The following is a 57,671-nucleotide window of genomic DNA, read 5'->3' as shown; positions in this document are numbered from 1 at the left end:
CCGAGAAACGCAGCCCCTGCTCGTCGGCCAGAGCCTTGTCCAGCTTGACCGTCTTCGGCATCCCGTCGATCTTCAGGTCGTAGTCGACGGCTTCCCGCAGCATGCCGTCGAGGCCGGGCACCGGCAGCCCGGGGAGGTCGGCGGCGCGCAGTCTGACCGTGTCGCCACCGGCGATCGAGACAGTGCTGTACGCCGTGATGGTGCGGCCCTTCAGCAGGCCATCGGCGAAGCCCGGGACATCGACTCCGGTGCTTTCCAGCAGGTCCAAGGCCGGTCCCGAGATTTTGACCTGCCCCTTGGCGGCACGCTCGGCACCGGCGTAGGAGACCGTCGCGCCCTCGGGCGCCGACTTGGCGAGGTCGGCGTATGAGATACGGGCCGAGCCGGTGGCGCGGTCCGCGACGGCCGAGCTCAGACCATTGAGGCGGACACCGCTCAGCTCGGCGGCGACCTCGGTCACCTGGACGTCATGGCCGCCGGCCCTGGCCGTCACGCCGCCAACGCTGACAGAGACGTCATCGAGTTCGGAGCTCACGACCTGGGTCAGGAAAGGGAAGCCGTTGATGGACACATCGGGGTCCGCGCTCAGCCCCTGGCTGTTTCTGATCTTGGCCGCGACCTCGCTCTCCGCGTAGCCGACCGCGAGCCGGTCGGCCAGGGTGAAGAGCCCACCAAGGACCAGAGCCGTGATCAGAAGTGTTCGCAGCGCGCGCATGTCGTGTCGTTCCCCCACCCGTGTCTGGCCGGACCGGGACCGGACCGGCCCTAGGGCGTGTTGCGAAAGTCCCTCCTGACCCGCGACGCCTGGCACGCACGCTCGCTGCGTTGCCGGAGTCATCCAAGTACGTCCAGTACGAGGATGATCCTCCGCCTTGCGATCGCACGCACCAGACGCCGCAGGCCCCGCCCTGCGGGCGGACGGAGCTACTTTCGCAACACGCCCTCATGCCCGACGTGCGGGCGCGGCGGAATAGTTCCCTCTGCGGCCCCGGCGACCGCCGCGGCCTTCTGCGGTCCCGGCGGCCTCTGGGACCCCTGAGGTCCCAGAGATCTCTGAGGTCCGAGAGATCTCTGGGTCTCCATGAGAGCTCGGGCTACCGGGCTGTGGCGTCCCGGGCTGCCGGACAGCCCTCAGGGCACCAGCACCCGGCCGAGCAGATACACGATCGGCGCCGCGGCGGTGAGCGGCAGCGCGACCCCCGCAGTCATGTGCACGAAGCGGGACGGGTAGTCGTAACTCGCCACCCGCAGGCCCACAAGGGAACAGAGACCGGCCCCGGCACCCAGCAGCGTCGCGGGCAGCACGTCGAGCCCGGCGACCGCGCCACCGAGCGCGCCGGCCCCGGCGGCGGCGAGCGACGCCACGGCGAGCGAGACGACACCGGTGCCGGGGCCACCGGGCAGCGGCAGTGCGCGGCAGACGGTCGCGGCGGCGACCGCGAGACCGCCGACGAGCACGGCATCGGTGCCGGCGGCGAGAAATCCGGCCGCCAGGATCGTCAAAGCGGACGAGGCGACGGTGGCCATCAACCCGTACATCCGCTCGTCGGGGGCGGCGTGGCTGCGCAGCTGGAGTATCAGCGTGAGCAGCACCCAGACGCCGAGAGTGCCGAGGATCGCGGCGGGAGCACTGCCACGGCCCGCAGCGAGCATCGCCACGTCAGCGACCAGACCGCCCGCGAAGGCCAGCGCGATGCCCTGGCGTGCAGGCCACATGCCGTTCAGCCGGAACCAGCCGGCCGCTGTGACGGCCTGCAGCAGGACGAGCGGTACGAGGACCGTGTACGAGGACCCGGTGGCAGCGGCGGCGGCCAGCAGCAGACCGGCGACGGCGGTCAGGCCCGCGGGCTGGATGCCCGGCGGGATGATCGGTGAACGCCCCTCGGCGCGGGCACGCTGGGCGTCGGTGATCCTGGCGGTGCCGAGGGGGGAGGACGCGCCGTACCCGGTGCCGTCGCCCGTACCGGGAAGCGGTGCCTCGGGCGGCAGCGGATGCGCGGCCTGGGCGGCCGGCATCGCCGCGTGCTCGTGCTGCGACTGCTGCGGGAGCGGGGCGGATGCCGCGGGCGTGCCGAGCGGCTGCTGCGGCTGGTACTGGGTGTCCCGGGTCCGGCCCTCCCAGGTCTGGGTGCCCTGGGGGTCGTACGGCTCGTTCGCCCCGTACGAGTCGTAAGGCTGCTGGTGATCGCTGCTCATGCTGTGCGGTTCATCCTCCTGCGAACGGCGGGAGCACCTCGACCGTGCCGCCCTCGGCAAGCCGTACCGTCTCATGTCCACGCGTCCCGACGGGATCGCCGTCCACGAGGAACGAGCAGCGCAGCAGTACCCGGACGAGCTCGCCCGGGTGCCTCTCGCGCGCGGCTTCCAGCGCCTCGGCGAGGGTCTCCGCGGCGTAGGGCTCCTCGGCCACACCTGCGGCCGCCTTGGCCGCGGCCCAGTAGCGGATGGTCCCCGCTGCCATCAGACGCTCCTCACTCCTGTCACTCCCGATGCTCCCGGCTCACACCGGTCACTCTCGTCATCGGGTATCCATCATGGTCCATGCGCGGACGAGCCAGTCCCCGATACGCCCCAGCAGCTCGTCGTCCGCCGCGTTCTCGGCATGTCCCATGCCGGGCTCAAGCCACAGCACGCACGGACCCGCCGCGGCGAGCATGCGCGGATGGTCCAGCGGGAAGTACGGGTCCCGGTCGCCGTGCACCACCAGGAGCGGGGTCGGCGCGATCAGCGGGACGGCTTCGACCGGGGAGAGCGGCACGGGGTCCCATTCCGCGTGGTGGATACGGGTCCCGAAGCCGTAGCGGCCCACGAGTCGGCCGACGGGCCGGCTGACCAGCCAGTGGAGTCTGCGCATCGGGGCAGTACCCCGGTAGTACCAGCGGGCCGGGGCGCTGACGGCGACGACCGCGTCCGTGTGCGCGCCGCGGGTCTGCTCGTCTGCGCGGAAGAGCGCCGCGTGCCGCAGCACCACGGAACCACCCATCGAGAACCCCACCGTCACCACCCTGCTGTGCCCCAGCGACCGCGCCCAGGCCACCGCCGCCGCGAGGTCGAGCACCTCGCGGTCGCCGACCGTGGAACGCCCACCCGAGCGTCCATGGCCACGGAAGGAGAAGGTGACCACCGCCGCGTAACGGGCGAAGACGGCGGCGGCCCGGCGCACCGCGGGCCGGTCCGCCGAGCCGGTGAAGCCGTGGGCGAGCACAATCGCGGTATCGGTCGCATCACCCGGTGACGTGGCCGTGCGCGGTTCGTAACGGGCCTCGACGCCCACACCGTCGGCGGTACGCAAAATCGTGGTCAAGGTTGTCCCCGAAGTGGCGTGCCGGAGGCCATCAGTGACCGAAGGAACATCCACATAGTGAAATCGAGCCTCTGACGCGGAACCCATGTGGTCTATTCTGCTGGGCAGAGGATCCGGGCAATGCAGCCCCCGGGTCCTTTTGTGTTTCCAGTCCGTTGTTACAGACAGGTGAACGAGGAAATCGCAGACCCCTAGGACGCGGGGACGAGGAGAAACCGACGTGATGGGCGAGCCAACCGCGCACGACGGCGACAGTCGCAGCACGCGCGAATGTCGCACGACGCACCGCAGCCGCAGGACGAACCACCATCCGAGCCTGGCAGGTGGGGCCCGATGAGCTCTCTCCTGCTCCTCACCAACGCACTCCAGCCGTCGACCGAGGTGCTCCCGGCACTCGGCCTGCTGCTCCACAATGTGCGGGTCGCCCCGGCCGAGGGCCCGGCCCTGGTCGACACGCCCGGCGCCGACGTGATCCTGGTCGACGGCCGCCGCGACCTCCCGCAGGTCCGCAGCCTCTGCCAGCTGCTGCGCTCCACCGGGCCCGGCTGCCCGCTGCTCCTGGTCGTCACCGAGGGCGGTCTCGCAGCCGTCACCGCCGACTGGGGCATCGACGACGTACTGCTCGACACCGCCGGCCCGGCGGAAGTGGAGGCCAGGCTCCGGCTGGCGATGGGCCGCCAGCAGATCACCGCGGACGACTCCCCGATGGAGATCCGCAACGGCGACCTGTCCGTGGACGAGGCCACGTACAGCGCCAAGCTGAAGGGCAGGGTGCTGGACCTGACCTTCAAGGAGTTCGAGCTGCTGAAGTACCTGGCGCAGCACCCCGGCCGGGTCTTCACCCGGGCCCAGCTCCTTCAGGAGGTGTGGGGCTACGACTACTTCGGCGGTACGCGCACGGTCGACGTGCATGTGCGGCGGCTGCGCGCCAAGCTCGGTCCCGAGCACGAGTCGCTGATCGGCACCGTCCGGAACGTGGGCTACCGCTTCGTCGCCCCCGAGAAGGTCGAACGTGCGGCCGAAGAAGCCAAGGCGAAGACGCCTGCTTCGACCACGCGTGCGGAGGGCCGAACCGAAGAACAGGAAGCAGCCGTAAGCCCTGCCCAGAGGTGAGTCACCACGCGTAGACTTCGCGCGTGGCCAAGGTGACGAGGGATGACGTCGCACGACTGGCGGGTACGTCCACCGCTGTCGTCAGTTATGTCATCAACAACGGACCCAGGCCGGTCGCCCCGGCCACGCGCGAGCGGGTACTCGCCGCGATCAAGGAGCTGGGCTACCGGCCCGACCGGGTTGCCCAGGCGATGGCTTCACGGCGCACCGACCTCATAGGCATGATCGTCCCCGACGCCCGCCAGCCTTTCTTCGCGGAGATGGCGCACGCGGTGGAGAGGGCGGCGGCGGACCGCGGAAAGATGGTCCTCGTCGGCAACTCCGACTACCGGGACGAGCGCGAGGTCCACTATCTGCGGGCCTTCCTCGGTATGCGGGTGGCCGGGCTGATCCTGGTCAGCCAGGGCATGAGCGAGCGCGCCGCGGCGGAGATCGAGGCGTGGGACGCCCGCGTCGTGCTGCTGCACGAGCGCCCCGAGGCGATCGACGACGTCGCCGTCGTGACGGACGACATCGGCGGCGCCCAGCTCGCGACCCGGCATCTGCTGGAACACGGCCACGAATACGTCGCCTGTCTCGGCGGTATCGACAACACCCCGGCGGTGGGCGACCCGGTCGCCGACCACGTCGAAGGCTGGCGCCGCGCCATGCTGGAGTCCGGGCGGCCCACGGACGGCCGGCTGTTCCAGGCCCCCTACAACCGCTACGACGCCTACTTGGTGGCCCTCAAGCTGTTGTCCGGGCCGGAAAGGCCCCCCGCGATCTTCTGTGCCACCGACGACCAGGCGATCGGCGTGCTGCGCGCGGCGCGCGAGCTGCGGATCGACGTACCGGGTGAGCTGGCGGTGGCGGGCTTCGACGACGTGAAGGAAGCGGCGCTGACGGACCCGCCGCTGACCACGATCGCATCGGACCGACCGGCGATGGCGCGCGCGGCGGTGGACCTGGTGCTGGATGACGGGTTGCGGGTCATGGGTTCGAGGCGGGAGCGGGTGAAGCAGTTCCCGTCCGCGCTGATCGTCCGCCACTCCTGCGGTTGCTCCTGAGGGTCCACCGCTCCTGCGGCTACTCCTGATCGTCCGCCGCTCCTGCCGTTGCTGCGGGCTGTCCCGTCCGTACCGGTTCCTCGAAGGCCCCGCCGGGCACTCCGGAGAGCTTTATGCCGGGCTGACACGGTTCTGGTCCGGTTCTCAGGGAGGTCTCAGGGACCTCTCATCTCGTGATCCGAGACTCACACCATGACCGACTACCACCGCAGCAGCGACAGCAGCACGGACCAGTACCCGTACGCGGGCTTCGGGGAAGCGGGCCACCCCGCGCCGCCCCCGTACGCGCCCGAGGTCACACCCGGGCAGCCGGAGCCGCGGCACCGCGCGCGGGCCAAGCGGCCCGTCGCGCTGATCGCCACTGTCGCGATCGTGGCGGCGGCGGTCGGCGGCGGGGCCGCGACGCTCGTGGACCGGTACACCGGACACGGCACCGCGACGGCCGCGCAGAGTTCGGTGAACGGGACGACGGTCGCCCAGAGCAGCAAGGGCACCGTCGCCGGGGTCGCCGCCGCCGTGTCGCCGAGCATCGTGGAGATCGGCGCGGCCACCTCCGCTGGCCAGTCCACCGGGTCCGGCGTGATCATCACCAAGGACGGGGAGATCATCACCAACAACCACGTCGTCTCCGGAGCCGAGACCGTCAAGGTGACCCTCAGCGACGGCAGCACCGGTACCGCCGATGTCGTCGGCACCGACCCGGACAAGGACCTGGCCCTGATCAAACTGCGGGACGCCGAAGGCCTCACGCCGGCCGCACTCGGTGAATCCGACAGCGTCAAGGTGGGCGACGAGGTCGTGGCGATCGGTTCCCCCGAGGGCCTCACCGGCACCGTGACGAGCGGCATCGTCTCGGCTCTCAACCGCGATGTCACCGTGGCCAAGGACGACGGCAACGAGAACCGCGGGCGGCAGCAGGACCCCCGCCAGGGCTGGCCCTTCGAGTTCGGTGGGCGGCAGTTCAACGGGGACACCGGTGACTCCAAGACCACCTACAAGGCGATCCAGACCGACGCCTCCCTCAACCCCGGCAACTCCGGCGGCGCCCTGATCGACATGAACGGCGAGATCATCGGGATCAACTCGGCCATGTACTCGCCCACCGCCGCGGACAGTTCAAGCGCGGGCAGCGTCGGCCTCGGCTTCGCCATCCCGGTCGACACCGTCAAGGCCGACCTGGGCAGCCTCCGGGACGGGTCGTCCGGGTCCTCCTTCTGAGGTCGTGCGACGCTGACTGCATGACGACAGCACCGGGCACAGACGAACACGGCGACCGCATCCTCATCGTCGACGACGAGCCCGCCGTACGCGAGGCGCTCCAGCGCAGCCTGGCGTTCGAGGGTTACACCACCGAGGTCGCCGTCGACGGTACTGACGCCCTCGCCAAGGTGTTGTCGTACGCGCCCGACCTGGTCGTGCTCGATGTGCAGATGCCGCGCATGGACGGCCTCACGGCCGCCCGCCGTATCCGCGCCTCGGGGTCGACGCTGCCGATCCTGATGCTCACGGCCCGGGACACCGTCGGCGACCGGGTCACCGGACTCGACGCCGGGGCCGACGACTACCTGGTGAAACCCTTCGAGCTGGACGAACTGCTCGCCCGGATCAGGGCGCTGCTACGGCGCAGCGCGTACTCCGCGGTGGCCGGCAGCGCACCCGACAAGGACGGCGGCACGCTGACCTTCGCCGACCTGCGGATGGACCCGACGACCCGCGAGGTCACCCGGGGCGAGCGCCGGGTCGAGCTCACCCGCACCGAGTTCTCGCTGCTGGAGCTGTTCCTCACGCATCCCCGCCAGGTGCTCACCCGGGAGCAGATCCTCAAGTCCGTCTGGGGCTTCGACTTCGAGCCGAGCTCCAACTCACTGGATGTGTACGTGATGTACCTGCGCCGCAAGACCGAGGCCGGCGGCGAGCCGCGGCTGGTCCAGACGGTGCGCGGGGTCGGCTACACGCTACGGGAAGGATCTCCGGAGTGATCCGCCGGTTCCAGGCGCTGCCACTGCGGTCACGGCTGGCCCTCCTGACGGCGACCGCGGTCGCCATGGCAGTCGCCGCGGTGGCCGTGACCAGCTGGTTGCTCACCCGAGCGCAGCTGCGTCAGGAACTGGACACCTCGCTGCGCAACACCAGCGCTCCGATCAGAACGGTCGACCAGGCCCTCGCCGCATGCCGGGCCGGGCAGGACTCGACCGGGGGCACAGGCAGGGCCTTCGCGTATGTGCAGGTCATCGGTGCCGACGGCTCCCGCTGTGTCGCCCAGGACTCCCAGCCGGTGAAGGTGAGGCCCGAGGACCTCGATGTGGCCCGGGGCACCGCGTTGGACGCCCTGCACGGCAGCACCACCGACAGCGGGGCCGAGGTACGGGTGCACACCACGCAGATAAAGCTGCCGGGCTTCGGCAAGCAGACGGTCACCGTGTCCGTCGCACGCCCCCTCGATGAGATCGACGGGTCGCTCGACCGCCTGGCCCTGGTGCTGGCCGTGCTCGCGGGAGTCGGTGTGCTCGCCGCAGGTGCCGCCGGACTCTGGGTCGCCAGGACCGGGCTCAAGCCGGTGGACCGGCTGACCGAGGCGGTGGAGCATGTAGCCCGCACCGAGGACCTGACCGTGCGCATCCCCGTCGAGGGCGAGGACGAGATCGCCCGCCTGTCCCGCTCCTTCAACCAGATGACCTCCGCGCTGGCCACGTCCCGCGACCGCCAGCAGCAGCTGATCGCCGACGCGGGGCATGAACTGCGCACGCCGCTGACCTCGCTGCGGACCAACATCGATCTGCTGGCCCGTAGTGAGCAGACCGGCCGCGCGCTGCCGCCCGACGACCGGGCGGCCCTGCTGGCATCTGTGAAGGCGCAGATGAGCGAGCTCGCGGTACTGATCGGTGATCTCCAGGAGCTGTCCAGGCCGGACAGCGCGGCACCGGGCGCGATCCAGGTGGTCGGGCTGCACGAGATCGCGCGCACGGCCCTGGAGCGGGCCCGGTTGCGCGGCCCCGAGCTGACGATCGAGGCCGAGCTGCGCCCCTGGTACGTGCGAGCCGACCCGGCCACGTTGGAACGCGCACTGGTCAATGTGCTGGACAACGCGGTGAAGTTCTCCCCGCCTCGCGGGCGGATCGAAGTGCTGCTCGACCGGGGTGCGCTGACCGTGCGCGACCACGGTCCGGGAGTGCCTCCCGATGAACTGCCGCACGTCTTCGAACGGTTCTGGCGCTCCCCGTCCGCACGTGCGCTGCCTGGCTCCGGCCTCGGTCTGTCGATCGTGGCCCGCACGGTGCGGCAGGCGGGCGGCGAGGTGGCGCTGCGCCCGGCGGAGGGCGGCGGGACGGTCGCCGAGATCCGGCTGCCCGGTGCCCCGACTCCGCCGCCCGCCTCGGTGCCGTCCTGACCCTGTGCAGCTGACTGGGCTTTGGTCTGCGTTCCTCGGCCCGGGCCATGGGCGAACTCCTGGACGAGGTGCCGCTGGGGCTCCTCGTCCAGGACCGGAAGCAGCACTCGGCGGTCTCAGCGGTCTGACTCGGGTCGCCGTCCGGCCGTCAGTTGTGCCGGATGAGCGATTCGACCAGCCCGGCGCGGGTGTTCGGGTAGTCCATCGGCACGATCCCGAGGCCTTTCCAGCTACCGGCCGTGCCGTCCAGGAAGCGGTGCACCCGGGGGTTGAGGTCGTCGGAGTTCCAGCGGGGCGGCAGATAGGCCGACGTGCTCACGAAGTCGATGTACAGCTTGCCCGGCTGCGCGACGGCCTTGCGCAGATGCGCCTCGACCTTGGGGTACTTGTCCCATGGCAGGTCGTTGTAAGCGTCCTGGATGTCGAAGGCGTTTCCGTCCCACCACTTCAGTCCGGGCAGCCCGCCCTGGTCGGCGATGAGGACCACCTTGCCGCGCGCCTCGCCGAGTGCGGGCAGGCTGTCGCCGATCCTGAAGAGCGAGCGCCAGCCCCGCACGTCCAGGTAGTTGTCGAAGATGGCGCGGAAGACGGCGTCGCTCTCCCCCGAGTACTCCTGCTTCACCCGCATGAGCACGGTCTCGCCGGGGTGCGCGGCCAGGAAGGCGCGGCAGGCGACGAGGACGTCGCCGAACATCATGTTCTGGAAGAACGAGCCGTGGTGGATGGCGAAGGAGCCGTCGATGGCCCGGCAGCGTATGTCGAGGAAGCGGATACCGGCTTCGAGTTGCCGGGCGATGGTGGTGTTCTGGCATTCCGGCCACGGCCCCCCGAAACGGGCGCCGGAGTCATGCGTACCCGGGATGGTGAGGGTCGCCAGCGCCCGGCTGCCGTCGAGGCCGCTCATCCAGTCCCGGGTGCCGAGCACCCGCGGCCCGGAACGCCCGGCGGCGGCTGCCGGTGACGCCCCTACCAGGGCGGTGGCGGACGCGACGCCCGCGCCCGCGAGGAAACCACGTCTGGTCAGTGACATGTGCCGCCTCCTCATCACAGGTGAGCCGCCGCGATGTGGGGGCGCGGTCGGCCCACGGGATGATTCCAGACATGTGCATGTCATGAAAGGGGCTGGGTGCGAGGAAACCAGGTACGTGAACGAGACAGCCACCTGAGCGATCCGGCAGCGGACCATCCGGCGTGAACGGTCCGGGTACGAGGCAGGGACGGGACCGGACCGGAACGGCCGCGGGGACGACCCGTGCGTACGCCGAAGGGCGGCAGACCAGCGGTCTGCCGCCCCTCACGCCACGCGGGTGTTACTTGATGACGGTGATCCGGCCGGTGGCCGGGGCCGCGATCGGGGCGCTCGCGCTGGAGTGCGCGGCGAAGTAGGCGATGAGGGCGTCCAGGTCGGACCCACCCACCAGCTTGTTCTTGTGCTCCTTCAGGACGGCGAAGCCGTCGCCGCCGCCGGAGAGGAACTCGTTCATCGCGACCCGGTAGGTCTTCGCGGGGTCGATCGCCTCGCCGTTCAGCTTCACCGAGTCCACCACGATCCGGTCGGCGCCGGTCTTGGTCATGTCCAGGGTGTAGGTGAAGCCCCTGGAGACCTGGAGGATCTTCGGAGCGGCCTGGTTGGAGCCGCTGACCTGCTGCTGGAGCGCGGTGATCAGCTGGGCACCGGTCAGGTCGACCGCGGTCATCATGTTGGTGAACGGCTGGACGGTGAAGGCCTCGCCGTACGTCACGACTCCGTCGCCCTCGCTGCCGCTCGCCTTGAAGACGAAGGGCGCGCGGATACCGCCCGGGTTCATCAGCGCAATCTGGGCGCCGCCCTTGTCGGCCGGGGCCATGTTCTCCAGCTGGGCGTCCGTGATCAGGTTGCCGAGCGGCTTCTCGACGCTGTCGGCGGGGTTGTCGATGTCACCGGAGATGTAGCCGACGGAACGGTTCGCGATCGGCGCGGCCAGCGCGTTCCAGCGGTCGATCAGCTGCGTCATGTCCTCGGCCTTGGCGACGTCACGGGTGACGACGTGGTTGGCGGAGGCGACCGTGGTACGCACGATGTCGCGGGTGCGGCGGTCGTACGTCAGCGTGGTGTCCGTGTACAGCCGACCGAAGGAGGCGGCCGATGTGACCATGCGCGGGTTGCCGGACGGGTCCGGGATGGTGCACGCGTACGCCTGGTGGGTGTGACCCGTGATCATGGCGTCGACCTGCGGGCTGACGTTCTTGGCGATGTCCACGATCGGACCGGAGATGCCGTTGCCGGGGCCCGGGCTGTCGCAGTTGTAGTTGTACGAGGAGGAGGCCGGCGCCCCGCCCTCGTGCAGCAGCGCGACGATGGACTTGACGCCCTGGCGCTCCAGGATCCTGGTGTACTTGTTGATCGTCTCGACCTCGTCGGAGAACTTCAGGCCCTTGATGCCCTCAGCGGAGACGATGCCGGGAGTGCCTTCCAGGGTGACGCCGATGAAACCGATCTTCACCCCGTTCTTCTCCCAGACGAAGTACGGGTCCAGGATCGGACGGCCCGACTTCTCCTTGGTCACGTTGGCGGCCAGGTACGGGAAGTCGGCACCCCAGAAGTACTTCGGCTTGCCCTTGGCGTTCTTCTCGTAGCAGCCTTCGGTGGCGTGGCAGCCGCCGTACTGGAGCCGCTTCAGCTCCTTGTAGCCCTCGTCGAACTCGTGGTTGCCCACCGAGGTGACGTCGAGGTCCAGCTTGTTGAGCGCCTCGATGGTGGGCTCGTCGTGGAACAGGCCGGACATCAGCGGCGAAGCACCGACCATGTCGCCCGCGGCGGCCGTGATCGAGTACTTGTTGCCCTTGCGGGCCTCGCGCAGGTGCGTGGCGAGGTACTCGACGCCACCCGCGTCGATGGTCTTGGTGGTGCCGTCCTCGTTGGTGTGCGTGACACGACCGGATGAGCCGGACGGCGGCTGGAGGTTGCCGTGCAGGTCGTTGAAGGACAGCAGCTGCACGTCCACGGTGCGGCCCTTGCCGTACCCGTGTCCGTGTCCGTGGCCGCGGTCCTCGGCGGCGCCCGCGGGCATGGCGGCGGCCAGAGCGCCGATGGTGGTCAGTCCGGCGACGACGGCGAGTATGCGTCCGCGCTTCCGGTTAGGTGTCGCTGACATCTGTCCCCTTGTCAGTTCAGCGTGGTTCAACGGGACGACAGCCGCCCTCAGCCGGGCAGCCTATTGTCAACGCGCGTAGCGCAACAGGGGTAAAGGGTTACGACCTGGTTTCCGATCGGCTGCGGCCCGGCGCCGTACCCTCGATGTATGACAGATGCAGCCCCCGCTCTAGAGCCCGGCAGGCAGATCCAGTCACTGGACGAACTCACCCCGGAGCAGGCCGACGACGTGCTCACCCTGCTCTCCGTGGCCGCTTACGCCGACGGTATGCAGGCCGTCTCCGAGCAGGGACGGCTCCAGCTGCGCCACGGACGCCGAGACGGTGTGCGGCACTTCCTGCTGACCGTCGCCGGCGATCTGCGCGGTTATGCCCAGCTTGAGGACACCGATCCGGTGGAGGCGCCGGCGGCCGAGATGGTCGTCCACCCCAACCATCGGGGCAGAGGGCACGGGCGGGCCCTGGGCAACACCCTGCTCGCGGCGTCGGGCAAGCGGCTGCGGGTCTGGGCGCACGGCGGCAAGTCCGCCGCCCGGCACCTGGCCCAGGTGCTCGGCCTCACGCTGTTCCGCGAACTGCGTCAGCTGCGTCGGCCGTTGGGCCCCCTGGACATCCCCGAGCCCGATCTGCCCGATGGTGTAACGATTCGCACGTTCATCCCCGGACAGGACGACGCGGCTTGGCTCGCGGTCAACGCGGCGGCCTTCGCCCACCACCCCGAGCAGGGCTCGCTGACCCAGCGTGATCTGGACGACCGCAAGGAAGAGCCCTGGTTCGACCCCAAGGGCTTCTTCCTCGCCGAACGCGACGGCGAGATCGTCGGCTTCCACTGGACGAAGGTGCACGCCGAGGAGCAGCTCGGCGAGGTGTACGTGGTCGGACTGCGCCCCGACGCGCAGGGCTCCGGGCTCGGCAAGGCACTCACCGCGATCGGGCTGCGCCATCTCGCAGCCGAGGGGCTGCCCGCAGCGATGCTGTACGTCGACGCGGACAACACGGCCGCACTGCGGGTGTACGAACGGCTCGGGTTCGCCACCCACGAGGTGGATCTGATGTACCGGTCGGAGACCTGAACCGGTCACAATCCGCATATAGCGCACGGAGCGAAGGGGGCGGTTGACATCGCCCCTTTCTTTGCAACACCCTTTCACTACTTAATTAGTGAAAGGGTTTTGCCATGATCGAGTACCGGCTCGACCGGCGCAGTGGCATCGCCACCTATGTGCAGATCGTCCAGCAGACCAAGCAGGCTCTGCGCCTCGGTCTGCTGGAGACCGGCGACCGGCTGCCGACCGCCCGCGAAGTGGTGGAAGCCACGGCGATCAACCCGAACACCGTGCTCAAGGCGTACCGCGAGCTGGAGCGCGAGGGCCTGGTCGAGGCCAGGCGCGGCCTCGGCACCTTCGTACGCAAGAGCCTCGGCACCGCCGGTGCCGACTCCCCGCTCCGCGGCGAACTCGCCGACTGGGCGGTGCGCGCCCGTGCCGAGGGCCTCGGCCGGGACGACGTGGCCGCGCTCTTCGGCGCCGTACTCGACGAGCACTTCACCGCACAGGACCAGGGCGACGAAGGGATATGACCGACCACTCGGCCATCACGGCGACCGGACTCGGCAGACAAGCCGCTGTTCCCCCAGCTCACCGTGGACGAGACGCTACGCATGGGCCGCGAGCTCAACCCCGGCCGCTGGGACGACCAGGCGGCCCGGCGGATCGTGGACGGTGGCGAACTCGCCCCTGATACCCGGATACGCAGCCTCTCGGGTGGTCAGCGCACCCGCGTCGCACCCGCGTCGCACTCGCCCTCGCACTCGGCAAACGGGAGGAACTGCTACTCCTCGACGAGCGGGTGCCCCGGGAGGACTGCGCCGGTCATGGCGGGTCCGACGAGCAGATGTCGCAGTGCGTGGCGGACCGTGGCGGGGTCACGGACCACATGCTCCACCACCCGCCGTCCCACTTCTGGCCGATCCAGCTCGTCGAGACGGGGCTGGCGCCGGCACTCGCCGCCGCGGTGGCCTTCGCGGCGTTCCGGGTGCTGCGGCGCCGCCACTCGCCGCCGCGGTGGCCTTCGCGGCGTTCCGGGTGCTGCGGCGCCGCCACGCCTGAGGCCTCTCGCGACACCCCGGCCCACGCGGCGGTGGGCCGTGGGCCCGGGAGCCGACCCGAACGGGGCACCATGGAGTACCCAGCCGTCATGTTCTCGTTACCGGGCATTCAGGCACCCTTGCGACGCTCGGTGAATGCAGCCTCCACCGCTCGTTCCAACGCGCTTGGTAGCCCTCCCGCGCGGAAGAATGGGTTCATGAGCAAGCAGCCCGCCGAGGTGCCGGTCCAGCACATACAACCGTCCGTCGGTTCCATCGCCGCACACCGCCCGCACACCGTCGCCGCCGTGGTCTCCGACCTGGAGCCCGATATCGACGCCGACGCCGACGCCTACGAAGCGGACATCGGCGAGGAGGGCGACGAGCTGCCCCAGGGCCGGTTCCTGGACCGGGAGCGCAGTTGGCTCGCGTTCAACGAACGGGTGCTGGAGCTCGCCGAGGACCCGTCGACCCCGCTGCTGGAGCGGGTCAACTTCCTCGCGATCTTCGCCTCGAACCTGGACGAGTTCTTCATGGTCCGGGTCGCAGGGCTGAAGCGGCGTATCGCGACCGGTGTCGCGACCCGCTCCGCCTCCGGTCTCCAGCCCCGCGAGGTGCTGGAGCTGATCTGGAACCGCTCCCGTGAGCTCATGGCCCGGCACGCCGCCTGCTACCAGCAGGACATCGCCCCGGCCCTGGCCGACGAGGGCATCCATCTGATCCGCTGGCCCGAACTCACCGACAAGGAGCAGGCCCGGCTGTTCACCCTGTTCCGCCAGCAGATCTTCCCGGTGCTCACCCCACTGGCGGTCGACCCGGCCCACCCCTTCCCCTACATCTCGGGGCTCTCGCTCAACCTGGCCGTCGTCGTACGCAACCCGGTCAGCGGCCACCGCCACTTCGCCCGGGTCAAGGTACCGCCGCTGCTGTCGCGCTTCCTGGAAGCGTCCCCGCAGCGCTACGTCCCGCTGGAGGACGTGATCGCGGCGCACCTGGAGGAGCTGTTCCCCGGTATGGAGGTGCTGGCGCACCACATGTTCCGGGTGACCAGGAACGAGGACCTGGAGGTGGAGGAGGACGACGCCGAGAACCTGCTCCAGGCCCTGGAGAAGGAGCTCATGCGGCGTCGCTTCGGCCCGCCGGTGCGCCTCGAGGTCGAGGAATCGATCGACCCGTACGTGCTCGACCTGCTGGTGCGCGAGCTGAAGATCTCCGAGTCGGAGGTCTATCCGCTGCCGGGGCCGCTCGATCTCACCGGCCTGTTCGGCATCGCATCGCAGGACCGGCCCGAGCTGAAGTACCCGAAGTTCGTCGCGGGCACCCACCGCGACCTCGCCGAGGTCGAGTCGGCATCGGCGCCCGACATCTTCGCGGCGCTGCGCGAGCGCGACGTGCTGCTGCACCACCCGTACGACTCGTTCTCGACCTCCGTGCAGGCCTTCCTGGAGCAGGCCGCGGCCGACCCTGACGTCCTCGCGATCAAGCAGACGCTTTACCGGACCTCGGGTGACTCACCCATAGTCGACGCCCTGATCGACGCCGCCGAGTCGGGCAAGCAGGTGCTGGTCCTGGTCGAGATCAAGGCCCGCTTCGACGAGCAGGCCAACATCAAGTGGGCGCGCAAGCTGGAGGAGTCCGGCTGCCATGTCGTGTACGGCCTGGTCGGCCTGAAGACCCACTGCAAGCTGTCGCTGGTGGTCCGCCAGGAAGGCGAGATCCTGCGCCGCTACTCGCACGTCGGCACCGGCAACTACCACCCGAAGACCGCCCGCCTCTACGAGGACCTCGGGCTGCTCACGGCCGACCCGCAGGTCGGCGCGGATCTGTCGGACCTCTTCAACCGGCTGTCCGGCTACTCGCGCCGGGAGACCTATCGCAGGCTGCTGGTCGCGCCGAGGTCATTGCGCGACGGACTGGTCTCGCGGATCAACAAGGAGACCGCCCACCACAAGGCCGGCCGTCCCGCGTACGTGCGGATCAAGGTCAACTCCATGGTGGACGAGGCGATCATCGACGCCCTCTACCGCGCCTCGCAGGCCGGAGTCCCGGTGGACATCTGGGTGCGCGGCATCTGCGCGGTACGCCCCGGTGTCCCGGGCATGTCGGACAACATCCGGGTCCGCTCGATCCTCGGACGGTTCCTCGAACACTCCAGGGTCTTCGCCTTCGGCAACGGCGGCGAACCCGAGGTGTGGATAGGCAGCGCCGACATGATGCACCGCAACCTCGACCGCCGTATCGAGGCACTCGTCCGGGTCACCGACCCGGCTCACCGCGCGGCGCTGAACCGGCTGCTGGAGACCGGCATGTCCGAGACCACCTCGTCCTGGCACCTCGGCCCGGACGGAGACTGGACCCGGCACTCCACGGACGCGGACGGCCATCCGCTGCGGAACGTACAGGAATCGCTCATCGACGCGCGGAGGCGCCGGCGTGCACAGCCCTGACCTTCCCCTGGTGCCGCGGGGGACCGGCGCCGACCAGGTCCTGGCGGGATATCTGCACGCGCAGGCCGGGGGTTTCCTGCGCAGTCTGCGGTCCCATCGCGAGAGCGGTGCCGACGCGGAGGGCGCGGAGCAGGCCGCCCGGGCGCTGCGCCGCACCTCCCGCCGCATCTGCGGGGCGCTGCACACCTACCGGGCGCTGGTCGAGCCCGCCTGGGCCGACCAGTTGCGGACGGAGCTGGCCTGGCTGTCCGGGATGCTCGCCCAGGAGCACGCCTGCACGTCCAGGCTCGCCCGGCTGCTCGACGCCCTGTCGCGCCTGTCCGGCGCGACGGGGCCCGGTGCGGGCGGGGTACCGCACCCCACCCGTGCGGAGCAGGACCCCAGCGGCGCGGGGGCCGCTGGGACCGGAGCCCAGGGGGCGGAAGCCCGGGCTGCGGAGGCTCAGGGAGTGGCAGGTCACGGAGTGGGGGCGCACAGGGGAGGCACCGGAGCGCGCGGAGCGCTCACCGTCGGTGCCGCACGAGCCGGAGCGCTGCTGGAGCGGCAGCTCACCCTGAGCCGGACCCGCGCCCACTCCGCGGCCTTGCAGGCGCTGGGCTCTTCGCGGTTCCACGCGGTCGCCGACGCGGTGGCGCTGCTCGCGTCCGAGGTCCCGCTCTCCGGCGCCGCCGCCGCACCGGCCGAGACTCTCGACCCACACGCGGATGCCACGGAGCGGAAGCTGCTGGACGCCGTGGCCATACTGCCGCTGACACGGGCCGCCCACCCGTACAACGCCGAAGCACTGGTGCACGGCCTGGCGAAGGTCCCTGCCGAAGAGGTCCAGGACGCCCCCTGGCACCAGGTCCGGGTGCTGCTGCGGCTGCACCGGTACGCACAAGAGGTCAGGGCCTTGGTGCCGGCCTCCGGCGCGGACCCGCTGCTGACCGTCGCCGCACGCGCGCTCGACCGGCACCGGGACGCGGCCGAGGCGGCGGCCGCCGCGGCAGCCGCCGCCCGTACCCCCCGAATCGCACCGGCGACCGCCTACGCCCTCGGGGTGCTGCACGCCGACCAGCGGCATGAGGTCGAGGCGGCGCGTTTCACCTTCCACCAGGTCTGGCAGGAGGTGTCGCACGGCCCCGCGGACTCCCGGGGCAGCCGGACGGTGACCGCCCCATGACCGGCATGGGCCCAGGTGGCCCCTTGAGCGGTGCGGGCGGCGAGGTCATCCGCGCTGCGGGGTGCGTGCTGTGGCGCCACGCCATCGTCGCCGGTCACGAGTCGGGCGGCATCGAGATCTGCCTGGTGCACCGGCCGCGCTACGACGACTGGTCGCACCCCAAGGGGAAGCTGAAGCGTTCGGAGGACCCGCTCGCCGGCGCCCTGCGTGAGGTGCTGGAGGAGACCGGCCACCACTGCACCCCCGGCCCGCGGCTGCCCACGATCCACTACCTGGTGAACGGGCGGCCCAAGGAGGTCAGCTACTGGGCCGCCGAGGCGCACACCCCCGGGCACTTCGTCCCGGACAAGGAAGTCGACCGCATCGTCTGGCTGCCGCCCGACGCGGCACACGCCCGGCTCACCCAGCCGCGGGACCGCCGACTGCTGGACGCCCTCATCTCAGTACGCGGGATTTCCGGGCCATTCGGCAGACATCCCTAGCAAAGGGATGTTTCACCGCCGCTGCGAGCGGGCACGGCGTCGCGGACGCCACCAGACGCCACCAGACGCCACCAGACGCCACCAGACGCCACCAGACGCCACCAGACGATCACCGGCTATCCGATCACCACGTACACGACGTGCACCCCCGCCCGGACATCAAGAACTCCCCCGCCCGTCAGGGTTCACCTCCCGTTCACTCTCCCCCGTCGGCCGCTTCACCTGATCTGCCTAATTTCGGGCCTACGAGGTGACCGGCACAGTGCCGGACCACCCACCCCGACGCGCGCCGCCGTAGAACGTCACCGTCACCCGAGACGGCGTCCCGACCGGCGCTCCTGGAAGGAACACCCGAAAGTGAAGCTTCAGCGCAACAACGGGCTTCGCGCCACCGCGCTCGCTGCCCTCGCGGTCTCCGGCGCCCTGGTCCTCACGGCGTGCGGCTCGGACGACAACACTGGCGGCACCACCGGCGGCACCGGTGACGCGAGCAAGGCTGCTTCCAACATCAAGTGCGACGACGCCAAGGGCCAGCTGATGGCTTCCGGCTCCAGCGCCCAGAAGAACGCCATGGACCTCTGGGTCAAGAACTACATGGCCGCCTGCACCGGCGCCCAGGTCAACTACAAGTCCTCCTCCTCCGGCGAGGGCATCGTCGCGTTCAACCAGGGCACCGTGGGCTTCGCCGGCTCCGACTCCGCGCTGAAGCCGGAAGAGGTCGCCGAGTCCAAGAAGGTCTGCACCGGCGGCACCGGCATCAACCTGCCGATGGTCGGCGGCCCGATCGCCATCGGCTACAACCTGCCCGGTGTCGACAGCCTGGTCCTGGACGCCCCGACCCTCGCCAAGATCTTCGACACGAAGATCAAGAAGTGGGACGACCCGGCGGTCGCCAAGCTCAACCCGGGCGTCACGCTCCCGAGTACCCCGATCCAGCCCTTCCACCGCTCCGAGGACTCCGGCACCACCCAGAACCTGGGCAAGTACCTGAGCAAGGCCGCCCCGGACGCCTGGAAGTACGAGCCCGAGAAGAAGTGGCCCGCCCCCGGCGGCCAGGCCGCGTCCGGCTCCTCCGGTGTCGCGGCCCAGGTCAAGTCGGTCGCCGGCTCCATCGGCTACTTCGAACTGTCCTACGCCACCTCCCAGTCCATCCCGACCGTCGACCTCAACACCGGCGCCGGCGCCCCGGTGCAGGCCACCCCGGAGAACGCCTCCAAGGCGATTGCCGCCGCCAAGATCGACGGCACCGGCAAGGACCTCGCCCTGAAGCTGGACTACGCCACCAAGGCCGAGGGCGCCTACCCGCTCGTCCTCGTGACCTACGAGATCGTCTGCGACAAGGGCAACAAGCCCGACACCCTGGGCGCGGTCAAGTCCTTCCTGACCTACACCGCGTCCGACGAGGGCCAGAAGCTGCTCTCCGAGGCGGGCTACGCCCCGATCCCGCAGGAGATCAACGCCAAGGTCCGCGAGACCGTCGCCGGTCTCCAGTAAGACCCGGCACAAAGTCGCCGGCGGCCGGCCAGGCCCGACCGGGCCTGGCCGGCCGCCGCCGACACCATCCGGTGCACCGCCGCCAGGGGACCCGCAAACCACGGACCTCCCCCACCCAGACCGGAAAGAACATGGCTTCCACGACACCCATAGAGACACCGCCGGCCAAGCCGGCCGCCTCGCGCCGGGCCACTTCGACCGGCCGCGCGGGCGACAAGGTCTTCCTGGGCCTCTCCCGGGGCTCAGGCATTCTGCTGCTTGTGATCATGGCATCCATCGCCGTGTTCCTCGCCTACCGTGCCTCCCTCGCGATCTCGAAGGACGAAGGCAACTTCTTCACCACCTTCGACTGGAACCCGGCCGGCAACCCGCCGGTCTTCGGCATCGCCGTCCTGCTCTTCGGCACGATCGTCAGCTCGATCATCGCGATGGCCATCGCGGTCCCGATCGCCGTCGGCATCGCGCTGTTCATCTCCCACTACGCTCCGCGCCGCCTCGCCGCGCCGCTCGCCTACGTGGTCGACCTGCTGGCCGCGGTGCCCTCGATCATCTACGGCATCTGGGGCGCCCTCTTCCTGGTGCCTTACCTGGAGGGCCTGAACCTCTGGCTGGACGAGTACCTCGGCTGGACCTACATCTTCGAGAAGACCGAGATCGGCGTGCCCCGCTCGCTGTTCACCGTGGGCATCCTGCTGGCGATCATGATCCTGCCGATCGTGACCAGCGTCAGCCGCGAGGTCTTCCTCCAGGTCCCGCGGATGAACGAGGAAGCCGCGCTGGCCCTCGGCGCCACCCGCTGGGAGGTCATCCGGATGTCGGTGCTGCCGTTCGGCCGCTCCGGCGTGATCTCCGCCTCGATGCTGGGCCTCGGCCGCGCGCTCGGCGAGACGATGGCCGTCGCGACCGTGCTGTCCCCGAGCTTCCTGATCTCGCTGCACATCCTGAACCCGGGCGGCGGTACGTTCGCCCAGAACATCGCAGCGAAGTTCGACGAGGCCAATGAGTTCGGACGCGACGCGCTGATCGCCTCCGGCCTGGTCCTCTTCGTCCTCACCCTGCTGGTCAACGGCGCCGCACGCATGATCATCGCGCGGCGCAAGGAGTACTCGGGGGCGAACGCCTGATGAGCAACACCGCCATAAAGGACGCCCGCCCCGCCGACGCCGAGCGCGGCACCGGCCTCAGCCGCCGCGGACTGCCCCGCTGGTCCCAGCCCGCCTTCGCCGTCCTGGCCGTCGCGCTCGGCGTCGGCATCGGCGCGGTCGCCGGCCTGGAGAGCAAGGTGCAGTGGGGCCTGATCGCCGCACTGCTGTTCCTGGCGATCTCGTATGTCGCCACCACGGTGGTCGAGAACGCCCGGCAGGCCAAGGACCGGCTCGCCACCAGCATCGTCTGGGTCTGCTTCGTACTCGCCGTGATCCCGCTGCTCTCGCTGATCTGGGTCACTCTCAGCCGCGGCCTCAAGGCACTCGACGGCTACTTCCTCAGCCACTCGATGGCCGGAGTGCCCGGCTTCGAGGAGGGCGGCGGTGTCTATCACGCCATCATCGGCACCCTGGAGCAGGTCGGCCTGGCCACCCTGATCGCCGTGCCGATCGGCCTGATGACCGCGATCTACCTGGTCGAGTACGGTCGGGGCGCGCTCGCCAAGGCCGTCACCTTCTTCGTGGACGTCATGACGGGCATCCCGTCGATCGTCGCCGGACTCTTCATCCTGTCGATCATGCTGCTGGCGGATCTGAAGCCGTCCGGATTCATGGGCTCGCTGGCCCTGACCATCCTGATGATCCCGGTCGTGGTCCGCTCCACCGAGGAGATGCTCAAGCTCGTCCCCAACGAGCTGCGTGAAGCCTCGCTGGCCCTCGGCGTCCCGAAGTACCGCACGATCCTCAAGGTGGTCATCCCCACCGCGGTCGGCGGAATCACCACCGGCGTGATGCTCGCCATCGCCCGTATCGCCGGTGAGACCGCCCCGATCATGCTGCTCGTCTTCGGTAACCAGCTGATCAACAACAACCCGTTCGAAGGCGCCCAGTCCTCGCTCCCCTACTACATCTGGGAGCAGTACCGGGTCGGCAGCGAGGCGTCGTACGACCGCGCCTGGGCCGCCGCCCTGGTACTGATCGCCTTCGTCATGCTCCTCAACCTGGTGGCCCGCGGCATCGCCCGCTGGAAGGCCCCGAAGACCGGCCGCTGACGCGGCGATCTGGAAGTGATCTCTCATGGCCAAGCGAATTGACGTCAGCGGACTGTCCGCCTTCTACGGCTCCCACAAGGCGATCGAGGACATCTCGATGACCGTGGAGCCCCGCTCGGTGACCGCCTTCATCGGCCCCTCCGGCTGCGGCAAGTCCACCTTCCTGCGCACCCTGAACCGTATGCACGAGGTCACCCCCGGTGGCCGCGTCGAGGGCAAGGTGATGCTGGACGACGAGAACCTCTACGGCTCCGGTGTCGACCCGGTCGCCGTACGCCGCACCGTCGGCATGGTGTTCCAGCGGCCCAACCCGTTCCCGACCATGTCGATCTTCGACAACGTGGCGGCGGGCCTGCGGCTCAACGGCAAGTACAACAAGCGCCGACTCAGCGACATCGTGGAGCGCTCGCTCAAGGGCGCCAACCTCTGGAACGAGGTCAAGGACCGCCTCAACAAGCCCGGCTCCGGTCTCTCCGGCGGCCAGCAGCAGCGCCTGTGCATCGCCCGCGCCATCGCGGTCGAGCCGGACGTGCTGCTGATGGACGAGCCCTGCTCGGCGCTGGACCCGATCTCGACGCTCGCCATCGAGGACCTGATCGGCGAGCTGAAGGAGCGCTTCACGATCGTCATCGTGACGCACAACATGCAGCAGGCGGCGCGAGTGTCGGACCGTACGGCGTTCTTCAACCTGGCGGCTGTCGGGCAGCCGGGCCGGCTGATCGAGATAGACGAGACCGAGCGGATCTTCTCGAACCCGTCGGTCCAGGCAACGGAGGACTACATCTCGGGCCGCTTCGGATAGGCCGGTCCCCGCAGGTCTGCCTCGCGGTGCTGCATGGCGGTGCCACCACGGGGCAAAACAGTCGGCCCCCCTCTCCTGGGAGAGGGGGGCCGACTCCTTGCTGTGATCCGGGACTGTGTGATCCGGGCCTCGGTCTGGGTCTCGGAGCCTTCCAGAGCGCCGGCGCGGGCGGACAGCGCTGCTCCCGAAGCCCCGGACAGGACCTGGTAGGACCTAGCCGAACGCCAGGTTCACCACCCAGAAGCTGAGCGCCGCCACACCCGCCGCCGCCGGCATCGTGATGAACCAGCCGAGCACGATGTTCTTCGCGACGCCCCAGCGCACCGCGTTGACCCGCTTCGTCGCACCGACGCCCATGATCGCGGAGGTGATGACGTGCGTGGTCGAGATCGGCGCGTGGAACAGGAACGCGGAGCCGAACATGATCGACGCCCCCGTGGTCTCCGCGGCGAACCCCTGCGGCGGATCAAGCTCGATGATCTTCCGACCCAGGGTACGCATGATGCGCCAGCCGCCCGCGTACGTACCCAGGGACAGCATCACAGCGCAGACGATCTTCACCCAGACCGGGATGGGGTCACCGAAGTCCTCGACATCGGCGATGACCAGGGCCATCACCACGATGCCCATCGTCTTCTGGGCGTCCTGGAGCCCGTGGCCGAGGGCCATACCGGCGGCGGACACCGTCTGGGCTATACGGAAACCGCGCTTCGCCTTGTGCGGGTTCGCCTTGCGGAACATCCACATGATCGCGCACATCACCAGATAGCCCGCGAGCAGACCCACCAGCGGTGACACGAACATCGGGATGACGACCTTGTCGACCACCCCGCCCCAGATCACTTCCGTGCCGCCCGCCAGGGCCGCGCCCACCATGCCGCCGAACAGCGCGTGCGAGGACGAGGACGGCAGGCCGAAGTACCAGGTGACCAGGTTCCAGATGATCGCGCCGACCAGCGCGGCGAAGAGGATGCCCATACCGCGGTCGCCCTTGGGCGTCGCGATCAGGCCCTCGCTGACGGTCTTGGCGACCCCGCTGCCGAAGAACGCACCGGCGAGGTTCATCACCGCGGCCATCGCGAGCGCGGCCTTGGGTGTCAGCGCGCGGGTGGAAACCGACGTCGCGATGGCGTTCGCGGAGTCGTGGAATCCGTTCGTATACGTGAAGAAGAGCGCGACGCCGATGGTCACGACCAGGGCAAAGGTGTCCACGAAGCCTCAGGACTCCTTGACCGCGATGGTCTCCACCGTGTTGGCCACGTGCTCGAAGGCGTCCGCGGCCTCTTCCAGGACGTCCACGATCTGCTTCAGCTTGAGCACCTCGATGGCGTCGTACTTGCCGTTGAAAAGGTGCGCGAGCAACTTGCGGTGGATCTGGTCGGCTTGGTTCTCAAGGCGGTTGACCTCGATCCAGTACTCGGTGAGGTTGTCCATCGTCCGCAGATGCGGCATGGCCTCCGCCGTCAGCTCAGCGGCCCGGGCCAGCACCTCGATCTGCTGCTCGACACCCTTCGGCAGCTCCTCGATGTTGTAGAGGACGACCAGGTCGACGGCCTCCTCCATGAAGTCCATGATGTCGTCCAGCGACGAGGCGAGGGAGTAGATGTCCTCGCGGTCGAATGGCGTGATGAACGAGGAGTTCAGCTGGTGGAAGATAGCGTGGGTGGCGTCGTCCCCCGCGTGTTCCGCGGCCCGCATGCGCTCGGCGATCTCGACCCGGGCGGGTCCATCCGCCCCAAGCAGTTCCATCAGGAGCTTGGAGCCCGTGACGATGTTGTCCGCGGAAGCGGCGAACATGTCGTAGAAGCTCGTCTCCCTGGGGGTCAGACGAAATCGCACGTGGGTTCCTCGGGGTGCTGGGTTTGGGTCAGGCTGATGCTAGGCGCATCACCCGGCCACGGCTAAACGGCCTTCCTTCAGTGTGGCCCATCGGGCACTGTGATCAGCACAGGGCCCTGCCGCAACCAGCAGGGATCGGTACCATATACCCGCGAGGGGTATATCGGACAGGACGCCCAAGGGACTTCGGGAGCACGCGATGACGACCACGGACACGGCCTCGGGCCCGACGTCAGCCTCGAACGCGCACTCGCACACAGACGCGGGCGCGAAAACGGCTTCGGACCGGCCGCCGGCCTCGGACCCCGCCTCGGACGACACCGCGCAGCCGACCGCCGCGCACACCCCGGCCACCATCCACGAGCACGGCGTGCACGGCTACCACGAGCAGAAGGACGAGCACCTGAAGCGACTGCGTCGCATCGAAGGCCAGGTCCGCGGCCTCCAGCGCATGGTGGCGGAGGACACGTACTGCATCGACATACTCACCCAGGTCTCCGCCTCGACCAAGGCGCTCCAGTCCTTCGCGCTCCAGCTCCTGGAGGAGCACCTGCGCCACTGCGTCGCCGATGCGGCGCTCAAGGGCGGGGACGAGATCGACGCGAAGGTCGAAGAAGCCACGAAGGCCATCGCCCGCATGATGCGGACCTGAACGGGGGCGGTCAGCGGCCGCCGGCCTCCGCCGGGGGGCAAGGAATGCCCGCGACGGCCGGTACGGCGACGTTGAGCACCTCGTCGATACGGTCGGAGCTGAGCCGCTCCCCGTCCGCGGCCGACGCGGCGATCATCAGCTCACCGCACAGCTCGATCTCGGCGAGAGCCACGTGGTCCTGGACTGTCGGCGTACTGGGCGGAGCCACGTGCTTTCACCTCTTCCAGCCGGTGTCGGCTTCCAGCGTAGGGAGCGGAGCCCCCGACCCGCATGGCACGTCCGGACCATTTACCGACCTACCCGAATCGCGGGACGTTCCACTCCTGCCCGTTAAGCGGTTTATAGGACCCGTGGGTTCGATGTTCGCTATACACGGACCCGCCCCGTGTACAGGTCCCGACGAGCCGGAAGCTCCACGAGGACCGGCGCCCCGAACTCATACAGCAGCGTCGTAGACGAAACGGCGACCGTACGGCCCTGGTTGGTGAAGCTGAACTGATGGCGCACCTTCCGCAGTCGCCCGGCGTCATCGACATAGGCGTCGAAAGGAACGGCGTCCTCCGTGAACCCCTTCGCCGCGGCGGCCAGCGCGCCCCGCACCGTGGGCGAGGCGGCCTTCGCCGCGGCGCCGATGTCGGCGACACCGCGGTAGTGCGTGACCTCGACACCAGCGAGGTCCACCCGGGCCACGTAGTCCACCGTCCGCACCCCCCGCAGCAGTTCGGCCGCCGCTGCGGGGTCGGTGGCACCGCCGGTGACCAGGTTGCCGTCCTTGAGGGTGGTGATGTCGACCCGCACCCATTTGCCCGGCGGCACTCCGGCGCCCCGGTCCTTCATGTACAACGCACCGGGCGCGAGCAGCTCGGTGACCGGCAGGTGCTCATCGCTGCCCGCAGGGTCCTTCGGCAGCACGACCCGCAGTCGGCCCATTCCCCGCCGGAAGTCATAGCCGCCATCCCCGCGGATGGTCACCCGGGTGCCCCCCGCGGCCATCTCCATGGAGGTGCGGGCCTTGGAGGTGCCGTGCTGGGCGAGCACGTCGGCGGCGTTCCGCACAGCGGCCGTGAGGTCGCCGGTCGGCCGGGCGTCGGCCACCGCGTCACCCCCGCCGGAACAACCCGTCGCCGCGACCATCCCCACCCCTGCGCCCACCATGGCGGCGAAGGCACACGCCCCGCCCCTGAGCCTGTGCAGCACCACCATCGCCGGCATCCCTTCCTGGACCCACCCGCCCGGGATAACGACGGCCACCGGGGGGCCGTCACGGCAAGTACCGTGTGGTCCGTGGATCGGGAGCACCGGGAACATTCAACGGACACAGCCGAGCGTGGCTCGTTCTGTGTGGCTCGGTGCAGCTGTGGCTGGCGGGGGCCGGCCCGCCGTTCCCGTGACCGCGCCAGGACCGACGCGCAGGAGCACGAGACGGATCCGGGAACGGTGGTGTAGGCAGCGGGAACGGCGGTGCAGGGGTGTAGCGGTCGGCAGCGATCCGGGCGGGGACCGGGCCGGTCCTGCGTCGGTCAGGCGGCCAGCCCGGTCTCGTGCCGCTCCAGTTCCTGGTCGCGCTCATGCTCCCGCTGTCGGCTCCGCGCGACGGCACGCCGCGACCGTACGAGCCACCCGGCCCGTCCGGAGCGGGCGAGCGCCGCCAGCGGCGGGTTCAGCAGCGCGAGCGCCAGCGGGGCGAACAGCAGGGTGACCGCCGTACCGAGCGCGAACCCGCCCACCACGTCGGTCGGATAGTGACCACCCAGATAGACCCGGGAGCACCCTTCCACCAGCGCCAGCCCGATCGCGGCGAGCCCGATCCGCCGGTGGGCCATGAACAGCCCGACCCCCAGGGCCATCGCCATGGTGGCGTGGTCACTGACGAAGGAGAAACCGGTCTCGCCGCCCACCAGGACCTCGATGCCCTGGTGCTCGCGGAAGGGACGGGGCCGTTCCACGAAGTCCCGGATCGGGATGTTGACCAGCAGGGCCGCACCGGCCGCGAACGGTGTCCACACCAGGGCGGCCAGCGCCGCGCCGGCCTCCCGGTCGTCCCCCAACCGGCGCACGGTCCACCAGCACCAGAGCATCAGCAGGACGATGGCCGTGATGATCCCGTACTGCCCGGCGAACTCCACGGCACGGTTGAACCAGGGCGGTGCCGAGCTTGCCAGGCCATTGATGTCATGGAACAGGCTGACGTCGGGATTCGTCCCTTCGCGTCCGAGTCCAGCCATGTGTCGCGGCCCCTTGCCTGTTGCCTGACGTACTGCGCCGCCTGGGGAAACGACCCGCTTCGCGGGCGCGTTCCGCTCATTGCGGATCTCCACGGAACGATCACCGCGACGTTATCGAAGAGTGATGGGCGGTCGCACCCCAGGGCCTCGGCTTCACTCAGGGTCCACGCCCCCGACACCCCGTCAGGTCCCTGTCACCGTCCGCCCCCTGTGGTGGGAAGCGCCGCGGCACCCTCCTCCGTGACCCTGGTCGCGCCGAAGTAGTCGGGCGTGTCGATCTTGTCGAAGCGGATCACAGCCCCGGTGAAGGGGGCGTTGATCATATAGCCGCCGCCGACATAGAGGCCGACATGCCGGATCGCACGCGAGTTGCCGAGATCGTCCGAGAAGAACACCAGGTCGCCCGGCAGCAGTTCATCGCGCGAAGGATGCGGACCCGCGTTGTACTGGTCGTTGGCGACACGCGGCAGCTCGATCTCCACGGTGCGGTACGCCGCTTGCGTCAGCCCCGAGCAGTCGAAGCGCCCGTTCTGCTCCGGCGTCCCGTTGCCGCCCCACAGATACGGCGTCCCGAGCCTGCTCTGCGCGAAGTCGATCGCGGCCGCCGCCTGCCGCGACGGCTGAAGCCGCCCGACCGGCCTGGCGAAGCTCGCCTCCAGAGCCCGGATGATCTTGACGTAGTTCTGGGTCTCCCGGATACGAGGGACCCCGCCCGCCTTGATGACGCGGTCGGCACCCGCGTTGTAGGCGGCCAGCATGTTGGCCGTCGGATCGCCCGGCACCGATTTGACGTACCCCGCGAGCTCGCAGTCGTACGACGCGGCGGACGCGATCGCGTCCGCCGGATCCCAGATGTCGCGGTCGCCGTCTCCGTCCCCGTCGACACCGTGCGCCGCCCACGTACTGGGGAGGAACTGCGCCATCCCGCGCGCGTCGGCGTGGCTGACCGCCTTCGGGTTCCAACCGCTCTCCTGGTACAACTGCGCTGCCAGCAGCGCGGGATTGACGGCAGGGCAGAGCGTCCCCCACCGCTGCACCATCGAGTGGTACACGGCCGGTACGGCGCCCTTGACCAGCGCGACCGGCCGCCCGCCCTGCTGGGTCCCCATCAGCCCGGCCGCCGCCGAGTACGTCCCCACGACGAGCAGCGCGACGAAGCCCAGGCACAGCCCGAGCCCGGCACCGGTGGCCATCCATACTTTGCGCACCCTTCAACAGTGCCTTATCGAACGGGCCCTGACACCCCATTCGAATGTCCGACGGCCGACCACGTCGCGACGGCGAGCACGGCATCGGACCCGCCGGACCACCGACCACCCGACTGCCGGACCACCGCGTCGGGGAGCACCAACCGCACCTGGGGTCACCGCCCCCGAGCCCCTGGCACCACCCGGTTACCCGCAGGTAGCGTGCGGGGTGCACCCATCGCGGAGTCACAGCGGACGAGCAGGAGAGGCAGCCCGTCATGGCGGAACCCGAGGCGTTCTACGAGCGGATCTCCGAGAACCGCTTCACGGCGACCGAGCACACCCGAGGCCCCTGGGACGCGCACGCCCAGCACGCCGGACCGCCCGCGGCCCTGCTGGGGCGGGCCATGGAGGAGCGGCCGGGGGCACGCTCCGACATGCGGCTCGCGCGAGTGACGTACGAGATCGTGAAGCCGGTGCCGATGCGGCCGCTCGAAGTGAGCGTGCACGTGCTGCGCTCGGGCCGCAGTGTGGAACTCGTGGAGGCCTCCCTCACCCCCGAGGGCGGGACACCGGTGATGCTGGCCCGGGCACTGCGGGTGCGCACCCTGCAGGAGCCCGGCCCCGCGGTCGCGGACGGTGCTCAGCTGCCATCCCCGGGCGAGACCGCCGACACCCCCTTCTTCTCGGTGCCGTGGGACATCGGCTACCACACCTCCATGGAGACCCGCTTCACCGAGGGGACCTTCCGCGCACCGGGACCCGGCACCTGCTGGATGCGGATGCGCCTGCCCCTCGTCGCGGGCGAGGAGACCCGCCCCCTGGACCGCGTACTCGTCGCAGCCGACTCCGGGAACGGCATCAGCAACGTCCTGGACTTCAACCGGCACGTCTTCGTCAACGCCGACCTGACGGTCCATCTGCACCGCCACCCGGTGGGCGAATGGGTGTCCGTCGAGGCCCGAACAAGCGTGGACCCGGCCGGAATCGGCCTCGCGGACTCCCGCCTGCACGACGAGAAGGGGCCCATAGGACGCGGCGCCCAGAGTCTTTTCGTGGCATCTCGACAGACCTGAATCTGACGCTCCGTAGCGCTCCGGAGTCGTAGCGCGGCGATTCCAGAAGCCCGGACACCCCTGAACAGGATCGCGCCGAACCCCCCAAACCAAGCCATGACCAGGCAGTTGACGAAGTAACAAAGTTCTCCGGCCCGCCACTGTGACCCGGACCGCACTCCACTACCCTGTGTCACGCAGCCAGGAAGGCTGTGAACCATCCCGCCGACGACCAACGGCGGGCAGCACCACAGGAGAGCACATGAGCAACGCAGGAAACGTGGGGGAGAAGATGCGCCGGGCCGGCGACTCCGGGGGAACGATCGCCGCGCTGATCGTCATCTCACTCATCGCCATATCCATGGCCCTGCTCGGACTGCTTGCCATCCGAGCCTGAGCTGACACCCCGGCAGGGCGGGCCACGGCAGCGTGCCGACGGCCCGCCCTGCCGCATGGGTGCCGCACCGCCCCTCGCCGCCCCGCACCCCGACCACATGCCGGCCGCACCGGCACTCTTGACGCTTTGACACCTTAAGTGTCTAAACGACAGTCATTGCCCGAAGTCACCCTCCGTGATACACAGAGTGCCCATACGGGTACTCGCGCCTGAATCACACCAGCGCCGCCGCAGGTCAGCGCGATCGGTTCGGTCACCTGTGCGGGGATCGGGTAAAGAGACCAACCAAGTCGGCGCACGATACCGGTTTCATCAGCGAAGATAGAGCGTGACCCATGCCGAGTGGCAAGGGCGTCTAACTACCCGACAGGGGCGGTGAGTTACATGATCCTGGCAGCCGAGAAAGGTGACATCACCACCATCATCGGTGGAATCGCCCCGAACTGGGGCCCCTTCGGAACTCTGGGAAACGAAGCTCGCGTGATGATCGAGGTCGTGATGGCGGTCGCCATCCTGCTGTGCCTGGGCATCGCGGTATGGGGGGCGGCCAAGCAGCGCATCGGCGCGACCGCGCTACGCGACACCTTCAGCGCGGAACAAGGCAAGGGCCTGATCGTCGCCGGTCTGACGGGCGTCTTCATCATCGGTTCCCTGGGAACCCTCTTCACCATCGTGTACGGAATGGCCGTCTGACCCTCCATCACTCAACTCATCCCCCACCCCGATCCCAGCTTTCCCACCCTTCACCCCATCATTTCGCCACCACACCATCCGCCCGTCGCACCCACCGACAGAGGTTGCGTCCCCCTGATGTCGAGTCATCACACCGCGCCCGCGCGGACACCAGCACGGCTACCTTCGTATGACGGCCCCGGCCACGAAGGTGCGCACCGCTGGCACGAGGACCTCTGGCGAGGGGGCCACCGACACGGACACGACAGCGAAGGCACGGCACCGCAGACGGCTGAGGGGGCGTACGCGGCATGAACTTCGACGACGGGCACGACGAGTTCGACACGGACGTGGGCGGCACGGGCCAGACCCGCACACGGCTCCCTGAGACCATCACGGTCTCCGATGTCTACGGGGGCGCCCGGCGCCCCATGCGGAACTCCCGCTCCCTGGTCACCGCCGCCGGCGTGGTCGTCCTGCTGATCGCCGCCATCGCCTTCGCCAACCGCGGCAACGGCTCCGCCCCCGCGTCGGACAGCGCCCGGCAGGCCCGCACCGCCGCCCCGACCGCGGCCACCGGGGTGCGGCCCGTGGCCGGGAAGGACGGCGAGATCCCCAAGGGGTACGCCCACGACGAGCAGGGGGCGCAGAGCGCGGCGTCCAACTTCGCCGTCGCACTCGGTTCAGCCGACATGTTCCAGCGCGAGAGCCGGCACCGCATCGTCGACGCTGTCTACACCCCGCAGGCGGCAGCTGCGCTCAAGGACCCCCAGGACAACGCGTACTCCGCCGCCTTTCTGGCCAAGCTCGGCCTCGATCCGGACGGCGACGCCCCCGAAGGCAGCACCTTCGTGTCCCGGACCATTCCCGTCGGCACAAAGATCGATTCCTTCTCCGACACCAAGGCCACAGTCTCCGTCTGGTACACCGGCCTCGTCGGCATGGCGGGCGAAGGGTCGAAGGATCCTGTCCGCACCACCTGGAAGACCTGGACCTTCCGACTCCAGTGGACCGGCAACGACTGGAAGGTCGCCGAAGACTCCGAGAAGGAAGGCCCCGCCCCGGTCCCCGGTGACCTCACCGCGTCCGGCTCCGAAGAGATCAGCAAGGCGGTTCAGGAGTTCGGAGGCTTCACCTATGCCCGGTAGTCCGCGCCCTCTTCACCGGCCTCTTCCGCGCCGTGCTGCCCGTACCCGCGCCGCGCGTGTCCTCGCAGTCCTGGCAGGGCTCCAGACCACGGCCATGCTCCTCGCCACCCGAGCCGCGGCTGCGCCCAGCCCATCGCCCACACCCAGCCCTTCCGGAAGCGCCGACGCCTGCCGCTATCTGCGCGGCCACGCCAAGCGCTACTGCGAGCAGGGCCAATCCGCAGACGGGTCCGTAAGCCCCGCGCCGCCGGACCCCACCACGGCCCTCGACCCTCTCGGCTCCCTCGCCCGCGGCTGCGCCGAAGCCGCCGGCTCGATCATCGACGCCCTGTCCAAGGCCGTGAAGTCCACCGCGGAAGTGGACTTCACCAACAGCACCTTCCTCGCCCAGTACGCCATCGTCTTCGCCGCCTCCACCTTCCTCACCCTCCTCCTCTGGCTGCTGGCCGTCGCCAAACGCGCCATCCGCGGCGTCCCGCTCATGACCGCCATGTCCGAGGCCATCGGGTTCCTCTGGCTCACCGTCCTCGCCTCCGCGTTCACACCGCTGGTCCTCTACACACTCGTCTCGGCCACCGATGCCGTCACCGCCGTCATCGCATCCGGCACCGGCGGCCAGACCGACGTGTTCTTCGGCAGCTTCAAGCAGGCACTCGACAAGGGCGACTCCATCGGCGGCGGCCCGATCATGCTGATCATCGTGTCGCTCGTGACCGTACTCGCGGCCGGCGTGCTCTACCTGGAGCTGTTCATCCGCGCCGTACTGCTCTACGTCGGCGCGCTGCTCGGCGTCGTCGTCTACTCCGGGCTCGTCGACAAGAACCTCTGGGGACACGTACGCCGCTGGGCCGGGATCATGATCGCGGTGATTCTCGTCAAGCCGGTCGTCATCATCGTGCTCGGGCTCGCCGGAGCCCTCTCCGGCGACGACGGCCCGAACTCCTTCTCCGCCGTCGTCACCGGCCTCTCGATCATCCTGCTGGCGATCTTCGCCTCAGCCATGATCTACCGCTTCGTGCCGGGCTTCGGCGACGAGATCGCCGCCTCCCGCAACAACCGCATCCAGAACAGCGCGGAAAGCAAGGCCGCCGCCGTCATCAGCTCCCCCGCCGCCCTCGTCTCCCAGGGCATCAAGACCCACAGCAGCCGCAGCCACCAGCAGGGCGACCCGTCCGGCAGCGGCACGCGCCCCGCCGGATCCGTCGCCGGCGGGGTGACCGCACACGGCGCACGGGGTGCCGGCGTAGGGACGTCCGCCGCACCCGCACCCCGTAGCGGCGGCGGATCGGGCACAAGCACCAGCACCCCGCACAGCCACCGCAAGAGCACCGGCTCAGGCACCAGCACAGGAACCACAGGAGGTGGAGGGCGTTGACGACGCAGTCGCAGCCCATCGCGCCCCGCCGCACGTATCTCATCGGCCGGGCACGGCCGAACGCGATCGTCGGCAAGAACCGCGAGACCGGCGAGATCGCCCTGATCATCGCCGGCGCGTTCCTCGGCATGATGAGCGGACTGCTGGTCCCCGTCCTGTCCCTGCGGATCGTGCTCCTCACCGGCTTCCCGCTGCTGGCGCTCGCCGCCGTGTACGTCCCGTACAAACAGCGCACCTTCTACCGCTGGTTCGAGATCAACCGCAGCTACAAGCGCACCCTTCGCCAGGGCACCCGCTACCGCTCCGTCGCCATGGAGGCCGGCACCCGATTCGACGGCCGCGAGATCGAGATCGGACTGCCGCCCGGCATCGGCCGGATCAACTGGCTCGCCGCGCCCTTCGGCCCGGACGAGATCGCCGTACTCCTGCACGCCGACCGCCGCACCGTCACCGCGGCCATCGAGATCGAGGGCCCAGGCGTCGGGCTCCGCGACAGCGAAGACCAGGAAGCCCTGGTAGACCGCTTCGGCACCCTGCTCAAGCATGTCGCCAACGGCGACGGCTTCGTCACCCGCCTCCAGATGCTCGCCCGCACCCTGCCCGCCGACCCCGACGCCCACGCCAAGGACGTAGCCCAGCGTGGCGACTCCTCCTCCCCCGGCTGGCTCCGCGACTCCTATGACCAGCTCCAGTCCATGGTGTCCACCTCAAGCGAGCAGCACCGGGCCTATCTGGTCGCCTGCATGCACTACGGCCGCGAGCTCGCCGCCGAGGCACACACCATGGCTCGCGCCGCCCGCCAGGCGTCCGGCGCCAAGAAGCTCGACAAGGACGCCGGCCTCGCCGTCGTCATGGCCCGCGAGCTCACCGACATCTGCGCCCGCCTCGCCGAAGCCGACATCCGCGTCCGCCAGCCACTGGGCCAGGCCCGCCTCGCCTCCCTCGTGCACTCCATGTACGACCCCGACCATCCCATCGACCACATCCAGGCGATGACCCAGCGCAACGCCTGGCCCGCCGAACTCGACGCCCTCGAACCGACCTATCTCCAGGCCAAGACCCGCGAGTCCGCCACCCGCGCCCCCTGGTGCCACGCCACCGCCTGGGTGAAGGAATGGCCGATGACCCCAGTCGGCGTCAACTTCCTCGCCCCGCTCCTCGTCCACACCCCTGACGTGATCCGCACCGTCGCGGTCTGCATGGACCTGGAGCCCACCGAGGTCGCCATCGAACGCATGCTGACCGAGAAGACCAACGACGAGGCGGAGGCCAGCCGTGCCGCCAAGATGAACCGCACCATCGACCCCCGCGACCTCGCCGCCCACAGCCGGCTCGACCAGCGGGGTGAAGATCTCGCCAGCGGCGCGGCAGGGGTCAACCTCGTCGGGTACATCACTGTGTCGTCACGCACCCCCGAGGCATTGGCCAGGGACAAGCGCACGATCAGAGCCTCGGCGGGCAAGTCGTATCTCAAGCTGGAGTGGTGCGACCGCGAGCACCACCGGGCCTTTGTGAACACGCTGCCGTTCGCGACCGGTATCCGCCGATAGGGGCCCTGATCCGATGCGAGATCCGCTCACCGCCCTGACCGAGTCCTTCACCGCCTTCCTCTTCGGCAAGGTCGAGACCACCCGACTGCCCGTACGCACCTCGACCGGCCAGGCCCAGGCCGTCTATCTGCCGACCGCCGCGCCCGGACTCGGCGACTCCGGCGTGATCATCGGCCGTGAGGTCTACAGCGGCAAGGGCTACATCTATGACCCCTTCCAGCTCTACGGCCAGCAGCTGCCCGCGCCCCACTGGCTGGTGCTCGGCGAGTCGGGAAACGGCAAATCGGCGCTGGAGAAGACCTACGTACTGCGCCAGCTGCGATTCCGCGACCGTCAGGTCGTCGTACTCGATGCCCAGGGCGAGGACGGCGTCGGCGAATGGAATCTGATCGCCGAACAGCTCGGCATCACCCCGATCCGACTCGACCCCATGGCCGCCCTCGACAGCGGTATCCGTCTCAACCCGCTCGACCCCGCGATCACCACCACGGGCCAGCTCGCACTGCTTCGCACGATCATCGAGGTCGCGATGGGACACGGGCTTGACGAACGGTCGGGCTTCGCCCTCAAGGTCGCCCACTCCTACGTCAACGACACCATCACCGACCGTCAGCCGGTACTGACCGACATCGTCGAACAGCTGCGCCACCCCGAACCGGAGTCGGCGGCGGCCATGAACGTCGCCATAGACGACGTACGGGCCTGGGGTCTGGACGTAGCCCTCGTCCTGGACCGGCTGGTCGACGGTGACCTGCGGGGCATGTTCGACGGACCGACGACGGTCGGCATCGACCTCGACGCCCCCCTGATCGTCTTCGACCTCTCCCATATCGACCGCAACTCCATCGCCATGCCCATCCTGATGGCGATCGTCGGCGTCTGGCTCGAACACACCTGGATCAGGCCCGACCGCAAGAAGCGGATCTTCCTGGTCGAAGAGGCTTGGCACATCATCAACAGTCCCTTCGTCGCACAGCTCTTCCAGCGGCTCCTCAAGTTCGGCCGCAGGCTGGGACTCTCCTTCGTCGCTGTCGTCCACCACCTCAGCGACGTGGTCGACGGGGCGGCGGCCCGGGAGGCGGCGGCGATTCTGAAGATGGCGTCCACCAGAACCATCTATGCCCAGAAGGCCGACGAGGCACGGGCCACCGGGCGGGTGCTCGGACTGCCGCGCTGGGCCGTGGAGATCATTCCGACGCTCACCCCCGGTATCGCGGTATGGGACGTCAACGGAAATGTCCAGGTGGTCAAACACCTGGTCACGGAAGCAGAGCGGCCGCTCGTCTACACGGACCGGGCCATGACCGAGTCCTCAGCCATCGAGCTACCGGAGGACGTACGGGCTGCCGAGTGGGAGACGGAGCAGCGCGCGGCCTTCATCGAACAGCAGCAACGCATCGGTGATTTGTCCGAGTCCTCCGAGTCGACGGTGGCCTGAGCCTATGCCGCGCGAGCTGCCGAGACACGGTGAGAGGCACGAGGAGAGGCACAGGGAAGGGGGCGTCCCGGACGGGCTGCTGGTCGGCCTGCTCGCCTTCCTCATCGGAGTGACCCTGCTCGTCTGGACGGCGACCGGGCTCGCCGGCCTCATCGCCCGCGGCGCGTGGCCGGACGGTGTGGCGTTCACCCGGACCCCGGTCGCCATACGGGCTCTGCTCTCGCAGCCGCACGACCTGGCCGGGGCTTGGCCGGACACCCCGGCGGGTCAGCTCTCCGGATACGGGCTGTTCTGGGGCCTGTTCATCGGCGAGTTGATGGTCCTGGTGGTACTCACCGTGTTTGTGCTCGGGACACTGGCCCGCCTGCGGGCAGTACGGACGGCGAGGCGTACGAAGCCCCTCATGGTCACCGCCCCCACGGTCTCGGTCCCGGAGGTCCAGCCCCTGGCTCAGGCCGAGTCCCTGGCTCAAGCCCAGGTCCAGGAGCAAACCCAGATCCAGGAGCAGCCAGTCCCCGCGCCGCGAGCCGGCACCGTTCCGCACGAACGCGCGGAGCCCGGCTCAGCCCTGCTCAGCCTCGACGCCCCTGAGCCCCGGAACGACGTGCGACGCGTCCTCTACGGCGGCCCCGCCGCCCGCCGGCCCGCCGCCGTCCAAGCCGTCCTCGACGCCCGAGGACCGGTACTCGTCGTCACCTCCGACCCCACCGTGTGGTCCGAGACCAAGGACACCCGCGCCAAGCTCGGTTCCGTCCTCGTCTACGACCCCGGCCACCTCTGCGACACCCCTGGCCGCCTCCACTGGTCTCCCACCACGGGCTGCGAAGACGCCGACACAGCCGCAACACGTGCGGCGGCCCTGCTCGTCCCGGTACGCCCGCCCGCCCGCATCGACGCGGCGATGGCCGAAACAGCGGAAACGCTCCTGCGCTGCTGGCTGCACGCCGCCGCCGTGGATGGCAGGGCGTTCAAGCAGGTCCACCGCTGGGCGCAGGGCAACAACGCCCATGAGCCTGTACGCATCCTGCGTGCGCACCCCAAAGCCGCGTCCGGTCTCGCCGGTCTGCTGGAGTCGGCGCTCACCGCGTACCCCGAGCGCCGTGAGCTGGCCCAGGAACTGACGGCGCGAGCACTCGCATGTATGACTTCGATCCATATCCGAGAAGCCTGCACACCAAATCGAGCAGATTCGCTCGCGCTGGAATCATTTGTGGTCGAGGGGGGCAGTCTCTATGTGGTGGGTGAACCCATCGAGGATCCCCGCACCCACCCCGGAGCAATGCCTCTGCTGACCGCCGTCACCTCGAGCGTGGTCGAGCACGGCCGCCGCATGGCCGCACGGTCATCCGACGGTCGGCTCGACCCACCACTCACCCTTGTGCTTGACGACGTCGCCGCGGTGGCCCCGCTACCGCTGCTGCCCGAGCTACTGGCCACCGGTGCAGGCCAGGGCATGCCGGCGTTCGCCCTGCTCCGCTCCCGCGAACAGGGCCGGGCCCACTGGCCGGCCGCCGACCGATGGCTCAGCGGCTGCTGAGCCCACCACCACGAGGCAGCTCGTACTCCACTTCCATGGCCGTGTCGTCGCCCGGTACCGGAGACTTCCCGCCGCTGGGCACGAAGCCGATCCGCCGGTAGAAGGCCTCAGCACGGACGTTGTCCTCGTGCACATACAGCCGCACACGCTTGATCCGCGGGTCATCGAGGCTCCACGACCAGTCGACGGCCGCCCGGAACAACTCGTCGGCCAGCCCGTGTCCCCGTGCGTCCGGTCTGACGAACACCGCGACCAGATGTGTCTGCTCGACCGTCGCCTGCTCCCCGAACCGTGCCTCTTCGCCCGGCCGTTCCACCAGTACGGTCACCGTGCCGTCCCAGCGTCCGTCAGCCGCCTCGGCAATGAACTGCTTGACCCGCACACCTTCCGCTGCACTGCTCGCACGCTCCCGCCAGAAGTCGTCGGAGCGGTCCGCTGCCTGCTCATAGGTCTCCAGAAAGGCGAGATGAGCGACCGGGTCCTGCAGCGCGGCCAACCGCAGGTCCCTGGCCTTCTCCCACTCATCAGCGCGGATGGCACGAATAGCGTGTTCCATACACTGATCGTCATGGCCCGCCTGGCGGTTCGTCAACACGAAATCGGCAGGACGTCCCGACACCGGTACTGAACGCAGAAATGCCTCAACCCCCGGACATGGTCCGGGGGTTGAGGCTGAAGAATTGTTCGGCGGTGTCCTACTCTCCCACAGGGTCCCCCCTGCAGTACCATCGGCGCTGAAAGGCTTAGCTTCCGGGTTCGGAATGTAACCGGGCGTTTCCCTAACGCTATGACCACCGAAACACTATGAAGATATCCAACACAAACCAGCAAACAGCCTGTTCGTTACTTCAGAACTAACACAGTGGACGCGAGCAACTGAGGACAAGCCCTCGGCCTATTAGTACCGGTCAACTCCACACGTTACCGTGCTTCCATATCCGGCCTATCAACCCAGTCGTCTACTGGGAGCCTTACCCCATCAAGTGGGTGGGAGTCCTCATCTCGAAGCAGGCTTCCCGCTTAGATGCTTTCAGCGGTTATCCCTCCCGAACGTAGCCAACCAGCCATGCCCTTGGCAGGACAACTGGCACACCAGAGGTTCGTCCGTCCCGGTCCTCTCGTACTAGGGACAGCCCTTCTCAAGACTCCTACGCGCACAGCGGATAGGGACCGAACTGTCTCACGACGTTCTAAACCCAGCTCGCGTACCGCTTTAATGGGCGAACAGCCCAACCCTTGGGACCGACTCCAGCCCCAGGATGCGACGAGCCGACATCGAGGTGCCAAACCATCCCGTCGATATGGACTCTTGGGGAAGATCAGCCTGTTATCCCCGGGGTACCTTTTATCCGTTGAGCGACGGCGCTTCCACAAGCCACCGCCGGATCACTAGTCCCGACTTTCGTCCCTGCTCGACCCGTCGGTCTCACAGTCAAGCTCCCTTGTGCACTTACACTCAACACCTGATTGCCAACCAGGCTGAGGGAACCTTTGGGCGCCTCCGTTACCCTTTAGGAGGCAACCGCCCCAGTTAAACTACCCATCAGACACTGTCCCTGATCCGGATCACGGACCCAGGTTAGACATCCAGCACGACCAGAGTGGTATTTCAACGACGACTCCACAACCACTGGCGTGGCCGCTTCAAAGTCTCCCACCTATCCTACACAAGCCGAACCGAACACCAATATCAAACTGTAGTAAAGGTCCCGGGGTCTTTCCGTCCTGCTGCGCGAAACGAGCATCTTTACTCGTAGTGCAATTTCACCGGGCCTATGGTTGAGACAGTCGAGAAGTCGTTACGCCATTCGTGCAGGTCGGAACTTACCCGACAAGGAATTTCGCTACCTTAGGATGGTTATAGTTACCACCGCCGTTTACTGGCGCTTAAGTTCTCAGCTTCGCCCCACCGAAATGGAGCTAACCGGTCCCCTTAACGTTCCAGCACCGGGCAGGCGTCAGTCCGTATACATCGCCTTACGGCTTCGCACGGACCTGTGTTTTTAGTAAACAGTCGCTTCTCGCTGGTCTCTGCGGCCACCCCCAGCTCACCGAGTAAATCGGATCACCAGACGTGGCCCCCCTTCTCCCGAAGTTACGGGGGCATTTTGCCGAGTTCCTTAACCATAGTTCACCCGAACGCCTCGGTATTCTCTACCTGACCACCTGAGTCGGTTTAGGGTACGGGCCGCCATGAAACTCGCTAGAGGCTTTTCTCGACAGCATAGGATCATCCACTTCACCACAATCGGCTCGGCATCAGGTCTCACCCTCGACAAGAGACGGATTTGCCTATCTCTCGGGCTACACCCTTACCCCGGGACAACCACCGCCCGGGCTGGACTACCTTCCTGCGTCACCCCATCACTTACCTACTACCACCTTGGATCAGCGGCTCCACCACTCCGAGATTGTCCGAAGACGCACCCGACGGCTTCACGGCCTTAGCATTAATGGATTCGATATTGGGCGCTTCAAAGCGGGTACCGGAATATCAACCGGTTGTCCATCGACTACGCCTGTCGGCCTCGCCTTAGGTCCCGACTTACCCTGGGCAGATCAGCTTGACCCAGGAACCCTTAGTCAATCGGCGCACACGTTTCCCACGTGTGTATCGCTACTCATGCCTGCATTCTCACTCGTGAACCGTCCACAACTCGCTTCCGCGGCTGCTTCACCCGGCACACGACGCTCCCCTACCCATCACAGTCCCCGTTAGGAGTACATACTGCAATGACACGACTTCGGCGGTACGCTTGAGCCCCGCTACATTGTCGGCGCGGAATCACTTGACCAGTGAGCTATTACGCACTCTTTCAAGGGTGGCTGCTTCTAAGCCAACCTCCTGGTTGTCTCTGCGACTCCACATCCTTTCCCACTTAGCGTACGCTTAGGGGCCTTAGTCGATGCTCTGGGCTGTTTCCCTCTCGACCATGGAGCTTATCCCCCACAGTCTCACTGCCGCGCTCTCACTTACCGGCATTCGGAGTTTGGCTAAGGTCAGTAACCCGGTAGGGCCCATCGCCTATCCAGTGCTCTACCTCCGGCAAGAAACACACGACGCTGCACCTAAATGCATTTCGGGGAGAACCAGCTATCACGGAGTTTGATTGGCCTTTCACCCCTAACCACAGGTCATCCCCCAGGTTTTCAACCCTGGTGGGTTCGGTCCTCCACGAAGTCTTACCTCCGCTTCAACCTGCCCATGGCTAGATCACTCCGCTTCGGGTCTTGAGCGTGCTACTCCAACGCCCTATTCGGACTCGCTTTCGCTACGGCTTCCCCACACGGGTTAACCTCGCAACACACCGCAAACTCGCAGGCTCATTCTTCAAAAGGCACGCAGTCACGAGAATGTGTAAACACACTCCGACGCTCCCACGGCTTGTAGGCACACGGTTTCAGGTACTATTTCACTCCGCTCCCGCGGTACTTTTCACCATTCCCTCACGGTACTATCCGCTATCGGTCACCAGGGAATATTTAGGCTTAGCGGGTGGTCCCGCCAGATTCACACGGGATTTCTCGGGCCCCGTGCTACTTGGGAATAACTCAAACGAGCCGCTGATGTTTCAGCTACGGGGGTCTTACCCTCTACGCCGGGCCTTTCGCATGCCCTTCGCCTACATCAACGGTTTCTGACTCGCCGACCAACCGGCAGATTGGTCAAAAGAAATCCCACAACCCCGCATGCGCAACCCCTGCCGGGTCTCACACACATACGGTTTGGCCTCATCCGGTTTCGCTCGCCACTACTCCCGGAATCACGGTTGTTTTCTCTTCCTGAGGGTACTGAGATGTTTCACTTCCCCTCGTTCCCTCCACACTGCCTATGTGTTCAGCAGCGGGTGACAGTCCATGACGACTGCCGGGTTTCCCCATTCGGACACCCCCGGATCAAAGCTCGGTTGACAGCTCCCCGGGGCCTATCGTGGCCTCCCACGTCCTTCATCGGTTCCTGGTGCCAAGGCATCCACCGTGCGCCCTTAAAAACTTGGCCACAGATGCTCGCGTCCACTGTGCAGTTCTCAAGCAACGACCAGCCACCCACCACCCCGCTGAGCAACAGCGAGTTCACTGGGGCCGGCAACCCGAAGGACGAGCAACGCTCGCACCCTCAGACACCCAACAGCGCGCCCGACATCCCCGCCAAACCCTCAACCGTTCCACGCTCCGAAGAGCAGTACTGGGAAGAGAACCCGACCGAGTATGCCGAATAATCAACGTTCCACCCATGAGCAACCAGCATCGGACGTTCGCCGATGTTCTGGCCTCTGACCGACCGAAGCCGGTAAGAAATGCTCCTTAGAAAGGAGGTGATCCAGCCGCACCTTCCGGTACGGCTACCTTGTTACGACTTCGTCCCAATCGCCAGTCCCACCTTCGACAGCTCCCTCCCACAAGGGGTTGGGCCACCGGCTTCGGGTGTTACCGACTTTCGTGACGTGACGGGCGGTGTGTACAAGGCCCGGGAACGTATTCACCGCAGCAATGCTGATCTGCGATTACTAGCAACTCCGACTTCATGGGGTCGAGTTGCAGACCCCAATCCGAACTGAGACCGGCTTTTTGAGATTCGCTCCGCCTCGCGGCTTCGCAGCTCTTTGTACCGGCCATTGTAGCACGTGTGCAGCCCAAGACATAAGGGGCATGATGACTTGACGTCGTCCCCACCTTCCTCCGAGTTGACCCCGGCAGTCTCCTGTGAGTCCCCATCACCCCGAAGGGCATGCTGGCAACACAGAACAAGGGTTGCGCTCGTTGCGGGACTTAACCCAACATCTCACGACACGAGCTGACGACAGCCATGCACCACCTGTATACCGACCACAAGGGGGCGACCATCTCTGGCCGTTTCCGGTATATGTCAAGCCTTGGTAAGGTTCTTCGCGTTGCGTCGAATTAAGCCACATGCTCCGCTGCTTGTGCGGGCCCCCGTCAATTCCTTTGAGTTTTAGCCTTGCGGCCGTACTCCCCAGGCGGGGAACTTAATGCGTTAGCTGCGGCACCGACGACGTGGAATGTCGCCAACACCTAGTTCCCAACGTTTACGGCGTGGACTACCAGGGTATCTAATCCTGTTCGCTCCCCACGCTTTCGCTCCTCAGCGTCAGTAATGGCCCAGAGATCCGCCTTCGCCACCGGTGTTCCTCCTGATATCTGCGCATTTCACCGCTACACCAGGAATTCCGATCTCCCCTACCACACTCTAGCCTGCCCGTATCGAATGCAGACCCGGAGTTAAGCCCCGGGCTTTCACATCCGACGCGACAAGCCGCCTACGAGCTCTTTACGCCCAATAATTCCGGACAACGCTCGCGCCCTACGTATTACCGCGGCTGCTGGCACGTAGTTAGCCGGCGCTTCTTCTGCAGGTACCGTCACTCTCGCTTCTTCCCTGCTGAAAGAGGTTTACAACCCGAAGGCCGTCATCCCTCACGCGGCGTCGCTGCATCAGGCTTTCGCCCATTGTGCAATATTCCCCACTGCTGCCTCCCGTAGGAGTCTGGGCCGTGTCTCAGTCCCAGTGTGGCCGGTCGCCCTCTCAGGCCGGCTACCCGTCGTCGCCTTGGTAGGCCATCACCCCACCAACAAGCTGATAGGCCGCGGGCTCATCCTGCACCGCCGGAGCTTTCAACCCTCCCCCATGCGGAGGAGAGTGGTATCCGGTATTAGACCCCGTTTCCAGGGCTTGTCCCAGAGTGCAGGGCAGATTGCCCACGTGTTACTCACCCGTTCGCCACTAATCCACCCCGAAAGGCTTCATCGTTCGACTTGCATGTGTTAAGCACGCCGCCAGCGTTCGTCCTGAGCCAGGATCAAACTCTCCGTGAATGCTTCCCCGTAATCGGGGCGAACACCACGAGAGCGGTGCGACCAGGAGGAATAGTCCCGATCGCACACAGCGTCCTCGCTGTGTTTTTTCAAAGGAACCTCGACCATCCGAACCGGATGGACGGGGTATCAACTAATCTGGCGTTGATTTTTGGCACGCTGTTGAGTTCTCAAGGAACGGACGCTTCCTTCGTACTCACCCACGGAACATTCTCCGAGGCTTTCCTCCGGGCGCTTCCCTTCGGTGTTTCCAGCTTAGCAGATCCGATTTCCGTTTCCGCCACCCGCTTGAGCGGGCTGCCGGGCCGTTCTTTCGCTTTCGCGATTTCCCTTTCCGGCGTTTCCGACTCTATCAGATCCTTTCGGGCCCGACTCCCAGTCAGAGAGGGTTTGCCTTCCCGGCCTCGCGGCCGTTCCGACGCTCAAACTCTAGCGGATTTCCCGAGCGGCTCATAATCGAGCCTTTCGAAATGAATTTCGACATGCGAAATCCATCCCGGATGGGAGTCGTTCGGAGTTTGGTTGCCACTGTTCGCGGCGGGATGGTCGCCGCGGCGCCGTACCGGCTCCGTGACAACTCGAAGAACCCTACGGATCGCCCATGGACGTGTCAACCTGACCCGGCCGCTCATCTACTCCAGGTCGCTCAGCCGGCCGCCGGCGTCCGGCAGGGTGTTCTCCACACGGCGCAGCAGGCGGATCAGCACCTCGCCCAGAACCCCGCGCTCTTCGCTCGACAGGTCCTGCAGCAGCTCTTCCTCGAAGTCGGATGCCATGCGCATCGCCTCAAGCCACTTCGTGCGTCCTACGTCCGTCAGCTCGACGATGACACGCACCCGGTTGTTCTCGTCGCGGTCGCGGGTTACCAGGCCCTCGCTCGCCATGCGGTCGATGCGGTGGGTCATGGCGGCCGGGGTGAGTCCGAGGCGCTTGGCGAGTTCACCAGGGCCGAGGCGGTAGGGCTCGCCCGAAAGGACGAGGGTCTTCAGGACCTCCCACTCGGCGTTGCTGATGCCGAGGGTCGCGACCTGGCGCCCGTACGCGACGTTCATCCGGCGGTTGAGCCTGCCGAGGGCGGAGACGACTTTCTCGACCTGAGGGTCGAGGTCCCTGAACTCCCGCTGATACGCGGCGATCTGCTCATCGAGGCTCGGCTCCTGCGGGAGCTGCTCCGCCTGCTGCGAGGAGCCGGGTGCGGTCTTGGCTCGGCGTTGCACGCGGCCAGGACGGTCGGGGGTGTCGGGCATGGCGCCACTATCCCATGACTCCGGTTGGCTTCTAAGTCCTTCGATGTGTACTGTTAAGGCCTTAACTTTAGATTCGAAGTCTTGAAGTTTCAGTCCTCCCGATTCCAACCAGACCGAGGTAGGTGAGTGTGACCAGGGTGAGGGGCGCCGCGCTGCGCCGGATCCAGACGGGGAACGCGCTGAGCGCGTTCGGGCTCGGCTTCACGGTTCCGTATCTCTATGTGTACGTGGCCCAGGTGCGCGGCCTCGGTGCCACGACGGCGGGTGCCGTACTCGCCGTGTTCGCCATGGCCGCGCTGGTCGTGCTGCCCTTCACCGGGCGGGCCATCGACCGCAGAGGCCCACTGCCCGTGGTGGTCGTGGCCTCACTGCTCGCCTCGGCCGGCGCCATGGGCATGGGCCTCTCCGGGAGCGTGGCGACGGCCGTGCTGTCGGCGGCAGTGCTCGGCGCGGGCACGGCCGTGATGCAACCCGCCCTGGCCACCATGATCGTCTGGTGCTCCACACCCTCCGCTCGCACCCGCGCCTTCGCGACGCAGTTCTTCCTCCAGAATCTGGGACTCGGGGTCGGCGGGCTGATCGGCGGCCAGATCGTGGACCAGAGCAGGCCGGACAGCTTCATCCTGCTCTTCGGTGTCGAGGCCGCGATGTTCGCCGTACTGGCCGCGCTCGCGGCGACCGTCCGGCTGCCCGACTCACCGGCGCTCCGTGGCGCGCTGCCCCAGGACGCGGATGCCAAGTCCAGGGTCGGGCTCCGGGCGCTGCTCGGGCACCGGGCCATGGTCCAGTTGTGCGTGCTGGGCTTCGTCCTCTTCTTCGCCTGCTACGGACAGTTCGAGTCCGGGCTCGCGGCCTATGGCACGGAGGCGGCCGGCATCGGCCCTGAGACGCTGGGCTACGCCCTCGCCGCGAACACCGCGGTGATCGTGATCGCGCAGTTCCTCGTCCTGAGGTACGTCGAGCGGCATCGCCGCAGCCGGGTGATCGCCGCCGTCGGCCTGCTCTGGGCGGTCGCCTGGCTGCTCGCGGGGTACGCCGGTCTCGGACAGGGCAGCCAGGCCATGGCGGCTGCCGCGTTCATCGCGACATACGGACTCTTCGGGCTCGGTGAGGCGATGTTGTCGCCGACCGTGGCGCCGATGGTCGCCGATCTGGCACCGGAATCGATGGTCGGGCAGTACAACTCGGCGTTCGCTCTGGTCAAGCAGCTGGCGCTGGCTGTGGGGCCGGCCGTCGGCGGTCCGATGGGCGCCACGCTGCACGGTCCGTACATCGTGACCTTCGTGCTCTTCTCACTCGGCATCACCGCACTGGCGCTGCGCCTGGGCAAGCGGCTCACTCTCGGGCAGGACCATCCGGCCCTCGCCGCCAGGTCGCGGATCGTGGCGCAGCGCACGCCTCCCCACGAGAGCCGTGACAGGCAAGAGCACCGGAAGAGCGTCGAGGCCGCCGCATAGGTCCTGTCCGGGCTGATCCTCGAAGATCACCCGAACAGGAACCGCTGTGCAGGAACGCCCGGTCAGGAACTACGGGAACTAATACGGGAACTAGGGCGTGTTGCGAAAGTAGCTCCGTCCGCCCGCAGGGCGGGGCCTGCGGCGTCTGGTGCGTGCGATCGCAAGGCGGAGGATCATCCCCGTACTGGACGTACGTGGATGACTCCGACAACGCAGCGAGCGTGCGTGCCAGGCGTCGCGGGTCAGGAGGGACTTTCGCAACACGCCCTAAGCGGTCCCATCCGGGTGATCGGGCTGGTCGGGCTGGTCCGGCAGGGCGAACTCGCACCACACCGCCTTGCCGCCGCCCGGAGTACGGCGACTGCCCCAGGACGAGGCGATCGTCGCGACGATCGAGATACCGCGGCCCGCCTCGTCCTCCGATTCGGCGCGGCGCCGGCGCGGCAGGTGGTCGTCGCCGTCCGTCACCTCGATGATCAGGCGCCGGTCGGTGCGGCGCAGTCGCAGCCGCATGGGTGGTGTGCCGTGCTGGAGCGAGTTGGCGACGAGTTCGCTGGCCGCGAGCACCCCCAGATCGCACAGCTCCACCGGGAAGCGCCAGGAGGCGAGCACCCCGGAGGCGAAGGCTCGGGCGCGGGGCGCGGCTTCGATACCGCCGAGCAGCTCCAGGGCGGCGTTGTGGAAGAGCTCGGCGTCCGCTCCCGCGCGGGTGGGGTGCTGCAGGACGAGCACGGCGACGTCGTCGTCGTGCTCAGCGGTCACTCCGAGGGAGCGGATCAGCCGGTCGCAGACCACCTGCGGAGTGCCGCTGGCGCCCGCGAGCGCCTGCTCCAGGGCTGCCACGCCCTGGTAGATGTCCTCGCCGCGACGCTCGACCAGGCCGTCCGTGTAGAGCACGGCGAGAGAGCCGGGAGGCAGCGGCATCGTGCCGGACGTATGCAGCCAGCCACCCGTGCCGAGTGGGGGGCCGGTCGGTTCCTCCGCACGGTGCACCACACCGTCCGCGTCCCGTACGAGGATCGGCAGATGGCCGGCCGACGCGTACACGAGACAGCCCTCGTTGGGGTCGTGGACGGCGTACACACAGGTGGCGATCTGGGTGGCGTCGATCTCGGAGGCCAGTCCGTCGAGCAGTTGGAGCACCTCGTGCGGCGGCAGGTCGAGCCGGGCGTAGGCGCGGACGGCCGTGCGCAGTTGTCCCATGACGGCCGCCGCTCGTACGCCGCGGCCCATGACGTCTCCGATGACCAGGGCCGTGCGTCCGGCACCGAGAGTGATCACGTCGTACCAGTCGCCGCCGACCGCGGCGTCCGTGCCGCCCGGGCGGTACTCGGCGGCGATTCGCAGGTCGTCGGGCTGTTCGAGCTCCTGCGGGAGCAGCGAGCGCTGGAGGGTGACCGCGGTCTCGCGGTGGCGGCGCTCGCTGGCGCGCAGTCGCTCGGCGGCTTCGGCGTGGTCGGTGACGTCGGCAGCGAACACAAGGACGCCGCTGTCGTGACCGGGGGCGAGAGCAGGAGCGAGGGCGGCGGCCGGCAGGCAGGTGATCGTGTACGAACCTCCCCCCTGTACCCGGCGGGACTTCACGGTGCGCTGCTTGCCGCTGCGCAGGACCTGGTCCATCAGCGGCAGCAGTCCCAGCTGCACAATCTCGGGACATGCCTCGGCGACCGGGGCGCCGGTGGGGCGCCGGCCGAAGGCCGCGGTGTACGCGTCGTTGAGGTACGCGATGCGGTGCTCCGGGCCGTGGACGAGGGCGACGAGCGCGGGGAGGCGGCCGAGCAGCTCCCGTACGGCGAACTGCTCCAGCGTGGGTGTCCCGTGCGACTCGTGGGTCTCGGCCCCACCGCCCGTGCGTCCGCTGCCGGCGCCCCCAGTGCTCTCGTTGCTCGCGGCAGCGTTCGACGCTGCCCCGGCGTCGGAGGCATCCGAAGCATCGCGGGCATCGGAGTTCGGGGACGGCGGCTCGGGTCGCCGGTCGTACTCACCGCGGGCCGCGGGCACGGAGCCGCGGTCGATCCGCGCTGCCGCGCGACGCTGCGTGCCGGGGAGCCGGGCGCTCCAACGCGTGAAGTTCACGGATTCTCAAGCCTCGCGTGTTCTTGTGCTGATCGTCTCGGGTAGCAGCGTGGCGGGTGCTGGTCTACTGGTCGTCGTGGGGCATCCCACCACGGGGACGGGGCTCTCCGTTCAGTCGCGGCTCACGCGGGTCGCGCCGATACTCCATCACTAGCAGGTCTCGGCGCGCCTATCGTCACACGCACAGTGTGGCCGACCGCACCGGCAGAAGGGTCAATCCTCCGCGCGATCCTCACTCGTCCGTGCTCCTTGGCTACCCTTCCCACCGCTCTCACCACGGCTCCTCCCCCGGCTCTTGCCTCGGCTCTTGCCGAGAACGGGCGGATCCTCATGTCGGCGTGTCAGGGGTTTGGAGGGAACGGCACCAGCGGCGAGTTCGAACTCCGCGCGGGGGTGTTCGAGTGAGCCGAGCGAGACGATCTCCCTCGTGAAGAGCCCGGAAAGAGTCCACTCCGCCAGAATGCGCGCCTTCCGGTTGAGCGTGGGCATCCGGCTGAGGTGGTACACGCGGTGCATCAGCCATGCGGGATACCCCTTGAGCTTGCGCCCGTACACGTGGGCGACGCCCTTGTGCAGCCCCAGCGATGCCACGGAGCCGACGTATGCGTGTGCGTACTCCTTGAGTGGCTGTCCGCGCAGCGAGGCGATGATGTTCTCGGCGAGCACCTTGGTCTGGCGGACTGCGTGCTGGGCGTTCGGAGCCGTCACCGTGCCGGGCACCGAGGACGTCACGTCGGGTACGGCGGCCGCGTCACCGGCCGCCCAGGCGTGTTCGACGCCCTCGACGGTGAGCTGCGGGGTGCACTTGAGACGGCCGTGTTCGTTGAGCGGCAGGTCGGTCTCGGCGAGGACGGGCGCGGGCTTGACGCCCGCGGTCCACACGACGGTGCGGGTGGGGAAGCGACTGCCGTCGCTGAGGACGGCGACACGGTTCTCGCACGACTCCAGCCGGGTCTCCAGCCGTACGTCGATGTTGCGGCGGCGCAGCTCCCGCACGGTGTACGTGCCCATCTCCTCGCCGACTTCGGGGAGGATGCGGCCGCTCGCCTCCACCAGGACCCATTTCATGTCGCTCGGCTTGATGTTGTGGTAGTAGCGCGTGGCGTAACGGGCCATGTCCTCCAGCTCGCCGAGCGCCTCGACACCCGCGAAACCGCCGCCGACGACCATGAAGGTGAGGGCGGCGTCGCGCAAGGCCGGTTCCCGGGTGGACGAGGCGATGTCCATCTGCTCGATGACGTGGTTGCGCAGGCCGATGGCCTCCTCGACCGACTTGAAGCCGATTCCGTAGGCGGCGAGGCCGGGGACGGGGAGGGTGCGCGAGATCGAGCCGGGAGCGATGATCAACTCGTCGTAGCCGATCTCGACCGGACCCGTCCCGTCGTCGTCCGCGGCGAGGGTGGTGACGGTCGCGGTGCGCTTGGCGTGGTCGACGGCCCTGGCCTCACCGATGAGGAGGGTGCATCGTTCCAGGACACGGCGGAGCGGGACGACGACATGGCGCGGCGAGATGTTCCCCGCGGCGGCTTCGGGCAGGAACGGCTGGTAGGTCATGTAGGGCTCATGGGTGACCACGAGGATCTCGATCTCACCGCGGTCCAGCTCGCCCCTGAGTCTCTTCTGGAGGCGAAGCGCGGTGTACATCCCCACGTAGCCTCCGCCGACGACGAGGATGCGGGTGCGCGGCGAAGTGCCGGGGGTCGCGTCCCGGTTGTATGCAGCCTTCACCATCCCATGACGCAACGGCATCAGGAGTTTGTCCACAGGCTCGTCAAATTGTGTGACCGGAGATTCAAGCCGACACCACTGGTCCGATTTGCGAGTATAGGGGAAAATGTCCAGGTCAGGATGGGTGTGGAGGGTAGGGGGAGCGGAGGGAATCGGGAACGTTCCGGCTCTTGCTCCGATCGGGGGGCACACCGTGCGGAAGAGCCCCTTCTGAATTGACCGCGACTCAACTATGTTCGTACATCGCCGGGGGACAGGACGGTGACTGGTCCTATTCACCCCGGCAGCCAGGGGAGGGCGTCTCCGGGGGGAGACACCAATCATTACCGGGGGAACAAATATGCATATTCAGGACGCGCATTGGCAGACCGCTGTCACTTCCGACGGCAACGGACGCTCCGTGGCTGGACCGGTCGCGAGCACTGCGGCAGGCGCGGGCATGGGAGTAGGCGCGGGAACGGGCGCCGGGACCGGGACAATGGCCGCGGCGGGTTCCGCCGGTGCCACGGGGGCGCTCGGCGGCTCTCTGGCCGGAGGCGGCATCGGCGCGGGAGCGCGGCGGGCGTCACCGCTGCGGGTGGACGCACAACGCAATCTCGAGCATGTGCTGCGGGCCGCTCGCGAGGTGTTCGGCGAGCTGGGATACGGCGCGCCGATGGAGGACGTGGCGCGCCGGGCGCGTGTGGGCGTCGGCACTGTCTACCGGCGCTTCCCGAGCAAGGACGTGCTGGTACGGCGGATCGCCGAGGAGGAGACCTCCCGGCTCACCGAGCAGGCACGCGCCGCACTGGGGCAGGAGGAGGAGCCGTGGTCGGCACTCTCCCGCTTCCTGCGGACCTCCGTCGCCTCGGGTGCGGGCCGGCTGCTGCCGCCGCACGTGCTGCGGGTCGGTGTGGACGTGGACGACTCGACGGTCGTCCCGGACGTCATCGGCGCCGGCGGGCAGGATGCTCGCCGGGACGACTGCGAGCAGGCGGGAAGCGTGGGCTCCGAGCCGAGGGTGCCGCAGCAGCGGCAGAGCTTCGAGGCGCATGTCAGGCACGACGAGCAGCCCGATCCGCGTGCGGGCTCCGGGGCGACCGGAACACGGCAGTCCGTCGACCGGCAGTCGGCCGATCCGGATGACGCCGGCGCCGGAGAGCTGCTGGAGGTCGTCGGGCAGCTGGTGGACCGCGCCCGGGGCGCGGGCGAGCTGAGGCGCGATGTCACGGTGGCCGATGTGCTGCTGGTGATAGCCACGGCCGCGCCGTCGCTTCCGGACGCGGCTCAGCAGGCGGCTGCTTCGGCCCGGCTGCTGGACATCCTGCTGGAGGGGCTTCGGTCGCGGCCGATGTAGCCGGAGGAGGGGTCGCCGCCGGGTCGTGAGCACCGTGGGGTGGGCACCGGCGGCCCTCTCCCCGTTGTCACCGCCGAGCACCGGACACCACAGCCCCGTCGACACGTCACGGCGGGTCGCCGCTGCGCCTCATCACCCGTGGTTCGTCCCGATAATCCACCCGGATGGGTGGTTGTCCGGCCGATAAGTCCTGACCATGGTTGTTCTCTGGCACTCTGAGCCGATGTTCGGGTTATGGGGTGTATGGGGGATTCCTCGATGAGTGTTGACGGTCGCGACGAACCACTCGGCGGTGCGAACGAGCCGGGGGCGGGCCGACCGCGCCACGGAGGCATCCCCAGCCAGGGCGGGCCGGGTCGTCCGCGCGCGGGCGGGGCCGCCGGTGAGGGCAGGCAGGTACGGCAGGCGAAGCCCGCCGTACCACCGCAGCGCGGTGCGCGGACGGGGACGGACCGGCCGGGGGGCGCCCCTGAGACCGCGACCCGGGCGATCGGCCTGCCTCCGTCCGATGCGGAGTTGCTCAAGCGGCTGCGGGACGGCGGAGTCAACGGCAAGGGCGACATCAGCGCCTACGAGGAGCTGTTCCGCCGTCACTCGAAGGCCGTGCGCCGCTACGCCCGTACCTGCTGTCGCGACGAGCACACGGCCGAGGACCTGACCGCCGAAGTGTTCGCCCGGACCTGGCACGCGGTGCGGGTCGGAGCCGGGCCCGAACACGCGGTACGGGCGTATCTGCTGACCGCTGTGCGCCGGGTCGCGGCCGACTGGGCCAGAACGGCGAAGCGGGAGCAACTGATCGCCGACTTCGCCGACTTCATCGAATGCACCGCACTCGCCGACCAGACCGCGCAGCCGTCCCCCGCCGCAACCTCCGGCCCGCATACGCCGGGAGCCGACGTACGGGCGATGCAGGCGGCCGAGCGGTCACTGGCGCTGCGGGCCTTCCGCTCACTGCCCGAGCGCTGGCAGGCGGTGCTCTGGCACACGGCTGTCGAGGAGGAGTCGCCCGGCGCTGTGGCACCGCTCTTCGGGCTGAGCGCCAACGCCACCGCCGTCCTCGCCAACCGGGCACGCGAAGGTCTGCGCCAGGCCTATCTCCAAGCGCATGTGAGCGCCTCCCTCACCTCCGGCGGGGACTGCGCGCAGTACGCGGACCGTCTGGGGGCGTATGCCCGGGGACGGCTGCGGATGCGCGCGGAGCGCGGACTGCGCAGGCATCTGGAGGAGTGCTCCCGGTGCCGACTGGCAGCGGGTGAGTTGGAGCAGGTCAACGCGGGGATTCCGGCTGTGGTGCCAGTCGCCGTGATCGGCTGGTTCGCCGCGGGCTACTCGATCAAGGTCACCGGGCTCGCGGCCGGCGGGGTGGCCTCGGCTGGTGCCGTCGGGACCGGTGTCGTCACCGCCGGAAGCGGAGCGGGCGGTGTCGTCACAACCGGCGTCGGTACGGGCGGCGGTACGGCGTCCGGCGGAGCCGGCGGTGTCAGCGGTGCGTGCGGAGCCTCGGGAGCAGCACCGGGGAGTGCCGCGGTGGCGGAGGGACTCGCCGCCCCGGTGAAGGCGGGTCTTGCCGCGGTGGCGGCGGGCGCTGCCGCCACCGCGGCGCTGGTCTGGGCGCTGTCCTCCGCCTTTCCCGAGGTCTCCCGCCCGAGTGTCAGGCCCGGGCCGGTGGCGAAACCGCCCGCCGCGCAGCCCGTCGTACCGGAAGTCGGCAGCACGTCTCCGCAGGACCCGGTGCGCCCCGCCGAGCCCGGAGCGGCCTCCCCGGCGCGCAAGCCCCCGTTTGGGCCGGTCGTCAGGCATGAGCCCGCCACCGTTCCCAAACCTCGGGTCGCGGCCTCCGTCCCGGAGCCCGCGACCACTCCGCAGACGGAACCGGCGCCCACGCCGAGCCCGTCGAAAACCACCCCGGCACCACCCGCCCCGTCGGAGCCGGCGGCAACGGCACAACCACCGGCCCCGGACCCGGGCGCCGTCTACCAGGTGAACCGCCTTCCGTACCGGACGTTCGGCCATCGCGTGGAGCCGGAGATCACGGTCGGCACGGGCAGCTGGCTATGGCAGCGCTGGGGGATGTCGATCGACGGCACCCGGTACGGACACGGCATCTCGGTCCGGGCCCGTTCATCCATCGCCATCGACCTCAACCGCTCGTGCCGCGCCTTCGAAGCAGTGACCGGCGTCGATGACAGCACTCTGGGGCGGGGCGCGGTGCGCTTCTCGGTGTACGGGGACGGGACGCGACTGTGGCAGTCACCGGTGCTGCGCAGGGGTGACACCGCGGTTCCGGTGAACCTCGCCATCGCCGGTCATGGGACGATCCGGCTGGTGGTGGAGCCGCAGACGGCGGTGGGCTCGGTGGCTATGGCGGACTGGGCTCTGGCGCGGATCAGCTGTCCCTGAGCTCCGCGCTCTGTCAAGACCTCCGGCTGTCGAGCCGTCTCCGTCGAACCGTCCCTCCGTGAGGCGGAGTTTCACACGAACCTATGAAGCCCAAAGCGGCCCCGACCGGTGAGGCAACACCGGCGCGCAGTCGGGGCAGGCGTACAGCGTCCACCCCGGACCGCTCGACCTCTCGACGTAGCGCACCGCGACGGGGGCGAGAGTCAGCCGCTCGCAGCGGCAGCAGACAGCGGCGCTCACGCTCCCACCGCCACCCGGACCGTGCGGGTACCGGCGCCGACGTGCACGCCGTGAATCACGGACGGCCCCACGTCGATACCGCGCGCGGCCATGTCGAGCGCCCAGCGCCGTTCCGCCTGCGCGCGGTGTTCCGGGTTGTCCGGGCGCCTGCGCGGCGGTGCGGTGACGTACGGGCGCACGGGGTTGACGGTGTCCACGAACGGCCGCTTCTCGGCCGCCTCGCGGGCATACGGGCTCTTGTGCTCCGGCAGCGTGCGCCGGGGTCGCGGAGACGGGGCGAGCGCCGGTTCCAGCGCGAGGGTGGCGCGGTGCCTCCCGCGAGCGGGCAGCAGCAGCGAGAGCGCGGGCGCGTAGCAGGAAGCCCCGCCCGTGCGCCACGGGGGAACGACGGACGGACGGGGCGGCATGGGGTGTCAGCTCGCGGTCACGCCCAGGTGAGGCGTTGCCCGTCGGGGCCGACGTGCAGCCGCATACGGTCGGCCGACGGACGCCCGTCCGCCTGCCACTGTGCAAGACGCTCCGTGATCTCCTCCCACAGGCGCGCCGTGCCGTCCTGCCGGACCATCCACCGGCCGCCGTCTTGGAAGACAACCGCCCATGTCTCGGCGTCCACGTCGATCACGACGTGTTCCGTTCGGCCGTCCCGTTCGAGGGTGAGCCGCTGTGCGCGCGGCGCGGCGAACTGCGCGACGAACCGGGCGGTCCAGTCGTCGAGCACATCGGCGCCCAGTTCGGCGGGCACCGCGTCGCCCTCGCTGAGGTTCGGCAGGATGCCCAGCGGGGGCGGGCAGTGGGGGCGGGCCAGCATGAACGAGACCTGTCCGCCAAGAACCGGGCCGCTGGCCGTTCCGTCGTTGGTGACCGTGAGCCGTACGAGTTCGGATGCGTGCATCCATCCGCCGACCGTGACCAGGACCTCACCGCCCGGCCGGGTCTGCGCGAGCCAGTCGGCCGGCACGGTGTGCACGCCGCACGTGGCGATCACGCGGTCATACGGGCCGCCCTCCTTGTGGCCCGCCAGTCCGTCACCGACCACGCGGGCAGGCCAGTACCCGGCGCCCGCGAGCGCGATCCCGGCGCGGGCGGATACCTCGGCGTCGACCTCGACCGTGGTCACGTTGTCCTCGCCGACGACATGGCAGAGCAGCGCGGTTGAGTAGCCCGTGCCCGTGCCGATCTCCAGAACGCGCGTCCCCTCGGTCGCCCGCAGGTCTTCGAGCATCCGCACGACCAGACTCGGCAGGGTGGACGACGACGAGGGGGCCGCGGCGATGCGCCCCTCGACCTGGTCGGGGAAGACGCCCCCGGCCACCTGCGTCACGAGGGTGTCGTCTTCGTAGATCCGCGCGAGCCCTTCCGCGGACTCTCCAGCCGCGGGCCGGTACCAGCCGCCGTCTTCGTACTCGAACCAGCCGCGCGAGAGGAACGCCTCACGAGGCACGGACAACACGGCCGCTTCCCATTCCGGGCTACGCAAAGCACCGGTCTTGGACAGGCGCCGCGCGAGGTCGGCCCGTAGATGTTCCGACGGCATGGGGTCACTCATGCTGACTCGCTCCGTTCTCCAACAGGTCTGCGATTGCGGTTGTGATCGGCAGTCCGGCCGCGTCTTCCAGCCACGCCCATTGGCCATTGGGGTTGCACTCCAGAAACCACCATCCGCCGTCCGCCGTCACGGCGAAGTCGAAGGCACCGAAGTTCAGCCCGAAGGCAGCGAGGAACCGCACCAGCGCCCCGCGTATCCCGTCCGGGCAGGCGACCGACTCATAGGTGAGGCTCTGGTACTCGGCTCTCCAGTCCACGACCCCGGGCGGCGCGGTGATCCGGGCGCTGAACACCTGGTCGCCGACGACGACCGCGCGCACGTCCGCCACCTTGGGCACCTGTGCTTGGAACAGGTGCGCGCTGTGGCTCACCGCGCCGTCGACCTCGCCCCCCTCGACCGGGGCGGCCCAGATTCCGGCGGGCTCGCCCTCGACCTCGTACGCCCCCGCGTGCAACGGCTTGTAGATGGTCGGCTGTGCGGCGCAGAACGCCTTGGCCTCCATCGGATCGTTCGTGATCAGGGTGGCCGGGACGGTGAGCCCTACCCGGGCCGCCGCGTCGAGCTGCGCGGGCTTGTACTCCGCCCGCGCGATGGCCTGCGGGTGGCTCAGGTACAGGCACCCCGGCAGCGCGCCCAGCACTCCGCCCAGGCCGCGCCGGTTCTCCTGCGCGGCGAACCGGGCCGCCTGCTCGCCGCTCCCCGTCGGGTAGGGACTCGGCCGACGGTGGTACAGGGCGCGTACGGCGGACAGGTCGGCCGTACGCGCCCCGACCGTCAGCCGCCCGCCCCATCCTCCCCCAGACTTCGTCCGGGAGGTGCCCCCAGCCCCGAGGCGCGCGGCGAGTACCACGGGCGACGGGAAGTCGCGCCCCGGGTCGAACCGGAGGACGGGCACCCGGCGCCGGTTCAGTTCCGCGATGACCAGATCAGCGGTTGCGTCCTCGGACTCCGTGCAGACCAGCACCGGGCGTCCGTCCATGGCATTACCCCCTAGTCCTGCGTCGCGTCGTGGCCGGAGTCGGCATCTACCTTGCCGTCCTTGCCGACCTGTGTGGGCGGGTAGGTGTTCACGCTCGTACCGTGCTTGCCGAGTTCGGCCGGCGTCATCGCTCCGTCCTCCCCGACCCATCGGCCGGTCTGCGTGGCCGGGTCGATGCCCGCGTACCGCCACGTCGAGGGAGCACCGTTGCGCAGCGGAGCCATACGGCCCAGCCCCCACGGGGCCGGTGCGCTGGTCTCCGTACCTGCGAGGCTCGTCTGCAAGCCTCCTCCTTGATCGCTTCGTACGGTGGTTGTAGTGCAGAGCCCACCCCGGTCGGCGCTCGACCTATCCAAGGGTTGCGGGCGGATGATCCAACCGGGGCGGGGTGGTGCCCGCCCCCTGCCGGGGGTGGTGTGGGAGAACCGTGAACAGGTCATCCCCGGCAGGGGGCGGAGTCTTCACAGGTAGAGCTGTCGTTTGCAGTCCCGGCAGTAGGTCTTGCCGTCGCGCTTCTCGGTCTGCCGGTGCTCACACGTCCTGGTCCTGGTCATCGCGTCGTCCCGACTGGGTAGAGCCGCGGGGTACGGATCTCGCTTGCGGCGCGGTAGCCGGTGACGGCCGCCGGAACCGTCCGCGGGCAGAGCGCGCGGCGGGGGCACGTGGGTGGGAACGGCGAAAGTGGCGGACTGCGCGGCGCGGTCGCCGTGCCCGTCCCGGTCGTGCGCCTGGACGCGCACCAGGTGGTCAAGCTCCGCGAGGCAGGGACCACAGGCGTACACGTCACCGGTCGCCCCGGGCGTGGCCACGGAGCCGACCCACAGAACGGCCACGCCCTCACGGCGGCAGTACAGCCAACACACCCCCATCACCCACGCGTTACCGTCGCCCGTCTGCGCGACCAGGGGCCACGCATCGCGCCACGGGCGCTCAACGGTCGGGGCGAACATCACGCCGTACCCCCGTCCGCCCGCGCGAGTCCGGCCAGTTCCGCCGGGGGCCGTATCACCGCATAGTCGCCGAAGTTCCGGCGGTAGCGCCGGTGCCCGGTCTCCTGCGTGTGCTTGCGCTGCCACTCCTCGACCGGCCCCGGGCCGCT

50 protein-coding genes and 3 rRNA genes (2 of these 53 running past the window's edge) are annotated in these 57,671 nt (G+C 68.6%); 27 read left to right on the top strand and 26 right to left on the bottom strand.

Features of this window, described 5'->3' with window-relative positions; genetic code table 11:
- The 4 genes from V1460_RS02730 to V1460_RS02715 all read right to left on the bottom strand — a co-directional run.
- Positions 1–715 carry the 5' portion of a DUF2993 domain-containing protein gene (locus V1460_RS02730; RefSeq protein WP_338671894.1) on the bottom strand. The gene continues 32 nt to the left of window position 1, outside the view, so the window shows 715 of its 747 coding nt (coding positions 1–715); its start codon is at positions 713–715; its stop codon lies beyond the left edge, outside the window.
- 416 nt (positions 716–1,131) lie between these two features.
- Positions 1,132–2,277 (bottom strand): hypothetical protein, encoded by a 1,146-nt coding sequence (locus V1460_RS02725; protein ID WP_407077386.1) that lies wholly within the window; start codon positions 2,275–2,277, stop codon positions 1,132–1,134.
- Positions 2,207–2,461, bottom strand: a complete 255-nt coding sequence (locus tag V1460_RS02720) for a MoaD/ThiS family protein (RefSeq protein ID WP_338671892.1) — start codon at positions 2,459–2,461, stop codon at positions 2,207–2,209. Before V1460_RS02720 ends, V1460_RS02725 begins: the two co-directional genes overlap by 71 nt.
- 57 nt (positions 2,462–2,518) lie before the next feature.
- Positions 2,519–3,391: an alpha/beta hydrolase gene (locus V1460_RS02715; RefSeq protein ID WP_407077385.1), complete on the bottom strand. Its 873-nt coding sequence runs from the start codon at positions 3,389–3,391 to the stop codon at positions 2,519–2,521.
- Positions 3,392–3,637: 246 nt separating this feature from the next.
- Here V1460_RS02715 and V1460_RS02710 point away from each other — a divergent pair, with 246 nt between their 5' ends.
- From V1460_RS02710 to V1460_RS02690, 5 genes are all read left to right on the top strand, one after another.
- Positions 3,638–4,417, top strand: coding sequence for a response regulator transcription factor (locus tag V1460_RS02710; RefSeq protein WP_338671891.1), 780 nt, complete (start codon positions 3,638–3,640; stop codon positions 4,415–4,417).
- A 23-nt stretch (positions 4,418–4,440) separates the two neighbouring features.
- Positions 4,441–5,463: a LacI family DNA-binding transcriptional regulator gene (locus V1460_RS02705; RefSeq protein ID WP_338671890.1), complete on the top strand. Its 1,023-nt coding sequence runs from the start codon at positions 4,441–4,443 to the stop codon at positions 5,461–5,463.
- 192 nt (positions 5,464–5,655) lie between these two features.
- Entirely contained in the window at positions 5,656–6,681 is a 1,026-nt protein-coding gene (locus V1460_RS02700) for a trypsin-like peptidase domain-containing protein (RefSeq protein ID WP_338671889.1), read from the top strand.
- 20 nt (positions 6,682–6,701) lie between these two features.
- On the top strand, positions 6,702–7,442 hold the full coding sequence (locus V1460_RS02695) for a response regulator transcription factor (RefSeq protein ID WP_338671888.1): 741 nt from the start codon (positions 6,702–6,704) through the stop codon (positions 7,440–7,442).
- Positions 7,430–8,851, top strand: coding sequence for a HAMP domain-containing sensor histidine kinase (locus V1460_RS02690; protein WP_338677864.1), 1,422 nt, complete (start codon positions 7,430–7,432; stop codon positions 8,849–8,851). The genes V1460_RS02695 and V1460_RS02690 overlap by 13 nt, the downstream gene beginning before the upstream one ends.
- 148 nt (positions 8,852–8,999) lie before the next feature.
- On the opposite strand, the gene V1460_RS02685 is transcribed toward V1460_RS02690, so the two are convergent.
- Together V1460_RS02685 and V1460_RS02680 are read right to left on the bottom strand one after the other, a co-directional pair.
- Positions 9,000–9,881 (bottom strand): phosphatidylinositol-specific phospholipase C, encoded by an 882-nt coding sequence (locus tag V1460_RS02685; protein ID WP_338671887.1) that lies wholly within the window; start codon positions 9,879–9,881, stop codon positions 9,000–9,002.
- Positions 9,882–10,161: 280 nt separating this feature from the next.
- Positions 10,162–11,985 carry a bifunctional metallophosphatase/5'-nucleotidase gene (locus tag V1460_RS02680; RefSeq protein WP_338671885.1) on the bottom strand — a complete coding sequence of 608 codons (1,824 nt, stop codon included), beginning with the start codon at positions 11,983–11,985 and terminating at the stop codon, positions 10,162–10,164.
- A gap of 147 nt (positions 11,986–12,132) precedes the next feature.
- Between V1460_RS02680 and mshD the strand changes: the two genes are divergently transcribed.
- Both mshD and V1460_RS02670 read left to right on the top strand, forming a co-directional pair.
- Complete coding sequence (mshD, locus tag V1460_RS02675) at positions 12,133–13,056, top strand: mycothiol synthase (RefSeq protein ID WP_338671884.1); 924 nt, start codon at positions 12,133–12,135, stop codon at positions 13,054–13,056.
- A gap of 104 nt (positions 13,057–13,160) precedes the next feature.
- Positions 13,161–13,562 (top strand): GntR family transcriptional regulator, encoded by a 402-nt coding sequence (locus V1460_RS02670; RefSeq protein WP_338671882.1) that lies wholly within the window; start codon positions 13,161–13,163, stop codon positions 13,560–13,562.
- 292 nt (positions 13,563–13,854) lie between these two features.
- Here the strand turns inward: V1460_RS02670 and V1460_RS02660 are convergent, their stop codons facing one another.
- Positions 13,855–14,085 (bottom strand): hypothetical protein, encoded by a 231-nt coding sequence (locus tag V1460_RS02660; RefSeq protein WP_338678375.1) that lies wholly within the window; start codon positions 14,083–14,085, stop codon positions 13,855–13,857.
- A 202-nt stretch (positions 14,086–14,287) separates the two neighbouring features.
- On the opposite strand from V1460_RS02660, the gene V1460_RS02655 reads away from it, so the two are divergent.
- From V1460_RS02655 to pstB, 7 genes are all read left to right on the top strand, one after another.
- Positions 14,288–16,516 carry an RNA degradosome polyphosphate kinase gene (locus V1460_RS02655; RefSeq protein ID WP_338677863.1) on the top strand — a complete coding sequence of 743 codons (2,229 nt, stop codon included), beginning with the start codon at positions 14,288–14,290 and terminating at the stop codon, positions 16,514–16,516.
- Positions 16,503–17,678 (top strand): CHAD domain-containing protein, encoded by a 1,176-nt coding sequence (locus V1460_RS02650; RefSeq protein WP_338671880.1) that lies wholly within the window; start codon positions 16,503–16,505, stop codon positions 17,676–17,678. Before V1460_RS02655 ends, V1460_RS02650 begins: the two co-directional genes overlap by 14 nt.
- Before the next feature lie 5 nt (positions 17,679–17,683).
- Complete coding sequence (locus tag V1460_RS02645; RefSeq protein ID WP_407077588.1) at positions 17,684–18,160, top strand: NUDIX hydrolase; 477 nt, start codon at positions 17,684–17,686, stop codon at positions 18,158–18,160.
- Positions 18,161–18,517: 357 nt separating this feature from the next.
- Complete coding sequence (gene pstS, locus V1460_RS02640; RefSeq protein ID WP_338671878.1) at positions 18,518–19,654, top strand: phosphate ABC transporter substrate-binding protein PstS; 1,137 nt, start codon at positions 18,518–18,520, stop codon at positions 19,652–19,654.
- A gap of 131 nt (positions 19,655–19,785) precedes the next feature.
- The gene (pstC, locus tag V1460_RS02635; RefSeq protein ID WP_338671877.1) at positions 19,786–20,778 is read left to right on the top strand and encodes a phosphate ABC transporter permease subunit PstC; all 993 of its coding nucleotides are present in this window, start codon (positions 19,786–19,788) and stop codon (positions 20,776–20,778) included.
- A complete protein-coding gene (gene pstA, locus V1460_RS02630; RefSeq protein WP_338671876.1) occupies positions 20,778–21,851 on the top strand; it encodes a phosphate ABC transporter permease PstA in 1,074 nt (357 codons plus the stop codon). Before pstC ends, pstA begins: the two co-directional genes overlap by 1 nt.
- Before the next feature lie 25 nt (positions 21,852–21,876).
- Entirely contained in the window at positions 21,877–22,653 is a 777-nt protein-coding gene (gene pstB / locus V1460_RS02625; RefSeq protein WP_338671875.1) for a phosphate ABC transporter ATP-binding protein PstB, read from the top strand.
- Between the two features lie 213 nt (positions 22,654–22,866).
- On the opposite strand, the gene V1460_RS02620 is transcribed toward pstB, so the two are convergent.
- Together V1460_RS02620 and V1460_RS02615 are read right to left on the bottom strand one after the other, a co-directional pair.
- Positions 22,867–23,865 (bottom strand): inorganic phosphate transporter, encoded by a 999-nt coding sequence (locus V1460_RS02620; protein ID WP_338671874.1) that lies wholly within the window; start codon positions 23,863–23,865, stop codon positions 22,867–22,869.
- Between the two features lie 6 nt (positions 23,866–23,871).
- Positions 23,872–24,492: a DUF47 domain-containing protein gene (locus V1460_RS02615; protein ID WP_026164969.1), complete on the bottom strand. Its 621-nt coding sequence runs from the start codon at positions 24,490–24,492 to the stop codon at positions 23,872–23,874.
- A gap of 199 nt (positions 24,493–24,691) precedes the next feature.
- On the opposite strand from V1460_RS02615, the gene V1460_RS02610 reads away from it, so the two are divergent.
- Entirely contained in the window at positions 24,692–25,144 is a 453-nt protein-coding gene (locus tag V1460_RS02610) for a metal-sensitive transcriptional regulator (protein WP_338671873.1), read from the top strand.
- Positions 25,145–25,154: 10 nt separating this feature from the next.
- On the opposite strand, the gene V1460_RS02605 is transcribed toward V1460_RS02610, so the two are convergent.
- The 4 genes from V1460_RS02605 to V1460_RS02590 form a co-directional block, all read right to left on the bottom strand.
- Positions 25,155–25,352, bottom strand: a complete 198-nt coding sequence (locus V1460_RS02605) for a hypothetical protein (RefSeq protein ID WP_338671872.1) — start codon at positions 25,350–25,352, stop codon at positions 25,155–25,157.
- Between the two features lie 158 nt (positions 25,353–25,510).
- A complete protein-coding gene (locus tag V1460_RS02600; protein WP_338671870.1) occupies positions 25,511–26,347 on the bottom strand; it encodes a hypothetical protein in 837 nt (278 codons plus the stop codon).
- A 317-nt stretch (positions 26,348–26,664) separates the two neighbouring features.
- Complete coding sequence (locus V1460_RS02595; RefSeq protein WP_338671869.1) at positions 26,665–27,369, bottom strand: phosphatase PAP2 family protein; 705 nt, start codon at positions 27,367–27,369, stop codon at positions 26,665–26,667.
- Between the two features lie 194 nt (positions 27,370–27,563).
- Entirely contained in the window at positions 27,564–28,562 is a 999-nt protein-coding gene (locus V1460_RS02590) for an NlpC/P60 family protein (RefSeq protein ID WP_407077587.1), read from the bottom strand.
- A gap of 272 nt (positions 28,563–28,834) precedes the next feature.
- Between V1460_RS02590 and V1460_RS02585 the strand changes: the two genes are divergently transcribed.
- The 8 genes from V1460_RS02585 (at position 28,835) to V1460_RS02550 (ending at position 37,728) form a co-directional block, all read left to right on the top strand.
- Positions 28,835–29,632: a thioesterase family protein gene (locus tag V1460_RS02585; RefSeq protein ID WP_338671867.1), complete on the top strand. Its 798-nt coding sequence runs from the start codon at positions 28,835–28,837 to the stop codon at positions 29,630–29,632.
- A gap of 241 nt (positions 29,633–29,873) precedes the next feature.
- Positions 29,874–30,008, top strand: a complete 135-nt coding sequence (locus tag V1460_RS02580) for a hypothetical protein (protein ID WP_338671866.1) — start codon at positions 29,874–29,876, stop codon at positions 30,006–30,008.
- Positions 30,009–30,392: 384 nt separating this feature from the next.
- Entirely contained in the window at positions 30,393–30,701 is a 309-nt protein-coding gene (locus V1460_RS02575) for a hypothetical protein (protein WP_338671865.1), read from the top strand.
- Between the two features lie 290 nt (positions 30,702–30,991).
- Positions 30,992–31,828, top strand: coding sequence for a hypothetical protein (locus V1460_RS02570; protein ID WP_338671863.1), 837 nt, complete (start codon positions 30,992–30,994; stop codon positions 31,826–31,828).
- On the top strand, positions 31,818–33,203 hold the full coding sequence (locus tag V1460_RS02565) for a hypothetical protein (RefSeq protein ID WP_407077384.1): 1,386 nt from the start codon (positions 31,818–31,820) through the stop codon (positions 33,201–33,203). The genes V1460_RS02570 and V1460_RS02565 overlap by 11 nt, the downstream gene beginning before the upstream one ends.
- Positions 33,200–34,753, top strand: coding sequence for an SCO6880 family protein (locus V1460_RS02560; RefSeq protein ID WP_338671860.1), 1,554 nt, complete (start codon positions 33,200–33,202; stop codon positions 34,751–34,753). The genes V1460_RS02565 and V1460_RS02560 overlap by 4 nt, the downstream gene beginning before the upstream one ends.
- A 13-nt stretch (positions 34,754–34,766) precedes the next feature.
- The gene (locus V1460_RS02555; RefSeq protein ID WP_338671859.1) at positions 34,767–36,191 is read left to right on the top strand and encodes an ATP-binding protein; all 1,425 of its coding nucleotides are present in this window, start codon (positions 34,767–34,769) and stop codon (positions 36,189–36,191) included.
- A gap of 4 nt (positions 36,192–36,195) precedes the next feature.
- Complete coding sequence (locus V1460_RS02550) at positions 36,196–37,728, top strand: TraM recognition domain-containing protein (RefSeq protein WP_338671857.1); 1,533 nt, start codon at positions 36,196–36,198, stop codon at positions 37,726–37,728.
- Here V1460_RS02550 and V1460_RS02545 read toward each other — a convergent pair.
- From V1460_RS02545 to V1460_RS02535, 3 genes are all read right to left on the bottom strand, one after another.
- Positions 37,715–38,284: a GNAT family N-acetyltransferase gene (locus V1460_RS02545; protein WP_338671856.1), complete on the bottom strand. Its 570-nt coding sequence runs from the start codon at positions 38,282–38,284 to the stop codon at positions 37,715–37,717. The genes V1460_RS02550 and V1460_RS02545 overlap by 14 nt on opposite strands.
- Before the next feature lie 126 nt (positions 38,285–38,410).
- A 5S ribosomal RNA gene (rrf, locus tag V1460_RS02540) occupies positions 38,411–38,527 on the bottom strand.
- Positions 38,528–38,606: 79 nt separating this feature from the next.
- Positions 38,607–41,728 (bottom strand): 23S ribosomal RNA (locus V1460_RS02535).
- Between the two features lie 4 nt (positions 41,729–41,732).
- On the opposite strand from V1460_RS02535, the gene V1460_RS02530 reads away from it, so the two are divergent.
- The gene (locus tag V1460_RS02530; RefSeq protein ID WP_338671855.1) at positions 41,733–41,948 is read left to right on the top strand and encodes a hypothetical protein; all 216 of its coding nucleotides are present in this window, start codon (positions 41,733–41,735) and stop codon (positions 41,946–41,948) included.
- Between the two features lie 89 nt (positions 41,949–42,037).
- Here the strand turns inward: V1460_RS02530 and V1460_RS02525 are convergent.
- Both V1460_RS02525 and V1460_RS02520 read right to left on the bottom strand, forming a co-directional pair.
- A 16S ribosomal RNA gene (locus V1460_RS02525) occupies positions 42,038–43,563 on the bottom strand.
- Together the 16S, 23S and 5S rRNA genes form the textbook arrangement of a ribosomal RNA operon.
- Positions 43,564–44,195: 632 nt before the next feature.
- A complete protein-coding gene (locus tag V1460_RS02520) occupies positions 44,196–44,810 on the bottom strand; it encodes a MarR family transcriptional regulator (protein WP_338671853.1) in 615 nt (204 codons plus the stop codon).
- 128 nt (positions 44,811–44,938) lie between these two features.
- Here V1460_RS02520 and V1460_RS02515 point away from each other — a divergent pair, with 128 nt between their 5' ends.
- Complete coding sequence (locus V1460_RS02515) at positions 44,939–46,267, top strand: MFS transporter (RefSeq protein WP_338671852.1); 1,329 nt, start codon at positions 44,939–44,941, stop codon at positions 46,265–46,267.
- Between the two features lie 267 nt (positions 46,268–46,534).
- On the opposite strand, the gene V1460_RS02510 is transcribed toward V1460_RS02515, so the two are convergent.
- Positions 46,535–48,343 carry an ATP-binding SpoIIE family protein phosphatase gene (locus V1460_RS02510; RefSeq protein ID WP_338671851.1) on the bottom strand — a complete coding sequence of 603 codons (1,809 nt, stop codon included), beginning with the start codon at positions 48,341–48,343 and terminating at the stop codon, positions 46,535–46,537.
- 213 nt (positions 48,344–48,556) lie between these two features.
- The gene (locus tag V1460_RS02505) at positions 48,557–50,074 is read right to left on the bottom strand and encodes an NAD(P)/FAD-dependent oxidoreductase (RefSeq protein ID WP_338671850.1); all 1,518 of its coding nucleotides are present in this window, start codon (positions 50,072–50,074) and stop codon (positions 48,557–48,559) included.
- A 337-nt stretch (positions 50,075–50,411) separates the two neighbouring features.
- On the opposite strand from V1460_RS02505, the gene V1460_RS02500 reads away from it, so the two are divergent.
- Entirely contained in the window at positions 50,412–51,407 is a 996-nt protein-coding gene (locus V1460_RS02500; RefSeq protein ID WP_338671849.1) for a helix-turn-helix domain-containing protein, read from the top strand.
- Positions 51,408–51,665: 258 nt separating this feature from the next.
- Positions 51,666–53,807: a sigma-70 family RNA polymerase sigma factor gene (locus V1460_RS02495; protein ID WP_338671847.1), complete on the top strand. Its 2,142-nt coding sequence runs from the start codon at positions 51,666–51,668 to the stop codon at positions 53,805–53,807.
- A gap of 236 nt (positions 53,808–54,043) precedes the next feature.
- Here V1460_RS02495 and V1460_RS02490 read toward each other — a convergent pair whose 3' ends face one another.
- From V1460_RS02490 to V1460_RS02465, 6 genes are all read right to left on the bottom strand, one after another.
- Positions 54,044–54,454, bottom strand: coding sequence for a hypothetical protein (locus V1460_RS02490; RefSeq protein WP_338671845.1), 411 nt, complete (start codon positions 54,452–54,454; stop codon positions 54,044–54,046).
- Between the two features lie 17 nt (positions 54,455–54,471).
- Positions 54,472–55,593 (bottom strand): ATP-grasp peptide maturase system methyltransferase, encoded by a 1,122-nt coding sequence (gene tgmC, locus V1460_RS02485; protein WP_338671844.1) that lies wholly within the window; start codon positions 55,591–55,593, stop codon positions 54,472–54,474.
- Complete coding sequence (gene tgmB, locus V1460_RS02480; protein WP_338671842.1) at positions 55,586–56,572, bottom strand: ATP-grasp ribosomal peptide maturase; 987 nt, start codon at positions 56,570–56,572, stop codon at positions 55,586–55,588. Before tgmB ends, tgmC begins: the two co-directional genes overlap by 8 nt.
- An 11-nt stretch (positions 56,573–56,583) precedes the next feature.
- Complete coding sequence (tgmA, locus tag V1460_RS02475; RefSeq protein WP_338671841.1) at positions 56,584–56,856, bottom strand: putative ATP-grasp-modified RiPP; 273 nt, start codon at positions 56,854–56,856, stop codon at positions 56,584–56,586.
- 177 nt (positions 56,857–57,033) lie between these two features.
- Complete coding sequence (locus tag V1460_RS02470) at positions 57,034–57,405, bottom strand: hypothetical protein (protein WP_338671839.1); 372 nt, start codon at positions 57,403–57,405, stop codon at positions 57,034–57,036.
- A gap of 116 nt (positions 57,406–57,521) precedes the next feature.
- Positions 57,522–57,671 carry the 3' portion of a hypothetical protein gene (locus tag V1460_RS02465; protein ID WP_338671837.1) on the bottom strand. 126 nt of this gene lie beyond the right edge of the window, so only the last 150 of its 276 coding nucleotides appear in the window; its start codon lies beyond the right edge, outside the window — the gene reads right to left on this strand; its stop codon occupies positions 57,522–57,524.

It is taken from the genome of Streptomyces sp. SCSIO 30461 (genome assembly GCF_037023745.1).
Classification (GTDB): domain Bacteria; phylum Actinomycetota; class Actinomycetes; order Streptomycetales; family Streptomycetaceae; genus Streptomyces.
This window is presented reverse-complemented; position numbering and strand designations above follow the sequence as displayed.

What these genes read in the sequence shown, in the direction of transcription:
- V1460_RS02645 (WP_407077588.1), top strand. Translation starts at nt 17,684, where the DNA reads ATGGGCCCAGGTGGCCCCTTGAGCGGTGCGGGCGGCGAGGTCATCCGC.
- mshD (WP_338671884.1), top strand. Translation starts at nt 12,133, where the DNA reads ATGACAGATGCAGCCCCCGCTCTAGAGCCCGGCAGGCAGATCCAGTCA.
- V1460_RS02495 (WP_338671847.1), top strand. Translation starts at nt 51,666, where the DNA reads ATGAGTGTTGACGGTCGCGACGAACCACTCGGCGGTGCGAACGAGCCG.
- V1460_RS02695 (WP_338671888.1), top strand. Translation starts at nt 6,702, where the DNA reads ATGACGACAGCACCGGGCACAGACGAACACGGCGACCGCATCCTCATC.
- V1460_RS02685 (WP_338671887.1), bottom strand. Translation starts at nt 9,881, where the DNA reads ATGTCACTGACCAGACGTGGTTTCCTCGCGGGCGCGGGCGTCGCGTCC.
- V1460_RS02610 (WP_338671873.1), top strand. Translation starts at nt 24,692, where the DNA reads ATGACGACCACGGACACGGCCTCGGGCCCGACGTCAGCCTCGAACGCG.
- V1460_RS02505 (WP_338671850.1), bottom strand. Translation starts at nt 50,074, where the DNA reads ATGGTGAAGGCTGCATACAACCGGGACGCGACCCCCGGCACTTCGCCG.
- V1460_RS02585 (WP_338671867.1), top strand. Translation starts at nt 28,835, where the DNA reads ATGGCGGAACCCGAGGCGTTCTACGAGCGGATCTCCGAGAACCGCTTC.
- V1460_RS02550 (WP_338671857.1), top strand. Translation starts at nt 36,196, where the DNA reads ATGCCGCGCGAGCTGCCGAGACACGGTGAGAGGCACGAGGAGAGGCAC.
- V1460_RS02500 (WP_338671849.1), top strand. Translation starts at nt 50,412, where the DNA reads ATGCATATTCAGGACGCGCATTGGCAGACCGCTGTCACTTCCGACGGC.
- V1460_RS02600 (WP_338671870.1), bottom strand. Translation starts at nt 26,347, where the DNA reads ATGGTGGTGCTGCACAGGCTCAGGGGCGGGGCGTGTGCCTTCGCCGCC.
- V1460_RS02590 (WP_407077587.1), bottom strand. Translation starts at nt 28,562, where the DNA reads ATGGCCACCGGTGCCGGGCTCGGGCTGTGCCTGGGCTTCGTCGCGCTG.
- V1460_RS02545 (WP_338671856.1), bottom strand. Translation starts at nt 38,284, where the DNA reads ATGGAACACGCTATTCGTGCCATCCGCGCTGATGAGTGGGAGAAGGCC.
- V1460_RS02555 (WP_338671859.1), top strand. Translation starts at nt 34,767, where the DNA reads ATGCGAGATCCGCTCACCGCCCTGACCGAGTCCTTCACCGCCTTCCTC.
- tgmB (WP_338671842.1), bottom strand. Translation starts at nt 56,572, where the DNA reads ATGGACGGACGCCCGGTGCTGGTCTGCACGGAGTCCGAGGACGCAACC.
- tgmC (WP_338671844.1), bottom strand. Translation starts at nt 55,593, where the DNA reads ATGAGTGACCCCATGCCGTCGGAACATCTACGGGCCGACCTCGCGCGG.
- V1460_RS02580 (WP_338671866.1), top strand. Translation starts at nt 29,874, where the DNA reads ATGAGCAACGCAGGAAACGTGGGGGAGAAGATGCGCCGGGCCGGCGAC.
- V1460_RS02720 (WP_338671892.1), bottom strand. Translation starts at nt 2,461, where the DNA reads ATGGCAGCGGGGACCATCCGCTACTGGGCCGCGGCCAAGGCGGCCGCA.
- V1460_RS02700 (WP_338671889.1), top strand. Translation starts at nt 5,656, where the DNA reads ATGACCGACTACCACCGCAGCAGCGACAGCAGCACGGACCAGTACCCG.
- V1460_RS02715 (WP_407077385.1), bottom strand. Translation starts at nt 3,391, where the DNA reads ATGGGTTCCGCGTCAGAGGCTCGATTTCACTATGTGGATGTTCCTTCG.
- V1460_RS02710 (WP_338671891.1), top strand. Translation starts at nt 3,638, where the DNA reads ATGAGCTCTCTCCTGCTCCTCACCAACGCACTCCAGCCGTCGACCGAG.
- V1460_RS02570 (WP_338671863.1), top strand. Translation starts at nt 30,992, where the DNA reads ATGAACTTCGACGACGGGCACGACGAGTTCGACACGGACGTGGGCGGC.
- pstC (WP_338671877.1), top strand. Translation starts at nt 19,786, where the DNA reads ATGGCTTCCACGACACCCATAGAGACACCGCCGGCCAAGCCGGCCGCC.
- V1460_RS02490 (WP_338671845.1), bottom strand. Translation starts at nt 54,454, where the DNA reads ATGCCGCCCCGTCCGTCCGTCGTTCCCCCGTGGCGCACGGGCGGGGCT.
- pstA (WP_338671876.1), top strand. Translation starts at nt 20,778, where the DNA reads ATGAGCAACACCGCCATAAAGGACGCCCGCCCCGCCGACGCCGAGCGC.
- V1460_RS02530 (WP_338671855.1), top strand. Translation starts at nt 41,733, where the DNA reads ATGCTCGCGTCCACTGTGCAGTTCTCAAGCAACGACCAGCCACCCACC.
- V1460_RS02575 (WP_338671865.1), top strand. Translation starts at nt 30,393, where the DNA reads ATGATCCTGGCAGCCGAGAAAGGTGACATCACCACCATCATCGGTGGA.
- pstB (WP_338671875.1), top strand. Translation starts at nt 21,877, where the DNA reads ATGGCCAAGCGAATTGACGTCAGCGGACTGTCCGCCTTCTACGGCTCC.
- V1460_RS02670 (WP_338671882.1), top strand. Translation starts at nt 13,161, where the DNA reads ATGATCGAGTACCGGCTCGACCGGCGCAGTGGCATCGCCACCTATGTG.
- V1460_RS02565 (WP_407077384.1), top strand. Translation starts at nt 31,818, where the DNA reads ATGCCCGGTAGTCCGCGCCCTCTTCACCGGCCTCTTCCGCGCCGTGCT.
- V1460_RS02655 (WP_338677863.1), top strand. Translation starts at nt 14,288, where the DNA reads ATGAGCAAGCAGCCCGCCGAGGTGCCGGTCCAGCACATACAACCGTCC.
- V1460_RS02680 (WP_338671885.1), bottom strand. Translation starts at nt 11,985, where the DNA reads ATGTCAGCGACACCTAACCGGAAGCGCGGACGCATACTCGCCGTCGTC.
- V1460_RS02520 (WP_338671853.1), bottom strand. Translation starts at nt 44,810, where the DNA reads ATGCCCGACACCCCCGACCGTCCTGGCCGCGTGCAACGCCGAGCCAAG.
- V1460_RS02595 (WP_338671869.1), bottom strand. Translation starts at nt 27,369, where the DNA reads ATGGCTGGACTCGGACGCGAAGGGACGAATCCCGACGTCAGCCTGTTC.